This window comes from Staphylococcus sp. HMSC34C02, assembly GCF_001838705.1.
Classification (GTDB): Bacteria; Bacillota; Bacilli; order Staphylococcales; family Staphylococcaceae; genus Staphylococcus; species Staphylococcus borealis.
The window spans coordinates 1-57671 of the sequence record NZ_KV838550.1; the positions used below are offsets into that span (position 1 = coordinate 1).

Here is a 57671-nt window from a genome sequence, read left to right on the forward strand (position 1 = left end):
CTTAAGTGCTAAAGCACTTAAGTAAGAAATTCTAAAGATGAATGACGAATATTTTTGCGCGCGGGGCCCCAGCAAAGAGATTTTCAATATGAAAATCTACAAACAAAGCAAGCTGGGGTTGAGGAGGGAGCGGGACAGAATTCTTTTGAATTCGTCGTCCCACCCCCGCAAGGATGACTAGAACTGAGAAAGCTTGATTTAAGCGTCTTCTCAGTTCAGTCAGCTACTGCGAAATTGCTAAATAGTATTATTATATTATTTATGTCCCAGACTCAAGTAGTTCTAATGATTAAAATCAAAGAACTACTTTAGAGCCTTTCCCACAGGAAAGCGAAACAACTTAAACGAGTGAATATCTATCTAAGAATTTCTTTACAACTTAAGCGAAATGAGACTGACATACTTTATCAATGAATGAAAATAAGCCAGTAAATGAACTTATTAAAATTCACTTACTGGCTATTAAGAATAGCGTCCCACGCTTAGTACTGTTTATACTATTCAAAAGCTTTGAATAATTCGTCATTCGAATTATTCCACATATCCTCATTGTGCGATATTAAAAAGTCTTTCAACACTTTTTTATTTTCTTCGCCAATATGATCAATCATAATTTTATGTTTCATAGACTTATCCATCATATTGACATGTTCAGGCATACTCTTATAACCACGGCGTATAGACTTGTTAACTAATAAATAGCATGCAGTAACACCGGCATAATAAGGTCCAGTTTCACTACGCTCAGTTGTCACCCAGCAAAGCCAATATTCTTTAGCTTCTTCGCCTTCGACTTCCGCTTTGTCAGTTATCCATTTAACACCTTTTTCAACTTGAGCACGCGCATGCATACCGCCTATATCAATAAACGCCTCTTTATTAGCTACATCTATAAATACTGGGGCAATATTATCTAAACTAATTGCACCAATATTCGTTCCTTTATGTCCGTCAAGCGGGTCATTCTTGATAATATTAAATTTAAAACCTTTATTCTCAGACACACGTGACACCTCCGAAAACTTAAATTCATAATTTCTATATTATGTGTTATATATTAAAGTTTCAATGGCTTAATTCAATTCATTAAGTAAATTAATAATTGAACCCTTAATTTGTGGATTATCGATATTAAGAATCATTTCTTTAGGATAGTACAATTTATAATCTTCACGATTAATACCCGTAATACTAGAAATAACAAGTGATTGGCTACTAATTTCTCTAATATTACCATCACGTCTTAATAAATGTATTGGTTGTCTATTAGATCCTGGTCGATCATAATCATAAGGCAAATCAGAGAAAGCTTCACTAACGAAATAATAATTAGGATCAATATGTCCCTCTATAAACAACTCTTGCAGTTCAGTAATAGTAATGATTGAACCATCAAATGGAATGTATTTAAACAAGTCCCTATTGATAAAACGACGTGCTAAATCACTAAGAATGGCATCATCTTCTTGTATCCATCGCTTTAAATAATAAAGCACTACGACTTCATCTAAATCAACATATTGCTCGATTGTAACCTTCTCTTCGAAGAAAGGAACAAAATCTTCAGGATACATTTTAAAATGATAACCCTCGTTGTACAATTGCTTGACACGTTTCAAACAATTATTTAGTAAAACTTCCCCGCCTCTACTAACCGGATGAAAGTATATTTGCCAATACATTTGATAACGGCTCATTATAAAGTTCTCTACAGCATGCATCCCACTTTCTTTAATGAGTACTTCATCTTTTGAAGGTCGCATCAAACGTAGAATACGTTCCATATCAAATGTACCGTAAGAGACACCAGTAAAATAAGCATCCCTTTGCAAATAATCCATTCGATCGGCATCAATTTGAGATGAAATCATAGAAATGACAAGTTTATTTTGATGTGTTTTATTAATAACATCCGCGACCTCTTTAGGAAAAGTATCAGATACACGACTTAAGACTTCATTCACTTCAGTAGGTCCTGTAATAATGGCTTGTGTAAATGCCTCATGATCTGTATTAAATATCTTTTCAAAACTATGTGAAAATGGACCATGCCCTAAATCATGTAATAATGCTGCACATAAAGCTAATGGTCTATCTGCATTATTCCACGCATCACGCCCAACAAATGATTCATCAATCATACGACGTACGATTTCATATACACCTAAAGAGTGACCAAATCGACTATGCTCTGCAGTATGAAAAGAAAGATATAATGTACCTAATTGTTTAATACGACGTAAACGTTGAAACTCTTTCGTTTTAATGAGATCCCAAATAAGTTGATCTTTGACGTGAATATATTTATGGATAGGGTCTTTAAATACCTTCTCTTCAGCTAATTTCTGTTCAACATAAGGTGTTTGCGTCAAATAAATCCTTCCTCTCATTACAGTATAGTGATAGGGATTATATACTTTTCTTCATTAAAGCTAAATCCATTTGCTCTCCATACATTTCTGGTTGATAAGAACGTACGATTTCAAAACCATTATTTTGATAATATTGAATAGCGCCTTTATTTTTATTATCAACTTCTAAATATACTGCATCATATTTACCATCAAATTGTTCTAATCCTTGCTTAAGTAAGCTAGAACCGTAACCTTTGTGTTGATATTCTGGATGTACATAATGCGCAGATAAATACAGTTCTTTACCATAAATGAAATTAGCAAAGCCTATAATTTCATCATTATCCACGGCTACTAAAAATAATTGTTCTTCTAAGCGTTTCTTTAAATGTTGCTCATTATAAGAAGCAGCTAATAGTTCATTAATTGTTGATGCTGCATAAATATTTAAATATGTGTTATACCATGCCTTAGTAGCAACATCTCTAATTGCTACGACGTCATTTGATGTGGCTTCTCTGACTTTAAACATACTTGATTCTCCTGACTTTACTATGGAATTAATAATGAAATTATATCACAGTAGTTATACAATCGCTCAATATAGCGTATTTATCGATGTAATTTGTCGTACCTTTCATCAAAATCTATATTAGTGTTTCATTCCATTCTTTAGCTCTTTCGAATGCAAATGTATCTTTCGAAATATCTCCTGGTCGTTCAGCTGTACCGATAATATAACCGTTAAGTTCAGCCCCAATAAAATCTAACGTATATTTCATTTGTGTAATACAAGGCTTTGCTTTCACTTTTGGACAATCTCCACCAACTAAAATAAGACGGAAATCTTTCTTTGCCATTCGTTCTTTGAAGTCTCTATAATTTGGATCAACCATTGTTTCAGACCAATGATCAATAAATGCCTTTAAAGATGCAGATATACTGTACCAGTAAACTGGTGATGCGAAGATCACCGTATCACTTTCTAATACTTGATCAATGATGTGTTTATAATCGTCTGTATAATTAGTAATGTCTTTATTATCATGACGGAAATCTCTTACAGGATTAAATTGGTAATCTGTTAAATCAATCCAATTATAGGCTAATCCTTCTATTGCATACTTAGTAAGTTGTGCTGTGTTCCCCTCTGGACGACTGCCTCCAAATAAAACTGTAATCATGTCTATCCCTCTCTCTTAATTTATATTTAAAATATGCCATTATTTTTAATTTGTTCGCTACATCAATACTTCATATTAATTTAATATTTCGCATATTTGCCTAGTACCCTTATTTCATATGATATATGTACATTTTCCTAAAATAAAAAAGAATCATTACTATTTATTCAAGTTTCTAAAAAAGCTCTTACACAAATATAAACGGTGTAAGAGCTTAAATTACTTTAATTTATTTTATATCCGCGTTTGTTATTCAATCGGAAATAGTTCGTCGATTTTTTTCAATTCATCATCTGTTAGTTGAATATTAGCCGCTTCAATATTTTCTACAACTTGTTCAGCACGTTTTGCACCAGGAATTACTACATCTAGCGCTGGACGAGTTAAATAAAATGCTAGAACCACATTGGCGATAGATGTGTTGTGGGCTTCTGCAATACTTTGCAATTGTTTCACTCGACGCACATTATCATTAAATACCTCTGGTTGGAAGTCACGACGAGGCGCACGATGATCATCAAACGTTTGGTTTTCCTCATACTTACCAGCTAAGATACCTGACGCTAGTGGGAAATAAGGAATAAATGTAATATCATTTTCAGCCGCGTATGCCATTACATCTTCATTTTCACGATGTAATAAGTTGTATTCTAATTGCACTACATCTATATAGCCATCTTTATTTGCCTCTTTAAGTTGTTCTAATGAGAAGTTAGAGACCCCAATTGCTTTAATCTTACCTTCATCTTTAAGTTCTTTTAACGCTGCAACTGCTTTATCTTTCGGCGTATTTTCATCAGGAAAATGAATATAGTATAAATCAATATAATCTACTTGAAGACGTTTCAGGCTATTCTCAACCTGTTGTTTTAAATAATCTGGGTCATTGTTTTGAATGACGTCATCATTATCTTTAATAACATGAGAACCTTTCGTCGCAATTTGCACTTGTTCACGTGGGTATTCTTGAACCACTTGGCCAACTAATTCTTCCGAACGTTCAGGACCATAAATATATGCCGTATCGAGCAATGTAATACCATTATCAATTGCTTTGCGCACAACATCTTTCCCTTGTTCTTCATCTAAATTTGGATATAAATTGTGGCCACCTACTGCATTGGTACCTAATGCGATTGGAAATACACGAACATCTGATTTACCTAATTGTACTAAATCTGCCATTCATACTCGCTCCTTTATTCAAATATTACTACTTGTAGTTTACCCCATTCTGATTAAGTCATTCATATTGACATTTTATATAAGATATACTTTAATGTAACTAATCAAGTTACATTAAAGGCGGTATACGATGAATTTAGAATTTAACATTGCAGTACACGTGCTTAGCTTTCTCACTAAGCACTCAGAGGAACATTTCAATAGTCAGGAATTAGCAACACTTACTTGTCTTAATCCAGTGCAACTAAGACGCGTTGCTACAATACTAAATAACCAACAATTTATTGATACACGTCGCGGTAAAAGCGGTGGTTATCGTGCGAATGAGATTACACCCACGATTACGTTAGATACGCTGTATCAACTTTTTGTGTTAGATAAATCACCTGCGCAACGTATTTTCACTGGTAGTGAAGAGAGTCATTGTACGATTTCTAAGCATATTGCAACCACTATGACTAAATATAAAGCGCAAGAAACTGCCCTAGTGCGCAACTTTTATCGTAACTTGACAATTAACGACGTCATCAAAGATACACTTCAGGAGGACACAATATATGACACATTATAATTTATTAGTTATTGGCTTCGGTAAAGCAGGTAAAACACTTGCCAAATATGCAGCAGCACAAGGTCAACACGTTGCTTTAGTAGAACAATCGTCAGATAATTTTGGCGGTACATGCATAAATGTTGAGTGAACAAACTTCCATAATAAAATAACCCGTCGAATTCGACGGGTTTAGAATAACCGTATCGAAATCGAGGCGGTTAAAATAAAAAAACCACGCTCATAAGAACGTGGTTAGAATATAGTGTTGCCTCTTATAAATCTGATAATTATTTTAATTATCACAAACTGGGTATCTTTATTATAGCATAAAAAAAGAGGGACAAGCACTAAACTTGTCCCCAGTGAATGGAATAAAAATCGTGTTGTTATTATAACACATCTAACTAATTACTCCCCATAATTTACCTACACTATCTGTCTCTCTATCCCATGTTCTAACTGGTAAATAAACACGTTTACCATCATACGCTGTATATCCTACCCAGATATAACCGTCTTGTTTCATTACTTCGTCATATATAATTGTTTGACCAGCTTTTAAAATGCCAGCTTGAGGTAGATTAGTAAATGGTCCAACATAACGAGTGATGATGTTAGCATTTGCAGTAAATGTTGCGTGTTCTTCTTTATATAACGTTCCATGTGGATTTTCTCTATAACCGTTAGCGTCTTTACGTGTAGCTGGTGTAGAAGCACTGCCCGGTTTGCTTACAACTACTTTAGAAGTTGGTTTCTTACCATTCATATAGGCTCTAATTTGCTTAATAAAGTAGTCTTTTAATTTTAGTCGTGCATGTTCAGTAATTGAGTGATACAACGGATCTAAACCAGTATGAAGCACCATACTTCTGTGTGGACAACTTGTCTGACTGAATTCATTATGCAAACGAACAGTATTTCTGTTTGCTGGTAGTCCCCACTTTTTAAGTTTCTCTGCTGCAAATTGAAAAACAGCTTGTTCATTCTCTAAGAATTCTTTATCACTTGCACGTAATGATTGGTTTACTTCGATACCATAGAAATCGTGGTTACCACTTCCAGGACGAGTGCCATCTGCTACATGCCATGCAATACGACTTTCATCAATTGCTTCCCAAATGCCTGTTCTGTCAATATATGCATGAGCGATACCACGAGCCAAACGGTCATAGTTAGCATTAACTAAGTTGTTGTAATATTGTTTATAGTTCATCCCTCCTGCATCGTTGTGTATAACTACACCTTTAGGGTTATATCCTCGCTTATCCATACTATAACCAGTGATGTGTTTAGTGATTTTAGGTAATTCTTTTTTAGTAGATGCTTTTTTAACCTTTTGTTTAGGCGCTTGTTGTTTGCTTGATGAAACAACTTTGTTTTCTTTAGCTACTGGTGGAACAATGAAATGAGTTAAACCATAATAATTATCCCAACGTAAGCTAGGTTTTTTGTTAGCCCAGCCATTCCAATTTTGCTCTAAAATTTGAAAACGACTTGTATTACCACCATCATAAACAATACCGATATGACCGTACTCCCAATAAGTTCCATCAGTAAAAACAGCTATCCAACCTTTTCTAGGAACTGTTGAAGGTCTGTTTAAAACAATTTTCCATCCTTCTGGCAACTTATTCTTTTTAGGGTTGATTGCATCTTTTGCGTTTCCTCTAATTCTAAACTCATTATCAGTAAGCCACAAAATATAGTCGATTGTTAAATCAGCACATTGAGCGTGGAAACTTTTGTCTACATCGATACAGCCCGGTTCCATTGGATAGAAACGGTTATCGTAACTCGTCCAAACTTTAACTCTATATGGACTATCAACTGTGCCTTTTCTATAAGCGTCTAACCGTTTATTAATCTCTGCTTGTGTTTTCATCACTATCAACCTCCACTAGTGCTTTATCTGATGAGTTATCTTGTTCTTCTTCTGACACATCATCAAGCGAGCCGCCACCTGTTGAATAATCTGGAGTAACTTCATCAGTATCATCTGTAAATTCTTCTGATGTGTCGTATTCTTTAGGTGTGAGTGCGTTGGGTATAATTATTTCTTTGTCATCTGCTTTAAATTCTACTGGATGTGTATCTTGATTACGTGGTTTGTTTAATTCTAAATCAATGCCAGCATCAGATAAGCCTTTTGTGTTAGGGTTAGTAATTAAACCTAAACCAGCTAAAATTGCTAAGATTGTACCAATAATACCACTTATTTGTGTAAGTTGATGCGATAGATCAATACCAAACATTTCAGTTACTTGTTTTATGAGTAATAGTAGTAAACTAATTAGGCCTGATAAAGTAGCACCATTTTTAAATCTATTTTTCCAATTTATCTTCATCTAATTCACTCCTTATTCAAAATAAAAAGCCGACACATAAGTGTCGACTTAATTTGTTTATTTACATTGACCAAACCAATAACAAGTCCAGAAACTAGCTTTTGCGAATAGTTTAAACATATCAATCACCTCCTTATATGCCGAATACCATTCTGATGACAGCAAAGATAATAGAACCTGCCACTGAAAAAACCATACCTAACATTAAACGTTTCATTTCTTTAATGTTTTTACGATTTTCTCTTTTACTTTCTTTATCGATTTCTCGCTCTCTATTTATACTATCTAGAGTGAAGTTCATTTTTTGATTGATTAGTTCTTGATTATGTTGACCATCTTTTATTTGTTCCAAAGATGCGAAGATCCTTTCGTCATTATCTTCAAGTCTTTTTATTCTTGTTTCATAGTCGCGTCCTTGACTATACTCCATTCTTGCACCTCTATTCTGCGTTAGTTTCAGTTGTTTCTTTCACGTACTCTAATAAAGTTGTTAACTTAACTGGTTTGACTGTCACTTTTTCACTAATAATACCGAACTCATAGTTTAATTCGTTTAGACTATTTAAACGTTCAGCAAGTGCTTTAACTTTATCTAAATTATCAAATTTAGTTGCGATGTTTACATTACTAGTTGGATAGAATTGACCTCTGAAGTCGTTATCTAAAACAGCTTCTTCTCCTTTTTCATTCACTTGTACTAAGATGTAACTTTCTGTGTTTTTTACGATTTCATTTGCCATGATAAATTCCTCCTAAAATTTGGTATAAAAAGAGTGCTAAAGGTTACTCTCCTTCAGCACTTGTTTGTTCATTATTTTGTTGTTCTTCTTGCTCTCTAATTACTGCTCTTAACATTGCATTTTCTTGTGAAAGTTTAGCGTTTTGAGTAACTAACTCCTCGATAACATAACTTGGATTAGCTTGTAATTGATTGTTCATTTAATTGTTCCTCCAATGTGTTTGTTTTTTCGTTTAGTTGTTGTATTGATCTAAGTGCCCATGTAACCATTTCATAAATATTAACGCCATCACCATAAATAAATTCATCAGGCGTTTTATAATCTCTACCGATAATTACACCTCTATGGTTTAAACCTTTTTCTTTACCTTCTTCATTTTTATATTTGAATTGATAAAGATCTAAGTCATTAGCGATGACAGTTAGAGCGTCATAGTCCCACTTCTTAATATCTGTTTTATATTGTTCGAGTGATGCGTTGTTGAAGGCTGATGCTCTAACTGGTTTGTAACCAGTATCGCCACCGTTCCAGAATAAGTTGTTTGTAACACGTAATTCGTTTGTAGATACGCCGATATAGAAATCTTTAGCAGTATTAACTCTTATAGAGTTCGCTTGTACATCTAAGCATTGTAAATCTTTATATTTCACATTGCCGTTGTTGTAACCTTTTTTATCGGTTATACGTAATGCGTCATCTACTAAAATATAAGCATTACTTCCTTTAGCAGTTAAATCTCCATATAATTTATCCGCAAAGAAATGACCTGTCCCAATATCACCATCTTTATTGGTAGCATAAATTGTACTGTTAATAGAACTTTTACTAAATCTTATTCCTGAACCATATTGTGACGTATCGCTTGAAACATTACCGTATTTAAGAACACCGTCTGTGTATGCACCACTATCGTTTTGTTTTACATACATAGCAAATTCATTGTTTCCAGTTCGGTTATCACGATAAGGTCTGAAATAAATACCGTAGTTACTTTCAATATTTACAGTTAAGTTCGCATTTAAAATAATACGACTGTAATCACTTTCTAATGCTACTGCACCATAAGTAGAATGTAATCGTACACCGCGAGAGGTATCATTATATTTTGTAGAATGAAATTCTAATGTACCTGCTGTTTCATCACCAGCACCAGCAAGCATTGTTGATAAACCTTTTTCGGTTAAATATAAGTTATAACCAGTTGTTCTATTTTGTACTTTTACAGTACCGCCTTGAATACCTAGTCTTAAATTAGCGGTATCAGTTTCATTTGCCCAAGTACGTGTGAAAGAACCATAAGACAGGATAGAATTGTTTCTAATATCTAAATAATCAACACTATCCCCGCCTCGAATACCAATGTTATTAACGTTGATATCTAAGCCTTCTGGACTTAAATTTAAACGATTAATCACTTCATCTTTACCGACTTTATTATCAACTTTATTAGCAACAACATTAAATTCTTTGTTGACTGTGATGTCTACTTTATCGCCACGTAATTTAATGCCGTCCTTACCAATATTCATTGCTTGAATTGTGCCGTTTTCGTTATAAGTGAATGTCATACCAGTTGCAACATTTGTAGTAAAGTCTGCAACTGTTTTACTTAACGTTTTATTGGTTGCGTTAAATTCTTCTTTCGTTGCTCGCAACTGAATATCTTTACCGTTTTGAGAAATGTCGGTGTTCATTTTTGTGAGTTTAACGTCTGTATCTTTCTTTTGAGCATCTGTGTATGCTTTTGCGTTTGTTTCTGCTGTTAAACCTAATAATTCAATATCTTCCGGAGCAGGAGACCAATCAAGTTCTTTTGTACCTTCATATAAACTGATTTTGCCTATATATTGTTCATTAGATTGAGAAATGGCAACTATCAGAATATCTTTTCTATTACCAGTATTGAAACGTATAACCTTATCAGTTGTATAACCAACAATTGTATAAGACCCCTTCTTATAAAAAACCCCTATTTTAATATCTGAACTACTTTCGTGAATTTTTAAAATATAGTCAGTATCTTGTTTTAAAGACGGGTTGCCACCGTTACTTCTATCGTAAAAATAAAAATTAATTCTCTGAGATGCGTTTAACTCTACGTAATAAGGGGTTTTTGTTATACCTCCGATACTATTTTGTGTGGTTGAATAATATGATTGTAAATAATTTCGATTTGTAGATTTAACTAGGTCTAAACCATTTTCGTACTCTTTTAAACTCACTTTATCACTAATTGAATTAGATAACTGTTTGCGTTCGCTGTCTGCATTATTAAGACGTGTGACTAAATTGTTTTGATCTGTTGTGTAATCTTGTTTAGACACTTTTGAATTGATTTGATCTGGTAATAAATCAAGTGTTGCTTTATTTGATTTAACAGTCGTTTCTAAAGGTGTTAAGCGTCCGTCAACATCTCTTAATTTTTGTGCTACATCATCACTTTTAGCCATTAAACTAATTTGACCTTTTAAAGCGGAAATGTTACTTTCTGTCGTGTTTACACGCGTTTGTACTCCATCAACCTTATTCTCAACACTTTTTACATTCGCGCTTATTTCATTTTTTGCTATATTTACTTTACTATCAACACTATTATTCAAACGCCCTTCTAATTCTTTTATATTTCCGTCGTAATAGTCTTGTAGTGTTTGCTTTAAATTACTCAATTCTTGTTCGTTAGGAATATCAGCATATAATTGTTGATTTTCACTATCCCAACGACCATTAGGTAACGTTTGAGCTATTTTATCCATAGCATCATTAAACTTCTCATCAGTATATTGTGATTGAAGTAATTTCAACCGTTTATCAATAGAAATTTTAGCGTCAGTAACGTATTTATATAATGTTTGTAGCTTTTGACGATACACTGTAAATAACGTTTGTGTATCAACTAATTTTCCTATTGTAGCTGTATCTTCATCTATACTATCTAAATTAGTTTTAATCTCTTGATATACATTATCTACATCTGATAGTGCTTGATTTAAATTACCTTTTAAATCATCATTAACAAGATATTCATTATTTAACACATCGTACACATCATTTTGTAATTTACTATGTTGAATAGTTAAATTGATAAAACTGTTATTTAAATCTCGATACATCACTTGCTCACGTCTTAAACCACCGATTTTTTCTACATCATCAGCTGTTTGAGTTATCCATTTTCCGTTCCAATATCTTCGTAATACTGCAACATTTGGATTTGAAGTATCGTACCATAATGTATCGTTCTGTGGATTTTCTGGTGGCTCAGTACCTTTAAATATTTTACGTTCGTAATATTCTAATTCTCCAGCTACAACATCACTCACGATTGTGTTTACGTTGGAAATATTATCATTAAGTTTTTTAGTGATTTCATCAAGTTTTCTAGTGAAGAACTCTCTTAGTTTTGTTTCTTCGTATTCAATAACATTACCGAATGTAAATTCACTCTCATCTGCTAACCAGTTGTACTTAATACCTATAACTTCCGCCTCTATATATAAAGGTGGTCTGAAATCTCTATCTTTCACTCTGACGATATCTCTTAGACACACTGTTACATCGTTATAATATTTATGGATGTCTAAAGATGATACTTCATAACTTATCGCTGCTTGGTTACGTTTGTTGAGTTCTGTTTTAGCAAGGGTAGTCAAACGTTTAAGCGTCATATTCTCATCATTACTTTCAGGCTCATATACATCCCAAATATAACGGTTAGGTAGTCCGAAAATCTCTTGTGCTTCATTATCTACTACAACGGTTTCAATTCTTGAGCCATCTTCTTTTTCAGGACCGACTGCAAGTAAAGCAGTTTTCACTTCGGATAGATCAATCGTTCTTGTCATACCTGTTAAGTCTTTACCTTTAGTGATTTCCTTACCTTTGAACAAGTTTTTAGGTTTAGTGATTGATACATAACGATGTTCAACAGTATGTGCGCCTAATTCGATATAAAAACTAGGGACCATGTCGTAAGTAGTACAAAGCATGTAAATTAAATCAAACGGATTAGTATGAGAAGTCCATGACGTTGTACGATTGCCACCATATTCTGTATCATCAGATACTTCCCAACCTGTATCAGCAAGTGTTTTGAGTAACGCTTGTGTTGTTGTATGTGCTTCAAACTTACCAGGTTTAATTGGTTTTGCTGTTTTCAAATCTTCTAAGTAACTTGCATTACATTCAATTTCGGTTGTACCGTCGAAGTTATCTGTAATGTGGATGATAATAAACTCCCTGAATGTACCGTTATTGTCTTGAGCGATAATACGATTGCGTTCTCTTAATTTCTCTGCTCGAGTATTTTCAATTGTAAAATCAAAAGTTTCTGTTTTTTCTTCTACATTCATACTCATTTCAGCATTAATCAATGCACCATCACTTTGACTAATGAAATCAATAATATTGTCATTAAAATCAAGTACATGTATTCCTACATTCTTCACTATCTCACCTCCAATCTATAAATATCTGTCTTGCCAATATACTGTCGTGTCATATGTGTTTTCTGGATAAATCATACATTCATTCATCCCTTTATTTATGTTAAAGAAGTCGCTACCAAATGTTTTTAAATCGAGTGCAGGCTCTTCATTGATCGTTACTGTCTTTTCTTCCATATTAATGTTGATTAAATCACCTTTTTTGATGATTAAATCTCTTGCTTTAGGTGGTTTAGGTAATATTTCATGATTATAACTACCTAAAATTGTTGTAGGCATATGGTAATTACTGCCATTTTTAGCAATATAGATACTTACTGCTGATATAGGTCGTTGATAGAAGTTTCCACTATCAATAAATACCTTTTCTGTCACATCTACTGGCGTAATTCGTTTAGGATAGTCTACTTCGTCATATTTCCATGTTTTTATATAGAACTTATCTCCAATGCGTTTTAAACGCATATAAATTACTATATGTTTCCATGTGTAAAACTTAGGTGCGTTTGTATAACTATATATTTTCTTTTGATTACCATTTTGGTCGAATAGCGTTACGTGTATTGTGCCTATATTTTGTGTTGCTCTAGGGTTGCTATAACCAATAGAAGCAATCACACGGTTATCTGTGTCGTATATATATTGAGTTGCATGTGTAGCACCTTTTTTACCTTGATTAACGTGTATTTTAACTGTCGAACTAAAATCTTGAGTACTTTTACCGAATGAATGCTTATATTCTGCGCCATTCCATCCACTTGTACTTGTAATGCTACTTTCATCAAGCATAAAAGCGTCTTTTGAAGAACTCATTGCCATAGAACCACCAACTGTTCCACCAGTTACATTATCGTTAATAGTACCGTTAGTGACTTTAGTCCATCCAAAGAAAGAACGCATCTCATCATTAAATAAAGTCGGTGTATAATCTTCGACTTTCTTATCTAAATCGTCATCACCAATCATGAAATAATCTTCGTCATTCTTCGTGATAGAGAAATAACTCGCATTCTTTAATGCTGTTGCTTGAACAATGATAGGACTATCTGCTGTCCCTGTACTTACCACTGATACTTGGTCAGAAATAGCTGTGTTTTTAGTACCTTCTACTGCGTATTTATATGGATCAAGTAATGTAACTTTTAGAGAGAGTTCAGCTTGCATTCCTACATCTTTATCTAATTCGAAAGGACCAGTGATATAGGCGTTCCAATACCAATTTTGACTTTCAAACTGCAATTTAATTGGTTTATCACTATCCACTCTTTTTACTAAATCATTTATGATATCGTCATGTGTTTTCTGACTATCTCTACTTGTGTGAGTATCGTTTCTGACTATCAAAGGTATCTCAAATTCTAGTGCGCCTATTTTTCTATCTTTTAATACACCACCAGCTCTACCTGGCACTTCTTCGACTTCTAAAGCATAATTAAAAGAGGGTATTTTGAACCCTCTTTCGATATAAATATCATCCACTTTTTTATCATTAATAATTAAAGCGTCGCTCAAAATATCCCTCCTAAGTCACACTAGGTTTAAATCTAGCTTTCCTACTTTTATGACGTTCTCTTTTATCAACGATTGTATTTACTTCTTCGCCTAACGAATATCTATCAATCACATTAGATTTGTTTGCAATACGTTCATTACTATCTTCTAAGTTGAATAATGTAGAAATGATTGCGTCCATTTTTTCAACTAAAGATGTTAATTTAACATTTTGTTCTTTTAACGCTTGATATTCTAAATTTCTACGCATTTCTGTTTGCTGTTGTTTGTCTTTTTCTTCTCTAATACCATCTGCAAAGCGAGAGATAGCTTCATATACTGCTGATTGAGTACGATTGAAGATATCACTATTAATAACACGTTCAATAGCAGCAATTGACACATCATTAGGTATGATTTGCTCGCCACCACGTAAGTTCATGATTTCTCCGCCTTTTTCAAACACAGTGGCATAACCTTTACGAGCATTATTAGTACCTGTGGCGTAACCATGACCATGACCGATAACTTGTAACATTCCAGTTCTACCGTAACGTTTTTTAGCGTAATTGATTGCTGCCATAGCGTTGTCTAAACCATTCATAATATTGCCATGACCTGGTAATTTATTTGCAGCAAATGTCGGAGGGATAACTTGTAATAAACCTCTTGCTAGATTTCCTGTTCTATTATTTATATCCCCAATATTACCTTGAACAGCACCAGCATTACCGCCACTTTCCGTTTGTATTTGTCTTATCCAAGCGTTTACATATGCTGCTGTTGTTGGAAGGCCATTTGCTTTTAACGCTTGTTTGATTTCAGGTTTCCATTTGTTTGCAGCTTTTGAGCCTCCACCTTTACTACCATTATGTGATTTCAACCATTTAACTGGATCAATAGAATGTCCTGTCATTGAGCCAAAACCGTGTTTATTCATTTCATAGTGTAGGTGAGGACCACTACTTGAACCTGTGTTACCAGAAATACCAATAGCGTCGCCCGGTTTAACACGTTGTCCATTTTTAACAAGCCATTTACTCAAGTGGCCAAAATAAGCATCATAAGGTTTTGCTCTTACGATAACATGTTTCCCAAAGCCTGATGCTGTATGTCTTGTTTCAACTTTACCGCCCATCGGCGTTAGGACTTTTTCATAATTATATGGTAAGTCAATACCTGGATGCGCCCAGTTAAACGGATAGCCTGGTGGTGGACCGTTCGGACTGTATCTTGTAGTAATGTTATCAAGATACTTAATAAATCGACCGTCGCCATCGCCACCAGAAACGTCATCTAACCAACCTCCAAATAACGATTTAACGCCTTCTTTTAGTTGTTTCCACATAGCGTCCCAAAGCATTTTAGGAATTTCGCCGTTAACCATACTAAAGTCAACGCCGAACTCTTTTAGGACTTTATCGACAAGTTTTCCAGGATTACCAAGATATTGTAATAAGTCGCCTGCTTTCTCTTTGGCCCATGTTCCTGCAGCACCTAAAGCACCTTTAGTAGTGTTAATCATTTTCTTAGCGCCGTCACTAAGTGATTTAACCGTGTGTTTAGCACCTGAACCTATATTTTTAGTTTTATCAGTAACGTATTTCCACGCCTCTTTTGCAGCGCCTCCAGCACCACCTGCACCGAAACCACCTTGTCCCATCATTTCTCCAGCGTCAAATGTAGGGTGATTATGTTTTTTACGTTTCTTAGCGTCTCTTAACATACGTTTTCTAACATCTTCACCACTATCTGTACCTCTAGAGAATTTAGGAATAAAACCTTGATTTTGAAGTTTTTGAGTAGTTTTACCGTTGATAACTCTATCGCCTTTATTTAAAGGAACAACAACATCTCGTCCTTGTGGTGCATAGATTGATCCATTACTACGTTGAATTAATTCTTGATGTCCGTTTGCGCCTATTCCATTACCTCTACCTTTATCATTAACTGTTGCTAATGTAGGTTGATTAATAGCGCCATTTGATACGAAACTTTGTGTACTTGCACCTTCTGTACCAGTAGAGAGTTTAGGTATTTTACTATCTATACCTAATTTTCCGCCTACCCAGTTTACAGCACCAATTAATTTATTAAGACTTTTCTTGACTGCATCTACCATTCCAGTAATATGACCTTTGATTTTTTTTATAATTTTTTTAAGCCCGTTAGACATATTGTTGAACACATTACGGACACTATTCCACAAATTTTTTGCCATATTTACTGTATTATTTCTGATACTGCGCCAAGTATTTGCCATGAAATTCTTCGTTTTAGAAAAGATATTTCTTGTTCCATTATATAAATTTGAAAAATTTCGTTTTACTCCGTTATATAAACTACGTGCAAAATCAACAGTTGAGTTTCTGATTTTTCGCCAAATAGATGACATCCAATTTCTTAATTTGCTGAAAATAGAACGTGTAAAATTAAATAATTTACTAAACGTATTTCGTACGCCACTATATAAAGATTTAGCGAATGCAACAACTTTATTTTTGATAAATTGCCAACTTCTAATCATGAAATTTTTCAAGTTAGTAATTATTTTCTTGATACCGTTATACATTGAACGTATGGCGTTAACTGTACCGTTCTTTATAGATAGCCAAATTCTTAATGATGTCGTTTTAATTAAATTAAAGGTTTTAGTTATAAAAACTTTCAATGAGCCTATAATTTTTTTAGCTCCGTTAGTTAAACTACGAATTATATTTAATACTCCAGTTTTGATTAACAGCCAAATTTTCAGTGTATTATTCTTGATAGACGACCACAAAACGGATAAAAATGCCTTCAAAATATTGAAATTTCTTTTTCCAGCATTAACTAAACTTTTTACTATTGTGACAAATCCATTTTTTAAAGATACTAAAAATTTAATTGACATATCTTTAATAAATTTAAACGTTCCAGGTATAAAAACTTTTAAAAAACCGAAAACTGAACTAGCACTATTCTTGATAGAATTCCACGCTTTTATTACAAAGTTACGGAATGTTTCATTATTCTTCCATAAGTAAATAATGGCAGTCGTTAAAGCGCCAATAACAGTGATTACAATACCAATTGGACCTGTCATAAATCTTAGTGCTAAACCTAAACCTTTAGTTGCAAGTGTAGCAGCTTTAGTGACAACTGACCACGTTTTAGTTGCAGCAGTCGTTATTTTTGCCTGTATGGCTTGTCGTTTCATTCCTAATGTTGCAAATGCACCTTCTGCGCCTAATAATCTTTGAGTACCCGTGACAGCAAGTAAGGTAAATTTCATTTTATCGTAAGCGCCTTTAACTAAGAATATAGGTTTTAATAATAATAATAACGCTCCAGTCAACGCTACTGTTGAACCTAATATTTTACCAATCATAGGATGTGTATTAACCATACTTGCCATCCAACCTGTTATAGCATTGGTTGCTGATAAAGTTACCGATGAAACTGGAGCCATACCTTTCACTAGCCCCCATAACACACCAGTGATATTTTTAATTAATTGCCATACTTTAGGACCATTCGTTTCTAGGTATTCAACAAATTGTTTGAAACCATCTGAACGTTTTAATTCTTCACTCCACTTTCTAAAACCTTCCGTTACGCTTTCTATTCCTAGTAACACGTTGTGAGAGTGTCCACTAAATGCACTGAACAGATTGAATAAACCAGCGAATACATTACCGAATATTCTTCCTACGATAGGTAAGTTAGTCTTAGTATATTCAACAAAACCGTTTATCGCTTTAGAGCCCTCAACACTATTTGCCCATTTTCTAAATGACAATGCCATATTCTCAAAGCCTTGTGATGCCCACACAAATAGTGGACTTAGCTTATTAAATACAGCAGTTGTACCGTCTACAAAATGATAAGCGCCTTGTAATAAATGACCGAACGCTTGTGTTCCTTGTGTATTTAAAATGTTGAAAGCAGTTTTTGCATTAGATGAAGTTTTAACCCAATTTAACATCTTTCCACTCATGCTTTCTATTTGTCCTGCTGTACGTGTTAGGAAAGGATTTAGGTTAGATAGAGAAATTCTAGCAATATTAATGCCATTACTAAGCGTGTTGAAAATTTTAGCTTGATTTTGAGCAATAAGTCCTTCCCATTCGTTTTTCAAACTACTCAACACACTTTGATAACGTCTTGTTTCATTAGTTAATGCTAATTCGCCATCTTCTAGTTTTTTAAGAGCATATGTTGCTTGACCTGCAAATACATTAATCGCGCCCATACCAATACCGAATGCGCCACCTAAACCGATAGCGCCACCAGCTAATGATGTGAGCATACCACCAATACCAGCACCAGCACTTACAACAGAACCCATGATAGGTACTAAGTTAGCAAACTGTGTAGCCATTACTTCTCCAACTACACCTTGTGTAATTTCGCCTAAACTTCGTAAAGTTGTTGCTATTCTATCTGCGCTATTTCTAGCACCTGCAAAACCTGCTCCCATTAAAGTAGCAGCTAACGCCACCTTACGTTGTGACCTAGCAACTTCATCTAATTCATCTGAAAGCTCATCTGCTCGACCTTGTGCGATTTGCATAGCAACACTTTCTTTTAAAATATCATTACGCAATTTGTCGGCTTGTCTACTTGTTGAGCCATGCGCTAATGATACTTCTTTTAAATTTTGTTTGAGCAAATTAATATTAGCTTTAGATTTAGTAATAGTGTAGTTCATTTCTGTTAAGTGGTCTTTGTAGTTATCAACTGAACGTGTCCCTTGTTTAAAAGCAATTTCACTAAGTTTCGCTCTGTTTTTAAGTTCGCCTAAACTATTTTTTACTTGGTCACTTGAACGGTTAAATTGCTTATAAGCTAATTCTGTTTCTTTTAACTCACGACCATAGGTAGAGAGTTGATTTTCTGCTTGTTGAACTGCACGAGAAGCACTGTTTAACTTTCTTTTTTGTTCTTCTGTTACTACATTAGACTTACTGATTTCTTCTCTGACGTTTTCTAAGCTATCTTTACGTTTTTTTAGTAAACCTTCTTGTGCTTTAATTGCTCTGCCTAAGTTCTTTTCTCTATCAGCTAATTGTTCTGCACTTAATTCATTTCTCTTAAATTCTGAACGTTGTGAACGTAAAGATTTATTAATATTTTTGAGTTCACGTTCTAATGTTCTTGAGGAGGCTTTTATGGGGTCAACATCCATCGAAACCTCTGCACCTAAGTTAAAATCTGCCATTATTCCACCTCCTTATTTTTTAAATTAATGCCATCATTTGTTCAGGACTTAATGCACCAGCTTTAGCCACTTTAGACGCTTTACGCTTACGTTTTTTCGTATTGAAGTATTTATCGAAATCTTCCATGACGATTGCATCCACTTCATGTGGTTTATACTGTGCGTCCTCAATAAAATGACGGTAAACTAAGTAAATATCTTCAACTATTTCGTCTGCTGTTTTGTCTTTGTTGTAGTCGCTTTTTTCTTTGGCTTTCCCGCGTCATTACTAGCAAAGATTTTGCTATAAGTATCTGGTAATGTATTTTCAACTTCTAAACCATCAAACACTTCATCAATAGTGAATTGATTATCGAATACTTTAACTAATAAGTTTGCGAATTCGTCGTAAATTTCGAAATCTTCATCGTTACCTTCTTCTTTGATTTGTTCGTTTAATTCTTCTGATTTATTTAAGAACTCTTTATATTCATCTGTTGCTTCTAATTCATCTAATTCTTGATATAACTTTTCTGCTTCTTCATCTGTTTCTACATCTGCTAACTTGTTCTCTACTTTTTCGATTTTGTTTAAGATGTTACGGTGTTTACGATATAAATTTTGTAATTCTCCAATTGTGCTAAAACCACTTTGCAATTTTTGTTCAAATTCAGCTTGCGCTTTAACTGCACCTAAATTTAATTTGTCTTTAACAAATGTTTTGTTTTTACCGTCAATTTTTAAGATTACTTTAGCCATTTAGAATTGCTCCCTCGTTAGTTATTTTTGTATACAAAAATAGGCGACCTATTACAGTCGCCTTAAATCATTTATGCAGCTGGTGTATTGTTAGCAGTCGTCACTGCATCATCACCATGAATTGCTTTATAGAAATCTTCTTCGTTGAAATCTGGATCTGCACTGTGAATACGTGCAAATACTAATTTGTCATTATCACGTTGTACGAATGAGCCTTCCATTTCTACTTGGTCTTGTTGTTCTGGACTATCTTCCATAGTAGATGCACTTGTGTTAGGGATATTGAAGTTACCACGAGTTAGACCATAATAGATGAATGAACCATCATTACAACGATATTTCCATGAAACTGATAAATATGGAGGTACTAAATCAGAAGTGTATAATTCCATACCTTTATTAACTTTTACTCCTAAGAATTGTTCGCGTTCTTCTTTATTTAATTCCATTAAGTTTGCTGTAACTGTCGCACCAGTAATACCACTGAATAAGTTTAATTTTTTAACTCCATCTGCATATACTGGTTCGCTACCTTGTTCTAATTCTAATTCGATTTCTTGTAAGCCTGGAACGTCAGTTAAAGGACCTACTTCAAATCCGTTACCTGATTGACGACGTGCTTTAAAACCTTCACATGTAATCGCTACTTTTTTATCTGCCATTATTAATTACTCCTTTACTGGTAAAATTATTTCGTATTCATTCATTTGATTAAAAAGGCCGAGTTCCTTATCTTTTGAAAGGTCTCGGCTTATCACTCTGCCATCATACTGTTTGATAATGTCGTTCACATGTTCACTTACTGTGTAAGTAGTGTTGATATCATTACCAAACGTCTCAATGGCAAATAAAAAACGATAGTATTCACTATCGCCATCTCTATATATTGTGTTTTGTAATAATATTTCTGTAATTCTTACTAAAGGTGTGTATTCTGCTTTTTGATAGTTTTCAGGAATTTCAAAATTAAATATTTTAGGTTGCTTATTAGAATTGAGTAATCTCTCTAACTCTTTATCACTTTTTAGCCATGAATATACACGTACAATAGGATGTCTAGTCAATATCAACCATATTCCTTACTGCTTCTTTATATATTGCGAGAATTGGTGCTTTACTCATTTCTAATGAACGTCGCATAAAGTGTTGTGGTGGTTGTCCCATAGAACGATTAGAGGGACGAGTACCGACATCAGGAAAGTGGATATACCAACCAGCATCTTTACGTTTACGACCTTTATCAAAGCCAACTGTTTTAGTTGGATTAAGTTCATCACGACTGAAATTAGAGATTTTTAACACCTCTACTGCATGTGTCGAATGGGTTTGTCGCTTGTGTACTGGTGTATTAGCCTCAATGTTAGCTTTGTAGAGTTTTGCAGCTTTTGTTACTGCCTGTTTTGATTGCTTTTCACTATTGATAACTAATTTTCTAATTTTATCTGATATATCTTTATCACTGTCGTAACGTTGTTTAGCCATTACTCTACCACCTCACATTTCAACATTTGACGTTCTAAATCTTGTAAGTCTGTTTCTATATATTTAATCTTGTATTCTTTTCCTTTGAATTCAACTATCATATCTGACTGTATATCAGCCTTTTGTCTATAACGGATAATAAAGTCGATTGTTCCTTTTCTTGTCTCTAGGCCCATTTCTCTAAATTCTTTTATTGTAGTTTTTGACACTTCGCAATAAGGAGTGGCAATTAACTTCTTATCTGTTACATAAACACCTTCATCATTGACTGTTTCAGTTTGGTCATAAATCTTTATTCGATGTTTGAGCCTTCCGATTTCCATAAAGCATACGCTCCTCTCAAACTTTGAATAAGTGCTAGTGATGAAGGTGCTACATTGTGCTTAGTGAATTGACTTGTAGTTGATCTATTCTCGTAGTGGTGGCCAACTTGGTTAATCACAGCTAAGTTGTAAAGTGCATTACCTTTATAAAAGGCATTTGCTTTGCCATAACCACTTACAGCGCCCTGTATTTCTTGTTCAGACGCTTGTATCAACCCTAGAATTTCATCATCATCAAAATCATGGTCAACTCTTAAACGATTTTTAACTTCTTCAAGTTCCAAAGTAAGCATTTAATCACCTACTTTTTGTCTTTATTATCAATACGTTCTAAGAAAGGACCTTCATAGCCTTTATCTGATAAAGTTTTCTCAATTTCTTCTGAACGTTTGACAGTCATCTCAACTTTTTCATTTTTGATTAGTTTTTTTTCTAATTCTAAATCTTTATAAGGTTTTAACACTTTAAATTTAGCCATTATTTAGCCTCCTTTTATGCTTCTGGTGAGCCAGTGCCTAAATCTCCAGCTGTACCTGTGTAAGTTAAGAAACGACCTGCTTCTTCTACACCTTTTACAACGTCAAAACGCATGTAAGTTGCTAAAATTTGACCATAAATCTCATTTTCTACCCATTTAACAGTAGCTTGTTTACGGTCTGCAAAGAAAATTGCGTAGTTTAAGTCGCCAATAAATGCTTTTTTATCGCCTTTAGCACCTAAGATTTCATCTTTAACGATAAATACTGGACGACCAAATAAAGTTGTACCTGATTTGCTAGTGATATCTTGTTTTAATAAATATTGACCGTTTTTGTCTTTAAGTGTATCTAATGCTTGATAGAATGATTGAGACACAACTAATGAAAGGTTGTAAGCTGGATCAATATCTACATTGATGATCGCTTTAATATCATCTAAGTTTTCAGTGTTGACCGCCTCGAATGTTTTCATAACGTCAGCAATTTGTTTGTTAGTCGTGTTTAAAGCTTGGCGTGCATTGTTTTTGGCAATGATTTGAGCAAGATTTGCTTCACTATCGTCTAAACTTTCTTGAGATACCGGAATTTGTCCACGATATGTTTTGATTTTGTAATCAATATCAGTAAACTTAGGACGTTTTAATTCTGGGTTTTTTTCTAATTCTTCAACTGCAATCATTGTTTCTTGTGCAGGATTTAAGATTGGATGAGAACCTGCAGCAGTTGTAACTGGTTGAACGTTTACGAATTTTTTAAGATCTACTACCGTTTCAGGTAATTCTTCTGGCACATATTTAATATCTTCTGGAATTAAAGGTTGTGCATCAACTGATTTAACGTTGTCACGTTTAGCCCCTTTTGATTTGATGTAATCTACAAAGCCTTGAGCTTCGTCAGATAACTTGCTTTGTTTGTTTTCAATAATCTGTCTTGTCATTGAGCGTTTGCCTCCTAATTTCTTTTTATCTTCTAAATCATCATCAGTTGGTTCTTCAACTGTTTCTTTTTTTACTTCAACCTTTTCTGGTTGTTCTTTTTTCTCTGTTACTTCTACATCTTTACTTTCAGCATCTGGTTTGTCGTTTTTTACTTCTGTTTCTGTCTTTTCAGTTGATGCTGGTTTCTCTGAGTTACCAGAGATTTTTTCTTCTGCTTGAACTGCATCGGCGATTTCTTTTTGTTCATTGTATGTTGCTTTAGCAGTTTCAATTTCTTCTTTCAATTTTCTAGCAGTTTCAACATCTCCGTCTGCTACTGCTTTTTGTGCTTGGTCAATTAAATCATTAATTGACTTCGCTTGTTCATCTAATGTCGCCATTAAACTCACTCCTTTTAATTTATTTATTAAAACTCGGCATAAAAAATAGCCTACGTATCTACACGTAAGCTTTCTAAGTCGAATTCTAATTTATACTTTTCTAATTCCTTAAATTTGTCGAGACCTTTTGCCCGTTGTCCTACAACAACTGATGTATCTCGATACGCTGGTAGAGTAACAATACTTACTTCCAAAAGTTCATCAATCTTGTTAATTGTTTGTACATATTCACCGTTAATCTTTGACCATGTTCTTGCAGTATCGTCGTTAATAGGGAGTGTATAAAAAAAGCTGCATTGGTTTACATTGCCTGCTTTGATATTTTCATAAATATCTCTTGCATAGCTTGTATTTGGTAAAAAACATTTGAAATAAAGACCTTTGTCGTCAACGGTTAGTTCTAACGTATTTGCTAATGTACGACCAACAATTTGATTATAATCGTGATTGATTAAACACTTAACATCTGTTACATCTACCTGACTTAGTGCAGTCGGACTTATAATTTCTTTAAACCCTCCTAAGTCATCGCTTAATGTGTCGAAAATAATTGCATAACCTTCTACTACCATTTCTTCATCGGTAGTTGTTTCAATCTGACTGTATGCCACCCAGTTCATCACCTCCTTTATTGAGGCTATCTATATTCTTCTGAACTTTACTATCTTGATAAGCTGATAAATCTTTTAAGAATATAGTATTTAAATCAGCGAGTGGCTCACTGCCATTTTCTACTGGTTTAAAGCCGAATTGCGCTCTAGCTTCATCTAACGTAATAATTTTCTTAGTGAATAACTGCGTAACACGTTCAAGTTTTACTTCTGGATCACTATCAATCAAACGTGCTACGTCATAATCGAGTGTTACTTCATATGGCGATTGAGCAAATAATTTTTCTTCAATTTCCGCATTCATCATTGAGAAAATTGGATATAACGTACTTCTATAATATTCAATACCACTGTCTTTTAAAGAAGTATTAACAGTTTCAATGCCTAGTTTCGATAAAGGTAAACCAAATGCTTTAGCAACCTGCTGGGTACTAAATTTATAGCTATTTAAAAAGTTCAACACTTCGGTTGGTACTTTTAATCTGTCAAAAGTCATTGTGTCATCTAGCATAACTAAACCGTTATTATTCTTTAATTGACTGTTTTCAAAGTTTTGTCTGATTATCGCTAATTCTTCATCAGAATAACGACCATCTTCGTATTTAAGTATTGCAGTAGAAGTACCGCCATTTTTAAAGAACTCATCTAAGAATTTCTTACTTCCCATTGAAATGCCGATTTCATTAGCTAGAGCGAATAAAGGACTATAACCGTTAAATCCGTCCATTGAGAACATTCTAAAATGAAGTACATCTTCTGTATCAAAACGGACATGACCGTCACGTTCATCAATATAGTTATACTTAATTTTATCGTCTATTTGTTCAATAGATACTGCGCTATTTTGCATGTGGTAAAGTTCTATCGGTTGCCCTTTATCATCTCTTACAATTTCAACGTATGAGTTACCGTTTAAAAGCATGTTCGCTACAATAATGTATTTGAAGTGCCACGCATCTAAATATGGATTAGGTCGTTTATTAAGTAGTTTAAGTATTTTTTTATCATCATCTAAATAGCTATCTGCATCGTTAAATTGAATACTAGTACTTGCGATATCTTTAGAGATGATATCTATTGCTGTAAATACATCACTGTTCCTTAATGAGCTAATGCCATTCCATGTGATACCACCTAAGCCATTTGCTTCTGTAATCATACGTAAGGTGCTTCTATCAACTGTTACTTCATTACTACGTCTGAAACCATTAAAATTAAATACGCCCATTAACTATTTCCACCTCCTCCCTTAAAAGGCTGGTCAAGTGTTAATGCAAAGCCTGTCACAAGTAGTCCAGTAACAATAAAACCTAATGGCTTCCATGCTAAATATGCACCATATCCAATTAAGATAATTCCGACTAATGTTAATAGTAAGATGATAATATTCTTTGCAATTTCCATGTGTGACACCTCCCTAAATAAATACTGGTAATGCTCGTTTCTTATCCCACTCATGCTCACTTGCGATGACATAAGCAAAAATGGTACTCATTAATGGATCAATCTTTTCACGATTGAGTTTTTTCTCAATCATGACGCTATCATTCACATTCTTAGATACTGCATTTTTTACTGCGATATCGAGCAATGGATTTTTATGATGCTTAATTTGTTCATCTATAACTTTCAATCTAAAATCAATAACTGGATTAGATAACGTCATAGCACCCTGACGAATTTCAATTAATTCATAACGCCAGTTTCGTTTTTCAATTTCTGCAATAAAACCATGAATAGCATGTGGATCATAACAAATAGCTTGAACATCTAAGTTGTTAGTTAAGATATATTTTTCAATGTAATCTAATACTTGATTACTGTTGATAATGCCACTTTGTAAGTCGGTAATTGTACAATAACCGTGTTGTGCCATTTGCCTATAATCTATTAGGTCACGTTCAATTTTTGCTTGTAGTCCACCTTTAGTAGCAACAAATGAATGGCTTGTCACAAAATATTGTTTCTTAACTTCATCTAAATGTATAAATGAAACTGCTGTTAAGTCATCAGCACGAGATAAGTCTAGTCCGATATATGTTTTAGTTCCTTTAATATCAAAATCAGTTTCGTTTTTCTTCCAGTCGTTAAAATCTAGATAGCTTTCTTCTGACGCTTGCATCCAATAATTAAAGTTTTTAACTAATACTCGGAACATCGTACCTTTTTTAACTGCTTCATCTACTCGTTTTTGCAAGAAATCTTCAATCTGTTCTTTTAGATCATCACTTTCATTGATTAGTGGATTACTTTTTGCCCACATTGTCTTGTCTTGCCATTCTTCCTCGCCATCTTGTTCAAAAATTATTGCAAAATACTGTTCATCTCGATATGTGTCAGCGAGTATTTCTTTAGCATAAGGCCATTCGTCCATATACATCGGCGCATTTAGATTAAAACCAGCAGTTGAGATGATGAAGATTAAGCTTTGCATTAAGTTACCTTGACCTGATTGGATAAGCTCTAGCATTTCGTTTGTTTTTGCAGCATGATATTCATCTATAACAGCTAAAAATGGCTCAAAACCGTCAACTGCCCCTGTATCACGAGAGAGAGGCATAACGTATGAGCCATCTTTTGTATGTTGTAGTAGTTCTCTAACCTTTTTAACGTCTTTTTTTAGTTCAGGTACTTGAGAAATGAAGTACATCAGTTGCTTAGCTACCATGTTGAATACAATACTAGCTTGTTTCTTATCATTTGCAGCACAAAAAATTTGTCGTCCTTCAGCAGGCTCTCTATCAAACAAAAATGAGTAGAGTGTTAAACCACTTACTAAGAGTGATTTCCCACCTTTACGAGCCATTGAGATAAATGCTTTATTAAATCTTAGATAATCATCTTCTTCAGTAAACCAACCTCTTACCATTGATACGATAAATTTTTGAAACAATGCGAGTTTATTAAATTTACCTTTTGTATCTGGCAATACTTCAATAAATTGAATAACTTTCTTTGCACGTTTAGGTTTATATACATAAGGAAACTCATCATCTTCAATACTTCGCTTGACATCTCTTAAATGTCTAATACAAGCAAGTTGTGTATCTTTGCAAGTAATAAATGTGCCAGACAGTACCATGACACAGTATTTATAAGCATCATCTTTATACTCATTAGGAATGTCTAACAGTTTTTCATATTCTTTATTAATTTTTACGTTAGTCATCGTCAGCAACACCAAATTTACCGTAAATAGATTGTTTTTGTTCGTCAGGTGTAGGTACAACCAACTTCATTCGACTGTCAATCGTCATTCCTAACTGCCCACAGATTGATTTAAGTTCTTTTATTCCATCCATGTAAGTAAAGTATTGAGGTGTTCGCTTTGTACCTTCTTCATTCACTGTGCCATGTTGCATAATATGGCGATACGCTTCATCTGTAAGTGATACTAATTGGCAATAACGTTTGATACGATCATAATCAAGTTCTGCAATAGGTAATTGTTCGAGCAAAGGAATGATACGTTTCCATTCTTTCTTACCTTCTTTAGTCAAATCAGTTGGCACACACTTAACATCAATCTTATTAAATTGAGATAAACCATTTTCTTTAAGTTCTTGATATTCTAAATCTTCTTTATTGTGATTCCCTGTTTTTGCAGCGTTCAATTTACGTGGTCTAGCCATGTTCTCACCTCCAAATAGCGATTTTAGATTTTTAGTTTCTAGAATTTGGGTACAAAAAAGTTATCGAGCGATTACGCCCTACGCGTATCACAGAGGGGGTATTCTTGCCCCTCCCTTAAATTTCCAATGCATTATTCATCGTTTCCGTCTTTGCCCCCTATGGCTCTCTAAATGGCACTCGGCACATACCGTTTCTAAGTTGTTTATATCAAGTCGTTTTTCCCAATCATCTTTCAATTCAATAATGTGATGAACGTAAAAACGTTGACCTTTTTTAACTGGATTTACATATCCTTTTCTAAGGCACGACTGACACAAGTATTTATCACGTAATAACACTTGTTTACGTTTATTTCTCCATTCTTTTGAATGATAGAACTCCATATACTTACTATCCTTACCATACCTCGTATGTGCGTTATACTGTTTGGCATTACGTTGCCTATTACGTTCCCTTTGTGCCTTGTACTCGCTCTCAGTCATTGTCTTTCTTCCTTGTCTAATCTTTGGTTGAATGAATGACAAATCATTTCACTTCTTTCAAGACAAAAAGAAAAGAACAAACAACAATGAAGTTGAATGTTCTTTCTGATTGTTAGATATTATTATCACAATTCAATTATAAGATTTATTTATTCATATACAAAATTAATGTTGATGTTGCTTATCTTGTTGAAGTTGTTGAAGTTGTTGATTGTGTTTATCTTGTTGTTTTACATACACATTTACAATCTCATTAATTCGACTATCTAAGTTTGTTCTTCCAATGTTCATGATCTCTCGAACATCTTTAGGTTTCTTTCCTTTCTTGAATAAGTAGAGAATGTTTAAGTTCATATCATTATTAATGTTATGTTCATACTTATCTATAAACGATACAACTTCTATGTGTTCATCATGTATTCTTGATAGTACATAATTACGAGTAGCAATCGCTTGTACCTTATCTGTTGTCTTACCTTGTGGCTTCGGCATAGCTGCTTCTATACCATACTGTGCTGTACCATTACTATCTTGAATGTACCTTTCATCTATAAGTATGTTCTTACGCCAATGATAACTGTATATCATATCCCTGATTTGCTCATGTGTGTACAAGTGATTACCTCCATTACTTAATGTCGCCATATTTATCAAAGAAACTTTTCTGATTAGATACATTTATCATATAATCGCAAGTCTCTTCATCAAGGTATCTATAAAATATAGTGCCAATTGGATAAGTGACATTATCTTTAATCACCTTTCTCATAAGTCTTTCTTGTCCTTCTACGTTTGTAATTAGGGATACTCTTTCTCCTATAAATTCTCCTACTTCTTTAAAATTCTCTTTACCTTTAAACTCGATATATTCTACTTCTCTTGGTTTTTCATATGCTTTTTTAATCATTATTATTCCTCCATTACTTAAACTGTTTCTTCGCTCTCTCAATCTCACGTTCAATATCTTCTATATCACTCTCTCTTACAAACTTACTAAAGAGATATACATTAGTGTATTTCAATGCATCTAATTCTTTACGCAACATCGAGTTACTACCTAATGTAATCAGTAGTGCTATTGCGAGAATTATTGATATTGTTATCCACATTATTTCGTAACCTCCATATTTAAGTGTGCATGATCTGATTGGTTGAATGTATCTATATCGTCCGTAGATTGTAGTTTGATGATTAGTTCGTTAGTTAGATATTTACTTAGTTCATACAATGCGATGATGAACCATATTTTTAGTATGCGTTTAATCATTCCGCTCACTCCTTACCTAGCATTTGTTTAATTTTAGTTAGTACATCGCTATCTTCTTTCTGATCATATTCAAAATAATAACCACCCGTTTTATTTCTATTGCCATTTAAAACTTTACTTATATTTCCTTGTTGTAAACCTGTGTATGTTACAGCGTCTTTTACACAATCAAATTTCATAATCAACTCTTTAGTTTTATAATCGTACATAGATATAGGTCTACTTTTAACTAATTTAAACTCTTGCAATCCTTTTTCTGCATTTTCTTTAGAAGTAACAAATTGCATATTTTCATAAAAATAACCTAAATTAGGGTTAATTCTATCTATACTCGGCGCTAAACCTCTATCAAACCCACTATTTTTATAATTTTCGAATAGCTTCACAAACGAATAATGTTTAATAAATTTTGTAGTAAATTCTTGCACGCTGAACGGTAATTCTCCAAACCCTTTTTCTCTGTTTCTTGACGCCATTGCATAGTATAATTTATTCAAAAAACCAAACTCAGTTTTTGTATATTCACGTCTATAATTCTTGTGGTAATCATTACCCTTAGATATTCTATCTACAATATCCAAATGAACAATTCGTTTAACACAACCACAATCTTTTCTTCTTCCGGATGTTAAATATTGCATAGGAAATAGTACGGTGTTACCACATTCACATTCGCAATCGTAACAGATTACTTTTTTACCATTAGGTCTTATTTTTACAATTCTTTCAACCGGTTTTAATTTCCCAAAAACTTGTCCTAAAATATTAACTTTCATTTTTGTAGGCGTTTCAGCTAAAGGGAAGTCATCAACATTTGAATGTACTCTAACCATTCAAATCACTTTCCTTAATAAAAGTACCGTTTATAGTACGCCCTTTTCTCCCTTTAATCTCGTCATATGCATACTGTAAACACTCCTGTAACGTCATATCATGTTGTTGCGCCAAGATGATTAATGTAACGACTGTATCGCCTATCCCGTCTTTTAATGCATCCATTTGCCCACGAGATAATGCTGATGCAACTTCTCCAGCCTCTTCGTAGAATTTAAGTGCTTGTCTATCTGAATTCCCATTGTGTAAATCTTTATCAATACTCCATTGTTGTACTTGTTCTACTAATTGATCTAATGTGTTATTCATCTTCTGATCCTCCAATTGTTTTCTTAATTTAGCTATATCCTGTATTAGTTCATCACGTTGTTTACGGAAACTCTCACATTCTCTTCTAACTTTCTTCAACCTAGCGTCCATAACACTAGATACAAACTTAGCTTCTGCGTTCACCTTACACACTCCCTGTTCCTTTTTATGTCACACTCACTAACTTTCATCGTCACTCTACTTCCTGCTACCTTAACCACAAAGCCTTTGACACCTAACTCACGTAATTCACACTGTATTTGTGTAGGTGTCTTGCCTTGTGTGTTGTATTTGTAGCGTTGGTTAATTGTGTCGGATAATATCATTCCAACTCACCTACAATCGCATCTACGACATTAACAGTTACTGCATTACCCGCTTGTTTATATAATTGTGATTTACTCACTCCACTATTTTTAGCTTTATAAAACTGTTCATCTGTAAAGCCCTGAAGTCGCCAACATTCTAAAGGTGTAAGTTTGCGTATTCTTAAATTATTTGTGATTGGTAAAATGGCTGTTTTAAACCCTTCTGGTCTAGTAGTAACAGTTGGACTAATTCCAGTTGAATTTAACGTTTTATTATAGGAATTAATCGTCATACCTTCTTCGATTAAATCAATGTTCTCGTTCATCGTTTCACTAGCTTGTTTACCTAAACGTCCGTACTGTTCTTTAGGCACATATTGAATTACATCTTTTAAATTATGTGACACTCCCAAAGATAAATAATAGTCATTTTTAATTTTTAGAATTTCGTATTGCTCGTCATCACTATTGATTAAAATAATATGTTCTTTATCAATTACTTTTATAACTGGTTCGACATAAATATAATCCGGTTCAAATTGATCTGGTAAATTAACATATTGTCTTTCATCATATAGTATATTATCTTTTTCATAGAAATTATGTCCTTTATCAACAACCACACCTTGATTAACTTCTCCTGCTTGTAACGTCTGTGCTACTTGTTTACCTACACGCCCACGTCTAGTTTTACTGTTAGGAAACGAAGTATTAACACTATCACCTTCCATAGCCTCTGCATATCCTTTTTTAGTTGCTTCTCTAATCGCTATCCCGTGTCTATCTTGGCTAGTTAATGTAAACATTGGATCGTTATCCTCTTTAAAACGTCTACCGTTTTGTCGTTTGTTTACTCTATCTGGCGTTAATACTGGAATAGCCACTTGCTTAGCCCCTTTATAATCTCTCGCTGCAATAGTAGGACTTAAACCATTCACATCATGAACGTTATGTGCATTGTGGTGTGTATTAGATGTATTGCCAACCACTGCCACTTTTGGTTGTCTATCCCCACCTTGCATTGTGTTAAGTGTAGGACTTACCCTATTCACACTATGAACACTATCAACATCTCTGTAATCGTAGTGGTTTAATCTACCGCTTAAATCTTCATTCAACGTTAACTTTCTTGTCTTTTCTTCGGATAAGTAGTAACTTTCGTCTACGTCTTTCTCTAAGATGTCAACTAGTCGTGTGTCGACGCTTGTTTGTTGTTTAACTAAGTTGAATAACTTAGGTTCTTTCCATACGTCTTTACGTGTAACTAAGATGTATACGCGCTCTCTATTTTGTGGAACTCCCCAATATTTGCTGTTAAACAAGCCCCATTCGATGAAATACCCCAGTTCATCCAACGCTTGAACGATTGTTCCATAAGTTCTCCCTTTGTCGTGTGAGAGTAACCCTTTGACGTTTTCCAGTAATACATAAGATGGTTGGATCTCTTTAATCGCCCTCGCAATATGAAAGAAGATTGTCCCTCTTGTATCTTCAAACCCTCTGCGGTTCCCTGCGATACTAAAGGCTTGGCAAGGAAAGCCCCCTGTGATGATGTCGACTTGTCCTCTGTATAATCGAAAATGTTCATCTGTAACGCTTGTGATGTCATCTAACTCCTCCTCATTTTCTGTATCGTATATCGCTCTATAACTTTGTTTAGCGAATTTGTCTATCTCTGCAAACGCTACACATTCATGACCGTGTTTTTCTAATGCAGAACGGAAACCTCCAATACCACTACATATATCTATGAATTTCATGCGTTCAACTCCTCACATATCTCATCAAACGTTTGAATACCTCTCCCGTCAGTGACATCCATGATTACGCCATACACATATTGATTAATACTGAACTCTGCACGATCTTGTTCATCTGAAATATGTCCTGTGCCTTGTCTAATGTCAGTACATTGAACATAAATCTTAATGTCCTTCTCACTAGCTTTTTTAAGATGCTGTGCGTACCCCATTTCGCAAATTGTTCCTTGTGCATGTGGTAAGTAGTCGAATATCATGACATCGCTTGTTTCCATGCCTAATGTGTCGTTAAACACAATACGTTCTGCTAATTTATCTTGCTTAGCATTCGCTTTGTCATTGATATCCTTATCGTCGTGTGGTGCGTAGACTTTAAAGCCTAATCGTTGTAATTCTTGTTTCTCCCATTCACGACGCATCTGTTGCCCTATGCTTAGCATGTCGCCACCTAAATAGATCATTGTTCGGCCTCCCACTTCTCAAATGCACGATTTAAATACCAGCGTGCTTTGTCTAAATCTTCCTTGCCATTTTTATGATTGGCTCTAGCAATATACTTGATTGCATTACCGATACTAAATGCTAATTCTGATTTATAATCTTTAGTGACCTGTTCAATAAAATCTATAATCTCAATATCGCCGTAAGTATAATGTGGTGGTTCGTTTATAAAATCCACTTTACGTGTGAATGGCTCATCAACTCTCACAAAGTCATCGTTATCTGTAAGTGTGAATTTATAACCATCTGCATTCTCAACCTCTGCGTACCAAACTGTTTTTAATAGTATTTCTTTTGCATACACACGATTGACTATGGCCGTTTGCATAGCAGTAATACCTTTAAATGGTGCTTGGAACTGAACAATATTATCTACTTTCAAATCAATTATTCTTACGTTTTTCATTCCGTTACCCCCTCTGTACATTGCCGTACTGATCCGTTTTGACTTTAACCATAAGATTGTTTTGCACTAGGTTTTTAAAGTATCTAGTGTTTACTCTATGCTTAGCAACCTCACGCTCTACACGTTTAGCCCTAGCAATACGTTCTTCTCTACGTTTACGTTTCAATGCTCTTTCGTGCCTAATTTCTGCTTGCTGTATCTCATACAACTGCTTAGCTGTTAATTGCTTTTCATTTCTTTCGTACGTCTGCACCATACTCATATACTCCTTTACCATGTATTAACTCTGGTCCACGTAGACCTTCTTTATATCTCTTACGAACTGTGCTATCAGATACATCAAAATATTTGTACACATCACACAATCTGTAACGTTTACCGTTTAAATTCACTTTTATCATGGTGTCACTTCCAATCTGCATAACTGACACTAACGTCAGTAATGTTTTTGATATTATCGAGTAAATTGTCAGGGTCATTTTTATATCTATTAGCGTAATGTTCGATATAGTTTTCTCTATCTGCATGTTTGTTTATCCAAATAGGTTGTTCTACTTCGACGGTTAAATCGAATGTGAGTTTTAGTGTTTCTTCTTGCATGATTTATCCCTCCACAATCTGAATTGCATCTTCCACACTTCTAGCAACCCCATATAAAATATTTTGCGTTTCTGCGAATGCTTTAAATTTCTTTTGTTCAGGTCTTAATCTTCCACTTTCTGTTTTTACTTCAATTGCTATAAACTTGCCATCCGATTTACGATAACCGAATGTATCTGGAAACCCTTTCGGCAATAATTTAATAATGCGATTATCTTTAGTTACGACTTTTCCAGCATTTGCTCTCCAAAGTCTATGACCACGTTGATTGATTGCTAAGATAATTTCATTTTGTATTTTTTGTTCGCTTGGCATATATTTCCTCCAATTTGGAACGGTTTGGAAGGGTTAATTTTAAAAAGTGGAAGGGTTTATTCTTACTCTCCCAACGATTTCAGTAAAAATGGAAGGGTTGGACCCTTTTTTAGTAAAGTATTTATATATATTATTACTATTTTTTATTGTTTTACTTTTCTTAGAAAACTATTCCAACTATTCCATTTAAAAAATAAAAATTCTATAAAAGGCTTTATACCAATAGTTCAAGCAGTGGAAGGGTTGACCCTCCAACTATTCCAAAACCCTTCCAAAACTATTCCATTTACATTTTCAACCGGATTAAACCTGGGTTATATTCGTGTAAAATGTTAATTCCGTAATACTTAACACCGTTTGACGTTTTCTTAGTAAATTTTTTAGCCATTTCTTTTCCAAACTTTGTACTACTCATTCTGTGTTGATGATTATCTTTGGCCCATTCATCGTATGCCTCAAATAACAAACTAGCTTTAATATTCTCGCCCTGCTTAACTACACAACATTCTTCAATAAATGCTGCGATACTATCCATTTCAGTACGGTACTCATCTCTCTGCTCTTTTATAATGGCAGGTTCTGCAAGTCCGATACGTTGCCATTCAAGAAAACCGTCTAAGCACCATTTCATAATTGCAGGTAATTCACGCTTTAATTTCTGTGTAAGCTCTCTGTCGACTTCTTCAAGCGGTATTTGCTTTTCAAAAGGTATAATGACAAAACGTCTCCAAATACCTTCATCACGACCACGTACATATGGTTTGTGGTTGGTTGCCATCCACAATTTAAACTGTGGTGTGAACTCGAATTCATTTTCATACAAACGTCTTGCTGACACTCTATCGCCACCAGTTAATTGTTTGATTAATCCTTCGTCAAAACGTTCACCCTCATTAGGTTCTGTGGTAGTAACCAACCTTGCACCGTCTAATTTAGCTATTTCTGGTGAGGCATCTGATTGATTTTTACTTGCCATAATTGCTTGTGGTTGAATGTTTGTTGCGTAGTTACCAAAGATTTCATTTAAAATATCTAAGAAAACTGACTTACCGTTTCGACCGTTACCATAAAGCACCATTAACACTTGTTCTGTCGTGTATCCAGATAAAGAATAACCAACAGCTCTTTGAATAAATCGGATGAGTTCTTGGTTGTCTAAGAATATGTCGTTCAAAAATTCTTCCCACTTAGGACAATCTGATTTATCCGTGTATTCAACATTAGATATCTTGGTAAAATATTGTTGCTTATCGTGTTCTTTAAGTTCTCCAGTTTTTAAGTTAAGATAACCATTTTGGGTATTAAATAAATCGAAGTCTTTATCAAACGTTTCATTTGTAACTGGTAATAAGTGTTCACATTCTTTTAGCATGTTCACTTTTTTATTATGGTTACGTGTATCTTTCCAATGTCTGTAGCGATACTTTTCCATATCATCTTTATCGACACCGTCAGTAACAAACAATTTTTCTTTCTTAATACTTTCAGCAACTTTATCAGTGAGTATTTTCATGCGACCTGTGTCGTCAATCTTCCAACGTCTACCGTCGTAATACATCCATGATCGCGAAGTATAGTTATAACGTATGTTATCCCCAAATTTATCTTTAAGACGCTCTGCGTTGCCTGTATCGTCGTATGAGTACCCTTTGTTTTCTTTTGCTGGTTTGACTGCCTCATCCATGATAAAGAGTTGAAAATCATCATCTGTTGTTTCGGGAATAAATTCATTTTGACAAGTATCAATTGCAGTAGTGATTGTGATGTTACCGTAAGTGTCATCGCCTCTCTTCTCATCCCACTTATCACGATAAAGTTTTGATTTTCGAAAAATGTCGTCCATTTTTTTAGGATCACGTGCAGTCCAAAACGCTAAGTCATTAGCGAATGCCATGTCTGCCTCTGATTGTGAAGTATAGAATTGTGTCCAATCGCCTTCATATAGTGTGGTAAAACGTAGACCGTTCTTACTTTTTTTAGCAATATCGATAATTTGGTCGACAGATAAATCATTACCGCTACCAGCCACACTATTTTTAGGCGTTATTTCTGGTTCTTGCTTAGCAATATACTTACTGTGTAAGAAATTCAACTGACCATATTCGTCATTATTAATACCGTTGTAACCACCAATATGTTTACCTGTCATTGTAAAGAAACGACCTTTGTCATAAATTTCTACGTTTCCACGTCTGCGTCCTTTTTTAGGTAACTCGCCTTTCGTTATTAAATGAATACCTGTTCTGCTCGGTGATATTTCTGCATACGTTTCTAATACATTGATAAACTCACCAATGATATTTGAAGTGTCTGGGTTTTCTAAATATTCTTTAATTTCATTTTCTACTTTATCTAGGTCGATACCGACATATGGTTCTACAAAGAAAAAACCTATACCGTCATAACCATTTAAATTATTTACTGCGTCATCAAAACTGACCCATGTTGTTTTGTCATTAGATTTAGCCATGTTGTTATTGAGTGGGTTGTAAGGACGTTTTGTTTTACGTCCATTTTCAACCTCCTCAATTTTGAAACAACACCACTGATCTAATTCTTTAAGTTCATACGGAATACTGTCATACACAGTGGTGTCCTCCTTTTTAGAATGGATAATCATCTGAATTTGTTTCGTCTAATCCGCCTGCAAATGGATTGCCACCATCTTCGGTTTTAAATTTATGTGCCATTTCTGGGAATTTTGTTTTTTCCCAACGTTTTACATTTAAATTTTCATATTCTTTGCCGTTATATTCTGACGTTTCATTTTTAACTGTGACACGTACCGGTTTTCCTAAGAAATCTTTGAATAATTCTTCGATTGAAGAATATTGTTTTCCACGTTGTAATTGTGCTGCAGCACCGATTGTATTAAAGAAACGCATATCATATTTTCCTGTAGCTTTCGCTTTCCAAATTCTGTGAAATACAATGTTATTTTTGTATTTTTGGTCAATATCATTTCTAATCGTTAAACGGACATCTACATATTCAGTTCCTGCTTGTGTCGCATTTTCTTCGAATTTAGTAATTACTGTTTCGTATGTCCCGTCTTGAATTCCACCGTCAAAAGTATCTTCCATATTTAAAGTAAAGTTTGTCATAATTAAAATTCTCCTTTTTGATTAAAATATTTTTGTTCTGCTAATTTACGTGCCGCAATTGCATCTTGTTTGTTTTCATAAGTTCCTAAATAAATCTGTTTTTGTTTTACTACTATATAAGCTCTCCAAGCATCCTTTTTTCTTCTACCTGGTTTCGCTTTAAGAAGATTGACACCTTTGTAACCTGAAGTATTATTTGTTGGTATTTTAATGTTCTTTGCCCAAGTTACAGTGCCATTTTCATAGCCGCGTTTTTTTAAATACTTATTTCTATTTTTATTTAGCTCATTCATAGATTGTCGAGATTGTTCACGACCTTCTTGACTAGTCCTATAGCCAGTAGCATGTCCTCTTGCAATGTTGACAGATTGGTATTCTTTATAATTTCCATCTTTATCTTTTACTAAGTAAATAGCATAATTCCCGTTTTCAGTGCGCTTACCGGTATCACCAATAATGGTTAAGCCGTTAATAATTTCTCCGCCTTTATATTTAGTTCGTTCACACATTTATAATCACCCCAACATTCCTAATCTTTTTGCTTGTACATAAGCCCAACCAGGTTTATAACCTTTTTGTTTAGCAAGTTGATATAATTCTTCAACACTTTCGCATTCTTCTGGTTGCTTTAAAGTTAAAGTGATGATTTTATCGTCTACTTCTTCAAGTTCTGCATTTTCATCTATAAGCATTTCTGATTGTTCTCTCTCTTGTGGAAATTCAAAACCACATGCAGGACATATTGAATATGCACTTTCTATGACGCTGTAACATTCAGGACATTCTTTTATCGGAATTGCGTCGTTATCCTTACTTTTTTTACGTTTACCTTCAAAATGAACGTTCCAGTCATGTTCTGTATTGGGTAAACCGTGCCTACGATAATTTCCAACATGATCAATAATCGTTGCTAGTTTGTTAGGTTGGTAACGCATTGAACGCATTGTCTGTTGAATAAATAACGTTAGCGACATGGTAGGTCGCAAAAGTATTACGCACTGGCAGTCTGGTACGTCTACACCTTCGCCGTAAAGTTCAGCATTAACGAGTATTTTAACTTCGCCTTTTCGAAACAATTCCATCGCTTGTTCTCTTTCTGATTTAGGTGTCTTACCGTCAACTTGTCTAACTGCATAACCGTTAGCTTTGAATTTCTCTGCCACTTCCTTACTAGACTGAACATTGTGGGTATATACGATTGTTTTTTGACCCTCTGCAAACTTTCGATAATTCTCAATCACATCGCCGTAAATTTGAGGTTCCATTGATAATGTGATAGACGCATCACTAAAATCACCAGTTGAATTTTTCTTAAGTTTGTCATCATCCATTAAATTGACTGAATAATACTTGAATGGTGCTAGTCTTTTGTTATCGATTAACCATTGAACTGTTTTTCCTAGAATTAAATCTTGAAAGACATCTGTAAAACCTTTGCCAGACATACGCCACGGAGTAGCAGTGAATGCTAATACATAGGCTTGATTGAAACTTTCAAAGATATTTAAATACGTTTTAGCCATGCTATGATGCGCTTCGTCTACTAGAATGATTGAAGGTGTAGGTTCTTTATCACGTTTTATTCTGTTTGCTACGGTTTGCACCATGCCAACGTGACAAAGTTCCATATCAACATTGTTCGCTTGAAACGTGCCTTTAATTTGATTAACTAACTCACGTCTATGCACGATAAACAACACACGATTACCTTTTTCTGTTGCTCGTCTTGCAATCTCTGACATTGTGACACTCTTACCACTGCCTGCGGGGCTAACTACCATAATTTTCGTGTTGCCTTTACTCATTGACTGATAGATACCGTCAATCAATTCATTTTGATAATCACGTAGTTGTATCATCCACATCACCGACTTTAAACAACTCTTCTTGCAAGCAATGTTCACGATTATCTAATTGGTTTTTTGCAAACTTACTATTGCTAGGCGTTAAGATAAAACCACGTTTGCCTGATTTGTCACTTATTTCTAATCTCGCAACAACTTGGCAAAGTCCTGCGACATTATCACGAATAGTTTTACGAATGTCTGGTACTGCTTGCGTTATTCGTTGACCTGCTGGAGTATAGTTTTCAAAGTTCGTTTCCCAAGCAATAAATACAAGTCGTTTTCCTAGTGATTGCAGGAAACGTAAGCTATCAATCGTAAAGAAGTCTACACGTTGGTAGTGGCTCATCTCTGGAACTCTGTCATTCTTACCGTTACGACCTAAGTTAGCGAGCATCGAACGGAATAACTCAGAAATGTTGTCGATGACAATTGTGTCGTATTGATCAACAATATCTTTGTTATCGTTGAACCATTTCATCAACTCGCCCCACTCTTCCCACGCTTCGTGAGTATTGAATTCTAAAATGTCGATGTTCTCATTGCCTTTTAAAGGTCGTTCTGATTTATCTACGTTGATATAAAGTGTCTTGCCAGGTAAGAAATTTAATGTGTGTGTTTTACCTGTGCCAGGTTTTGCATATATGAGATACGTTGATTTGTCTGTTGTAATCTCTTTAGCGTTTGAAATATTGAATTCCATCTACTTCACCACCAAACTTGTTGAGCTTACTAATTCTGCACCTTCAACATCTGCACCAGCTTGAATATCTTCTTTTAAAGCTTTTTTATCTAATTTAGGTTCTTGTTCTACGAAATATGCTTTATCAATTAATCCTTCGTTCGTGATGTGTACGCTAGGTGCGTTACTGCGTTTGTAAATGTAGTTAGTAGATGTACGGTACTTATCCAATTGACGTTGATCTAACATATCTAGCAAGTAACCTTTCAAACGGTCTGATAGGTTTGCTTTTTGTTTTTTGATCGCTTGTAGACGTTTAATTTCCTTATCAATAGTTTCAACATCAGCATCTACCGAACGCTTTAAGCCGATTGTGTTATCGACTTTTATATTCAATTCTTCTTCAATGCTATCCAAAGTATCTTTTAAATCTTCAAACGAATAACCTTCATCTAATTTGTTCAAAACTTCTAAGTAGGCTTGAGTTAAGTTATATGTGTTTGACATTGATATACTCCTCCAATCTCTTGTCTGCTCTATCTGCTCTAGCATCTGCACTTTGATATAGGCTAATATATAAATTGATATTGTCGTTTAAATCTTTGATATGCTCGTTAGCAGTGTCTAGTTGTCTTTTTAATTTCTTGTTTTCTAAACTAACTAGAACTAAATCTCTACTGTCTTTAAGTAAGTTGTTATATTCTTTTAAAGATATAGTTACCTCTTGCATATATGTGCCTCCCGTTATATGATTAAGATGAAATTTTTGTTAAGTGTTTGACTGTTAGTCGTTGCAGCGACTTTCGGTCTTTTTTTGTGCGTAAAATAATTTGTCGAAAAACAGATAAGTTACTCCTGACGCAACCATACCTATCGCTAATGCGTTAGTGATGAAGATGTTTAGCATCATTGTTAAAAAGAATATTACGTTGAACATCATTCCACTGATTAAAATTGTTTTGTCTTTGTTTGACATTCTCTTAACCTCCTTTCTTCTAAATTTTTCATCGCCGGCTCTAAGTAGCCACGTTTGGCAAAAAAGTTAAACATCATTGTTTGGATGTGTGGTGGCATGACGGCCACTCCTTTCGTGTATAATTTGGTTATCGCTACTGCGATGGTAGGTGGTGAAAAATAATGTATATTGATCCTCTAAGAAATGTTCGAGGAATTATTAACAAAACCGTTTCCGATCTTGAATCAGCGAAACGAACAGCATTGAAACCTTCATTACTATCAAATCAAAACTTAACTAATACCTTAGAAATTAATAGGCAATTAAAAAATCAACTTTTACGAATGGGTAATGTAAATGTAGTAAATTTAAAATTATCAGAATTAATTACATTAACTAGGAAACCATCGTTTAATTGGAATTTTCCTAATATATCTAATCCTTATAATTTCCAAAGAAATTTATTTTCTGAAAAAGCTATAAAGTCTTTTAAAAATAGTTATGGGTTTGACGATGATGTAGTGTCTCAAGCGCAACAAACCATTCGAGATTTTTATATCAATCCAACTGCTATTTCTACTTTGGTTGAAACCATCAATTCGACCTATCCAATAAATAATCAGAATGCTGATAATAAATACAATAAATTTATCGATGCTTTCAAAAATGATTATCCACATCCTTTCAAAACAGTAGTGCGATGGTCGAGTAGTATTGGTGCAAGTACTGATATTGGAAACTTTGCAACTAATTATATAAACGATAACGACCTACACATTCAAAACTCATTAATCCTTGCTATAGTGTGTTTAATTAGTTTTTTATCAACTTATTATCCGAACTTTAAAAAGTAACTAAATTATTTTTAACATTCACCTCACTCTGCTCACTGCCATGAGTAGTTTGAGGTTTTTTATTTTGTTCCTGCATTTGATTTCCTCCTTTAAGTTGTTTGTTCGATATTTGGTATAATCACCTTTGGAGGTGATTGATATGACACCTGGTATATATTGGAAGCTTTTAGTTGCTTATATAAAAGGTTCAGTAAATATAGAATTTGAAGATAAAAATCTTCGTGAAATGTTAGATAAGAATTATATTGACTCTGAACCTGGTGAAACTTTCTACGTTAATGGTTTTCCTCTACGTGGAACAACAACTAAAAGATTTATAACCACCGATGGTAGAAAAGCTTTCTGGAAAACGACTTTTAAAGTCTTAATCCCTTCTATAACAGGAGTATTTGGAACACTTCTAGCACTATTAAAATTATTATTAAGTAATTAAAGAAGTTTAGTTTTCTATTAATATCAACTATTTCCCAACCAGTAATCTTGATGTGGTCGTCGCTACATCGAGATTTTTTGTTTTGCTCTTGCATGTGTTTTGCCTCCTTTAAGTTGTTTGCGGTTCTTTTGTCGTGTTTTCACGACTTACATTTAAAAAATATATGTCTGCACTTACATCTAAGTACAAACACAGCTTTCTGACTTCTGTCATTGTAAAGTCTGCACCGTGAGAACGATTTAACTTGTTACTTACTGTAACTCTGTGTACATCAAGTAAATCAGCAAGAACATCATGGTTAATACCTCGTTCTTTTAATAGACCTTTAAGTTTGCTATAACCTTTCATTCTTACACCTCTTTCTGTCGTGTTTTTACGACTTGTCTATTATATTACACGATAATGTAACCTAGGTCAATACTTTTGTCGTAAATTTATAACTTTTTTATTTCTTCCTATATAAGTGTTGTGATTATTTTACATATGTTGTATATTATAAATGTATCAAATACATTACAACAAAGGAGAAACTGATATGACTTTCGGCTCACGTATAAAGAAATTAAGAAAGCAAAAAGGAATGACATTGCAACAACTTAGCGATGATTTACACGAACAATTCCCGGCAAAAGACAAAAGAAATAGTTTTACAAAAGGGAAATTATCAAACTGGGAAAATGATAAATCAGAACCAATCGCAAAAACTGTATCGCAATTAGCAACTTATTTTGGTGTAAGCATGGATTATTTAATAGGTTTGGAAGATGACATTGTTCCAATTGAAAAGATAGATAAATATTACCAAGTACCTTACTACGGTCAAGTGTCAGCTGGTAATTTCGAAACTGTGGAAGTTGATACAAAAGAATTAGAAGTACCTGATATTGCTTTTAATGGTCGAAACCCTAAAGAGTGTATTGCTTTGCAAGTGAATGGCGATAGCATGAATAAAGTGTTATCTAATGGCTCGTATATCATTATTCACGATTATAGACGCAATCAAGATTATAGATTGAATAATAACGATATCTTAGTTTTACGTTTAGGTGGAGAATATACTGTAAAACGAGTGAGACGAACAGAAACAAAATTACATTTAGATCCTGTCAGTTATTCAGATGAATTTAAAACGAATACATATGATATTGACAGTACAGATGAAATTGAAGTAATAGGTAAAGTGATTTATAACTATCAAATTTTTGAGTGATAAAGGAGAGACGGGATATGGAAAGTGATTTCGAACAAGAACCGAAACACTGGGACGAATTAATAAAAGTTCCAGTGTACAGTATGAAGCAATTGGAATATATGGTAAAAAACGATATACCATTAACTGAAAATAAAGATGTTTATAAAGATTAATAACATCTTTAAGCGTATCACATAAAAAAACGTTATCAGCAACTGGCGACCAAACCGAAACTGATAACGCAAAGATTTTAATAAGAAAACAACAGAGCAATTAAGAAATTGCACACATTTATTATAACATCTTTGCTCTTGTTTTAATACTAGGAGTGAGAAAATGAAAGTAGCAGTCTACTGCAGAGTTTCGACTTTAGAGCAGAAAGAACACGGCCACTCAATCGAAGAACAAGAACGTAAACTTAAATCGTTTTGCGACATTAACGATTGGACTGTTTACGATACTTATATAGATGCTGGTTATTCAGGTGCTAAACGTGACAGACCAGAATTACAACGTTTGATGAATGATATAAATAAGTTTGATTTAGTCTTAGTCTACAAATTAGATAGGCTTACACGTAATGTACGTGACTTATTGGACTTGCTAGAAATATTCGAGAAAAACGACGTATCATTTAGAAGTGCTACTGAAGTCTATGACACTACGACAGCAATGGGTAGGTTATTCGTTACGTTAGTCGGTGCAATGGCAGAGTGGGAACGTGAAACGATACGAGAACGTACACAAATGGGTAAACTTGCAGCACTTAGAAAAGGCATCATGCTTACTACCCCGCCATTCTATTATGACCGTGTGGATAATAAGTTTGTTCCTAATAAGTATAAAGATGTTATTTTGTGGGCATATGATGAGGCGATGAAAGGTCAAAGTGCTAAAGCAATAGCACGTAAATTAAACAATTCTGATATTCCCCCACCGAACAATACTCAATGGCAAGGGAGAACCATTACACATGCGTTAAGGAACCCATTTACACGAGGTCATTTTGATTGGGGAGGCGTACATATAGAGAATAATCACGAGCCAATTATTACCGATGAAATGTACGAAAAGGTAAAAGATAGATTGAATGAGCGAGTGAATACTAAAAAAGTTAGGCACACATCTATATTTAGAGGTAAACTTGTATGTCCGGTTTGCAATGCTAGATTAACATTGAATTCTCACAAAAAGAAATCTAACTCAGGATACATTTTTGTTAAACAATATTATTGCAATAATTGTAAGGTTACACCTAATTTAAAACCCGTGTATATAAAAGAAAAAGAAGTGATAAAAGTATTTTATAATTATCTCAAACGTTTTGATTTAGAAAAATATGAAGTTACTCAAAAACAAAACGAACCTGAAATAACTATTGATATTAATAAAGTAATGGAACAACGCAAAAGGTATCATAAATTATATGCAAGTGGTTTGATGCAAGAAGATGAGTTATTCGATTTAATTAAAGAAACTGATCAGACTATCGCAGAATATGAAAAGCAAAATGAAAATAGAGAAGTTAAGCAATACGATATCGAAGATATAAAACAATACAAAGATTTACTACTTGAAATGTGGGACATTTCAAGCGATGAAGATAAAGAAGATTTTATCAAAATGGCAATAAAGAATATTTATTTTGAGTATATAATCGGTACTGGTAACACTAGCCGGAAAAGGAATTCGCTTAAAATTACTAGTATCGAATTTTATTAATAAACTATGGAAGTATGTACAGTCTTGCAATCACGGCTGTATCCCCTCTAAAGTGCTCGTGCATGATGGTATGGACGGTACAGATTTTGGTTCTGCCTTTTCAAGAAAAAAAGACGTAGTTCGTGCATTAAATAAGAAAAATTATGATAACTTAGCAAATGATGCAAATATTGATGTATTCACTTACAAAGCTCAATTTAAATCCAATACAGAAGTTAATCTTGTAAGCGAAGATGGTTCTGTTGCTCAGACATTAACAGCAGATAAGATTGTTATTAATACTGGTGCGAAATCAAATATTCCTGCTATCAAAGGGATAGAGACCGCACAACATTTATATGATTCACGTGGATTATTAAATATTTCATATCAACCTAAGCATTTAGTAATTATTGGCGGTGGCTATATCGCTTTAGAATTTGCTTCGATGTTTGCAAATTTCGGTACTAAAGTTACTGTTTTAGAATATGGTTCACAAATCATGCCACGAGAAGATCAAGACGTGGTTACTCATGCAATTAAAGATTTAGAAGATAAAGGCATTTCGTTTATTACAAATGTAGAAACACAAGCATTTAAAAATGAGGGCAATCAAACAACAGTTGTAACTACTCAAGGTAATTTCTCAGCTGATGCCGTACTGTTAGCGACTGGACGTGTACCTAACACTGACTTAGCACTTGAACACACTGATATTGAACTTGGCGAACGTGGTGAAATTAAAGTGAACGCGCATTTACAGACATCAGTTGCCCACATTTATGCAGCAGGAGATGTCAAAGGTGGACTACAATTTACGTATATCTCGCTAGATGATTATCGAATACTGCAGTCTGAATTATTTGGAGATCGCTCGCGAACAACGGGTAACCGTGGTACAATCCCTTACTCTGTCTTTATTGACCCACCATTATCTCGAGTTGGTTTAACGGCTAAAGAAGCACAGTCTCAAGGCTATAATTATATAGAAAATACATTACTTGTCTCTCAAATTCCAAGACATAAGATTAATAATGATGCGCGTGGAATTTTCAAAGTAGTTATAAACAAAGATAACGATATGATTTTAGGTGCTACCCTTTACGGTAAAGAATCTGAAGAAATTATCAACTTAATTAAATTAGCTATCGATCAGCATATTCCTTATCAAACATTGAGAGATACGATTTATACGCACCCAACTATCGTCGAATCATTTAACGATTTATTTAATATTTAAAATATTTTTTATGTGCCAAAACGTTGTCATATTAGTGCATGGAGAGATATAATTTCAACTTATCAATATTTTTAAAAATAAAAAGCTTTACTTATTAACGAATAACAGTTATAGTTAATCTAACGTAATAAAAGCTCGTGAATTTAAATGTAGTGTGTTTGTCTAGAATACTCTCTTTTTTATAAATGAATTTGTTACAAATATTCGTGCAAAAGCACATGGAGGTATTCTATATGAATAACGGTACAGTAAAATGGTTTAACGCAGAAAAAGGTTTTGGTTTCATCGAAAGAGAAGATGGTAACGACGTATTCGTACACTTCAGCGGTATCGCTGGTGAAGGTTACAAAACTTTAGAAGAAGGTCAAAAAGTTGACTTCGATATTACTGAAGGTCAACGTGGCGAACAAGCAACTAACGTTGTTGTAATGTCATAGGATTAAACCTAATTAAGCACTTAGAAGACGATAATCTTCTAAGTGCTTTTTTTTAACATTAAAAAAGCTACGACAATATTCAGATTAGAATACATTCATAGCTCAATTTATACTAACATTTAATTATTTATTCGCTTTACGTTTAGCTAATTTTTCTTTTAGCTTGCGGTCTTGTTCTTCTTTACGACGTTTACGTTCTTCATTACGTTTTCTTAGACGCTCTTCTTCTTCCGGATCTCTTGGTTTTTTAAGCTGGGCTGTGACTTTTTCTAATAGTTCGTCTTCAGTAAGCGCAGCAAGTGGACGATTATTGACAAAAGCAAACGTTTTTCGACGTCCAGGACCACAATAAGATTGGCAACCAATTTCAATTTCCGCTTCTGGATCTAACTTCTCTAGTTTTCTCTTCAACGTTTTAATATTAACCGCCTGACATTCATCACAAATCAAGAATTTATTTTTCACCTTGCCACCTACCTTTCTATATTGTCATTGCTATATAAATTTTTTAAAAAGTTTTACATACGCATCGATGAATTTAACTCTAATTATTTTACTCCTTTTACTAAAAAATTCAAGCAAATCATTAAAAGTCATGCGCACTTTCATTAAAAAAGAGCAAGACTTTGATTCAACATTTGAATTTAGTCCCACTCGTTTACGTGCGAATATGATTATTGTCCATGATAAATTCTAAATTTCAACGGTTTAATACCGTGAGATGCCCATTCATCATAAATACGATTTTTATCGATACGATTATCGATAATTGCGATACCACAGTCACCGCCGCCAGCTCCAGATGTCTTAGCAGCAGCACCATAACGTTCTCCAATATCACATAATAATTTTAAATTTTCAGTTTCGATATCAACCGTCGCCTCATTATCCATTTGTTGAATAATCATGCGATTTTGTCGTATCATCTTTTGAACACCTTTAATGTTATTCGTTTTAAAGGCATAAATTAAGTTTTCAACACACGCATGCGACTGATCAAGGAATCTTCCGTAGAAAGAAGGGTCTGATTTCAAGCGTTTGACTTCACTAACTAAATGTGGTGACGATGCAGGTGAACCTGTCCACCCAATTAACACTTCCATATTTTCTGGTGCCTGTAGCGGTTCAATATGAAGTCCCGGCCAATTCTTTTCTAGTACTTCACTAACTGAAGTTTCTTCCATCTGTTGTTTAACCCAATCATGATCAAACGTACTATAAGCTAGCCATCCACTATACACGCTGACAGCAATATCACCACATGAGCTTAAACTTTGTAGTCGCATGTTAGAAATGACCGCCAATTTATAAATATATAAATTAGACAATTGCATATCGTAAAACTCATTTAATGCCTTAACAACAGATACTAAGACAGCTGCACTCGAGCCGAGCCCATACTTGTTACCTGAAGCATCATCTAAGTTACTGTCAATTTCTAAATGAAAGTGCTTTAATTCAATATTGCAACTTCTTGCATATTGTTCAAAAACTTCAATCGCAGTTACAACATATTTCAATTGACTCGCAGCATTGGCATCGGAGATATCTATTTTATCTTCATTGCGATTAAACGTTACAGGCTCATAATGTAGTGTCTTTGAGTGAATCGTACCTGTTACCTCATTTGAAGCTTCAATCGTAGCAGTCACAAATCGATCAACTGCAATTAAGACAGACTTATATCCCGGCTCAGTCACTGCATATTCGCCTGCTACATAAAGCTTTCCTGGTGCTTTCACCTGAATCATTATATCTCTTCCTTACTTAATTATTTCGACTCCTGATTGTGTAATATCACTTGTGATGATTTTTGATTGATCAAACGCTTGTAAAAATTTATCTACGATGGCTTGTTGATTTTTCTTCTCGATCAATACTTTGACATTAGGTCCCGCGTCCATTGTAAAGTAACATGGTAAACCCGCTTCCCTACATTCCTGAACGATGCGCATTGCATCGTAACTTTCTTGTACTAAATATGTAAATGGCGGTTGTGCACCTAAATTTGTAGCGTGCATACGTAAACCATTGCCTTCTATCACTTCACCCATACGCTTGAAATCTTTTTGACTAATTGCCGCTTTCGTCTCTTTCAAATCTGGTTCAACATGATCTAGCCAATATTGATAAAAGCGAGACGTATCACGTGTCAATGACATGCCCGAGCGACTAGATACTTTTTTAGATTTATTATTAATGACTACAAAAATCATAGCCAATTCGTTTTCCCAACTGTCGGATTCAACACGGTGTGCATAAGACGTTTCATCATCATGCCCTTTTTCCCATTCAGCAAATCCGCCATAAATACTTCGCGATGCTGAACCAGAACCACGACGCGCTAAACGTGAAAGGTCTTTATCAGACAAACCTAATTGTAGAGCTTCATTACACGCACCAGCTAATGCAGCATACGCACTCGCTGAAGACGCTAATCCTGCAGCTGTCGGAACAAAATTTTCACTTTCAATAAGTGCATGTTCTGAAATACCTGCTTCTTTACGAACCATGTCCATATAACGTTGAATCTTAGCGCTTTCTTTAGCGTTTACAGTTTCCCCGTTAAGGATTAACTGATCTTCAGTCAATGTATCGTCAAATGTAACACGCGTTTCAGTGTAGAAACGGTCTAGTGTAACTGACAAACTATTATTCATTGGAATAATTAATGCTTCATCTGCTTTACCCCAATATTTAATCAGTGCAATATTCGTATGTGCGCGTGCTTTACCACTCTTTTTCAATGGTTTATCCTCCTAACTTCTCAATCCATGTATGTTGTGCACCAGCTTTTTCAACGGCAGCGACAATACGCTTAGCTGTTTGCAATTCTTTAGCTAAGATAAGCATACTACCACCTCGACCGCCACCTGTTAACTTGCCAGCGACCGATCCATTTTCTTCTCCTAAACGAAGAAACATTTCAATTTTATCGTGACTTACTGTTAATGTTCTTAAGTCATCTTGACATTGATTAAAGATTGTTGCTAATTGATCAAAACTATGATGCTCAATGGCTTCACTTGCTGAATACACTAAAGATCCAATATGTTCAACAATTTGCATGTAATTTTTGTCGTTATCACATAATTGATGGACATCTTCAACTGCTTGTTTAGTTGAACCTTTGACACCTGTATCGATAACAACCATATAGCCATCTAAATCTAATGTCTTTAATATTTCAACTTCACCTTTTTGATACCAAACAGGTTGATTTGTCACAATCGTCTTTGTGTCTATACCGCTTGGTTTACCATGTGCAATACGTTCTGCCCAGTCTGCATTTTCTAATAATTCTTTATCCGTTAATGGTAAGCCTAAATAATCATAGCTTGCCCTTATGAAAGCTACAGCAACTGCTGCACTTGAACCTAACCCTCTAGATGGGGGTAAATTAGCTTGAATTTTAATTAATAACGGCTCTTCTACCTTTTTGTTTTCAACGAAATGCCCTATTAACGATTTCAAATGTTCTGGCGCATCATAAAGTGGTCCATCATAGACATCACTTTGAATTGCTGAGTAATTCCCTTTTTCTAAACTTTCAATTAAGACTTTTACTTTTCCTGAAGTGAACGGAATCGCAATTGCAGGTTCACCGAATGTGACTGCATGCTCCCCGATTAATATTATTTTGCCGTTAGACTCCCCATAGCCACGTTGTACCATGATATCTCACCTTTAATATTCTTTCTGAAAAATTATTTTCGAGATCAGTGGACATACGTATCATGCATATATCCTTAATCTGCCAACTCTATGTATGCTTAAGTAACTTGGTGTTTGATTTATCGATTTTTATCGATGTATATATACGTAAATTTATCTTTAATGACATTTGTCTTCGTCTAAATTCATTTTTGCGTTTGTTGCAAACTGATTAAAAATAGACTCAAATTATTTACTTTAAAACTTAAAAATAATTATACCCTAAAATTTAAAATCTCTAACATACTGCTATGTCAATGGTTTACGATTGATCGATCCATTCCGCGGTTTGAACCCACTCTCTGCGCATGATGATGACACGCAATATACATTGTTTTTATATTAATCCACCTAAACTATATTACTATAAAAAGTAATAGGAATATAGCAATTTATAATAAATTTGATATATAATTCCACTAAACTTTACATTTATTCAAATGAAAAGGAGACTTTCTAAACTATATAAAAGTAATAGAAAGTCTCCTTTAACTGTATCAAATTTTTTATTTTAAAAGTTGTTTCACGCTTAATTTCCTTCTATTGAACGATTCATCTTCTCATTGCGATCTATCATTCTGTCGAAATAACCTTCATAACGTGACCATTCATCTTCTGTGATGGGATCCATATTCAGATTACCACCTAAATCTTTAATCGCGTGCAATAGTTGAAACATCACATCTTGCACTTTAATGTCTCGTCCAAGGAGTGTTTCAAGTGATGCCATACATTCAGGTTGAATATCTGGATATTTAAATTTAGTTACTTCACCTTTTAGCGCATGTTCATAAAAGACACGCATCATTTCTGCACGTTCTGAACCTGAACCTTCAACGCAGAGGTATATTTGAACTGCAATACCACCTCGAACACGTCGTTGTGAAATGCCGGCAAACTTTTTACCGTCTATGCTTAAGTCGAATTTACCTGGGCAGTATGAATGCTCAATTTCACGTGTATCAATCTCTACATTTTCATTTTCGAACATTTTACAAATCAATAAGTACATCACTGTAAATGCTTCATCAATGGTCGTTTCAGTTTGACCTTTGAAAATAAGAGAAATATTTAACACACCCTGATCTAACACGACACCAAGACCACCTGAGTTTCTCACAATGGCATTATAACCAATGTCATCCGTTAAATATCGAATACCATCTTTAAGAAATGGCAAGCGAGAATCATGGATACCAAGAATAACTGTATGTTGGTGGATCCACGTTCTAACCACGTTGCATGATAAATCTTTACCTACACTTTCTGAAAACGTATCGTCAAAAGCAAATGATTGCATTGGCGCTAAACCAGATGAATGATCTACATAGCGCCAATCAATATCATTAAAGTACTTGCTTGCTAAATCCATTATTGTAATGTTTGAGCAGCTGTAATGATTGATAATTTATAAACGTCTTCAGTTGAGCAACCGCGTGATAAGTCGTTAACAGGTGAGTTTAAACCTTGTAATACAGGACCAACTGCGTCAAATCCACCTAAACGTTGCGCAATTTTGTATCCAATGTTACCAGCTTCTAAGCTTGGGAATACAAACACATTTGCATTACCTTGGATTTTAGCACCTGGTGCTTTTTTCTCTGCTACTGAAGGTACAATGGCAGCATCAAATTGGAATTCACCATCAATGACAACATCTGTTAAGCCTTCAGATTCTACTTTTTCTTGAGCTAATTTAACTGCATTTGCAACTTTATCAACATCGTCAGATTTAGCTGAACCTTTAGTTGAGAAACTTAACATCGCAACGCGTGGGTCCATGCCGAAGCTTTTAGCTGATTTCGCACTTTCAACAGCGATTTCTGCTAAATCAGATGATTCTAATGTTGGATTGATTGCACAGTCACCAAATACATATTGTTGGTCATCTTTAATCATAAAGAAGATACCAGAAGTTTTAGATACGCCTGGTTTTGTTTTAATGATTTGTAATGCAGGGCGAACAGTATCTCCAGTTGAATGCGCAGCACCACTTACTAATCCGTCAGCATGACCAGCATAAACTAACATTGTACCGAAATAGTTAACGTTATTTAATAATTCTTCAGCTTGTTCTTCAGTCGCTTTACCTTTACGGCGTTCAACGAATGATTTAACTAATTCTGGTTTTAGTTCACTTGTAGATGGATTGATGATTTCGATATCTGAAACATCTAATCCTTTGTCTTTAGCTAATAAATTAATTTTGTCATAGTCACCTAAAACGACAGGTGTTACATAGTCAGTTGCTTGTAATTGTGTAGCAGCTGTTAACACACGCTCATCTTCACCCTCAGGTAATACGATTTTGACATTTTTTCCTGAAAGTTTCTCTTGTAATACATCTAATAAACTAGACATAATGCCCTCCTAAATAATTTCATAATAATATTTTGCAACCTAATTATACTGTATTTGTATTGATATTTCCATTTCACTAATTTGTAATCATTTAAGTATGTTTACTAATTCTCTTTATGATAAAATTTAGTCTGTATTAAACAATAATAATCAATTTTCGAAGGAGCGATACACATGAGTGAAGCAGCTGAAACTTTAGATGGTTGGTACAGTCTTCATTTATTCTATGCTGTTGATTGGGCAACATTCAGACTAGTGCCTGAGGACGAACGTGAAGCAATGATTAATGAATTCAAGACATTCATTAACGATAAAGCTAGCGCCAGAGAACAACAAGCCGGTGACTATGCACTATATAATATTACTGGTCAAAAAGCCGACATATTATTATGGTATTTACGTCCGGAAATGAAAGAATTAAATGAGATTGAGAATGAATTCAATAAACTTCGTATTGCTGATTTCTTAATTCAAACTTACTCATACGTATCAGTTATTGAATTAGGTAATTATCTAGCAGGTAAATCGGATGAAGATCCATATCAAAATCCACATATTAGAGCAAGATTATATCCTGAATTACCTAGAACAGAATATATTTGTTTTTACCCAATGGATAAACGTCGTAATGAAACTTACAACTGGTATATGTTACCAATGGAAGAACGTAAGAAATTAATGTATAACCATGGTATGATTGGTCGACAATATGCAGGTAAAATCAAACAATTTATCACTGGATCAGTTGGTTTCGATGACTTTGAATGGGGTGTAACGCTATTCTCAGACGATGTACTACAATTCAAGAAGATTGTATATGAAATGCGTTTTGACGAAACAACCGCTAGATATGGAGAATTTGGTGGGTTCTACATTGGTCATATCTTAACAACAGATGATTTCGAACACTTCTTCGCTATCTAACCTATTGTTAAGTCATTTTATCACTTGTTTATGTATAACTTGTTGAGGCTGAGACATAAATAATATAATGCAGCTATTTTGCAAATTCGCAGTAGCTGACTGAACTGAGAATGCGCTTTAATAAAGCTTTTCTCAGTTCTAGTCATCCTTGCGGGCGGGGCCCCAACAAAGAGAATTTCATCAAGAAATTCTACAAGCTAAGCAAGCTGGGAGTGGGACGACGAATTCAAATGAATTCTGTCCCGCTCCCAACTTCTTATTTATTAAATATAGAAATCCGTTTTAAATACTCCCATTAACACTATGATATCGAACTGCAATATTCACTATGATTCATCTAATCATAGTTTAATCGACGACCATTTAGGGAAATACTATAGTCTAGTAAAGTCGTGCACAAGTCCGCAGTAAAAACAACCTGAGACACATGCGATGTCTCAGGCTATTATAGTGTAGTATGCGTTTTGGGAGAACTTAATTACTACTCTGAACATTAACAATCATAATCATATTGTCGCTACCCAATATGACTCATAAATTGCTAACTAATTATTATTTAACCAAATTGTAATATTTTGAAACATTATAGAATGAGTTTCTATATCGTTTTCGTTTTAAATATATTGCAATTTTATACTATTTTGATTATTATACACGCTTTGATTTATCTCGACTACTTTAATGGTATACTGTCTTCATTGTGCAGAATGGCGTATGCGTTGTAGTCATTGAATGCCAACTTAATTTTTAGTAAATCCCCTAACGACATACACTCAATAATGCCTTCACGCATGTTTATAACAACTTACTATAAACGTATGACTTTAAATGAATTAGTCGATTTAATATGACAACTTAAGTATAAATAGCTTTAATATCTCAGATTGATTGACTATAATTATGAATACATCTTAACGAATGGTGATGAAATGGATAATACACAAATACATGAAAATGCAGATGAAAAATTAATCAAAGACGTCGTCATGATGGCTGGACGTATATTATTAGAATCGGGTGCAGAAGGAACACGTGTTGAAGATACGATGACTCGTATTGCGCGTAAACTTGGCTATTCTGAAAGTAATAGCTTTGTCACTAATACTGTCATTCAATTTACATTACACAACGAATCTTATCCTCGAATTTTTAGAATTAACTCACGTGATACCAATCTCATTAAAATTTCACAAACAAACGAAATTTCACGTTTAATAACCAAAGGTGCTATTACACTTGAAGAAGCTAAACTAAAGCTTGAAAATATATATGTTGCTAAACGAGATAGTAGCTTATTATTTAAAGGGATTGCTGCGGCTATTATCGCGATTAGTTTCTTGTACTTACAAGATGGTAAACTGATCGATGTTATTACAGCACTGTTAGCAGGTGGCTTAGGCTATCTTGTCGTTGAAATTTTAGATAGACGCTTACATGCGCAATTCATTCCAGAATTTCTAGGATCGCTTGTTATCGGTATTATATCGGTACTGGGACATCACTTATTACCTACCGGAGACCTCGCAACCATTATTATCGCCTCTGTTATGCCAATCGTTCCCGGGGTGCTTATAACCAATGCCATACAAGACTTATTTGGTGGCCATATGCTTATGTTTACAACGAAATCCTTAGAAGCACTTGTCACCGCTTTTGGTATTGGCGCTGGCGTTGGCTCAGTATTAATTTTAGTTTAGGAGTGGGAATGAATGTTTTGGATATTAAACTTAATTTTTAGTTATACCGCTTCACTATTTTTCTGTGTGATCTTCGACGCACCTAGAAAGCTCTATCTTTCATGTGGGTTTGTAGGTGCCTGTGGTTGGATGGTTTACATTCTCTTCTTTCAAGGGTTAAATGTACATACCATTTATTCAAGTTTCTTTGGTAGTTTAGCACTAGGTTTAATTAGTCATTATATGGCTCGTACAAAGAGAGAGCCGGCAATTATCTTCATGGTACCTGGCATCATTCCACTTGTCCCAGGTGGCCTTGCATTTGATGCAACTAAGAACTTGGTGCTATTAGACTTTAGTAAAGCCATTAATACAATGCTTGAAGTCACACTGATTGCAGGTGCCATTGCACTTGGCTTATTATTTGCAGACCAAATTTCTAAAATTATATTATCTGGATTTGCAAGAACACGAAAAAGAATTTAACGTCTTTGATTATATATATGATATTTAAAAAGCGCGTGGCTCATTGAGCCCGCGCTTTTTAAATTGAACGTTTTTTCACTCTATGATTTATAGGTATCGTCTACCATATCCTCAACTTCTTTTTCAGAACGATTTAAAATTAATCGACTCAATTCATCACTATCTATGTTCTTTAATTTAGGATAGCGAATCACAAAGAAAATCAATCCTATCACTAGCCATCCGCCTAACGCAATATAAGACGGCATTGACAGTGACGCCGGTGAACCAGGCACTAATAATAATAAAAGGAAGATAAACGATACAATCGAACCTAAAATGGCAAATGTCTTATAGACAGGCCCATACGTATTGCTTTCTTTATTAAAGCTAAATAACTTAGCAGCAGATAAACATGTAATAAAATAAGCAATCGATACGCCTGTTGACGACATATCAACAATCCATGTTAATGCCGTACGACCTAACCAAGGCGCAATTAAAGTTACAGCTACTAAAAAGATAATCGCAATATAAGGTGTTTTATACTTAGAATGTAATTTACTAAACGCAGTTGGCATAATTCCAGAACGCCCCATAGAGAAGAGTAATCGACTGGCACTCATCAAGAAGCCATTTAAACCTGTAAAAATACCCATAATAATCGCTATAGCTAATACACCTAAGCCAATATAACCAAAGGCAGTTTGTGTTGCTGCACCTGTCACCCATAAATTACCATTTAAACTTGCACTATTCGTACTTAACCAACCTGTATATAAAATCATAACGACATAAGTTAATGACGCTGCAAGCAAACTATAAACAATTAATTTAAACGTCTTATTCGGTGAAAAGTTAAATTCCTCCGCAGTTTGGGGAATGTTGTCAAATCCAACATAAGCCCATGGCGCTACCGCCACAATCATAATAATAGATGTAAACCAGCCTGTACTTGGATTGGCTAATGGTTGTAAATTATTAAAATCAAAATTATTACCAAAGAATGAGCCAAAGAACATCAGTAAGACAACGATGACCATAGCTACACAAAAGTAATATTGTAATGAACCAGATACACTTGCACCACGAATGGCTACAAACATAAACACTAGTAATAACACTGTTGCAATAATGATTTCAGTTATGTAAACATCCCATCCTGCAATCGTGTATAACCGCCCATTATTAAGCAAATCTGGAAGTAGAAATTTCACTAATAAACT

At 34.4% G+C, this 57671-nt stretch carries 69 protein-coding genes and 1 pseudogene (1 of these 70 running past the window's edge); 12 read left to right on the plus strand and 58 right to left on the minus strand.

All coding sequences use genetic code 11. The features are described 5' to 3' along the window. Positions 1-497: 497 nt before the first annotated feature. The 5 genes from HMPREF3239_RS00190 to HMPREF3239_RS00210 all read right to left on the minus strand — a co-directional run bounded on the left by HMPREF3239_RS00190 (position 498) and on the right by HMPREF3239_RS00210 (position 4723). Positions 498-1004, minus strand: coding sequence for a YwhD family protein (locus HMPREF3239_RS00190; RefSeq protein ID WP_053030775.1), 507 nt, complete (start codon positions 1002-1004; stop codon positions 498-500). Positions 1005-1073: 69 nt separating this feature from the next. Further along, positions 1074-2390: an HD domain-containing protein gene (locus HMPREF3239_RS00195; protein WP_176747931.1), complete on the minus strand. Its 1317-nt coding sequence runs from the start codon at positions 2388-2390 to the stop codon at positions 1074-1076. A gap of 19 nt (positions 2391-2409) precedes the next feature. Further along, positions 2410-2886 (minus strand): GNAT family N-acetyltransferase, encoded by a 477-nt coding sequence (locus HMPREF3239_RS00200; protein WP_070854259.1) that lies wholly within the window; start codon positions 2884-2886, stop codon positions 2410-2412. Positions 2887-3001: 115 nt separating this feature from the next. Beyond that, complete coding sequence (locus tag HMPREF3239_RS00205; protein ID WP_053030781.1) at positions 3002-3538, minus strand: flavodoxin family protein; 537 nt, start codon at positions 3536-3538, stop codon at positions 3002-3004. 249 nt (positions 3539-3787) lie between these two features. Beyond that, positions 3788-4723: an aldo/keto reductase gene (locus tag HMPREF3239_RS00210; RefSeq protein ID WP_070854260.1), complete on the minus strand. Its 936-nt coding sequence runs from the start codon at positions 4721-4723 to the stop codon at positions 3788-3790. A gap of 130 nt (positions 4724-4853) precedes the next feature. Here HMPREF3239_RS00210 and hypR point away from each other — a divergent pair, with 130 nt between their 5' ends. Then, entirely contained in the window at positions 4854-5294 is a 441-nt protein-coding gene (hypR, locus tag HMPREF3239_RS00215) for a redox-sensitive transcriptional regulator HypR (RefSeq protein ID WP_070854262.1), read from the plus strand. Continuing rightward, positions 5281-5418: pseudogene (locus HMPREF3239_RS11920) on the plus strand (dihydrolipoamide dehydrogenase); the annotation flags it as partial. The gene hypR and the pseudogene HMPREF3239_RS11920, both read left to right, overlap by 14 nt. A 258-nt stretch (positions 5419-5676) precedes the next feature. Here the strand turns inward: HMPREF3239_RS11920 and HMPREF3239_RS00220 are convergent. From HMPREF3239_RS00220 to HMPREF3239_RS12565, 45 genes are all read right to left on the minus strand, one after another. After that, positions 5677-7158, minus strand: coding sequence for an SH3 domain-containing protein (locus HMPREF3239_RS00220; RefSeq protein WP_053028083.1), 1482 nt, complete (start codon positions 7156-7158; stop codon positions 5677-5679). Then, a complete protein-coding gene (locus HMPREF3239_RS00225) occupies positions 7136-7621 on the minus strand; it encodes a phage holin (protein ID WP_053028084.1) in 486 nt (161 codons plus the stop codon). Before HMPREF3239_RS00225 ends, HMPREF3239_RS00220 begins: the two co-directional genes overlap by 23 nt. Before the next feature lie 133 nt (positions 7622-7754). Further along, positions 7755-8051, minus strand: a complete 297-nt coding sequence (locus HMPREF3239_RS00230; protein ID WP_070854264.1) for a DUF2951 family protein — start codon at positions 8049-8051, stop codon at positions 7755-7757. A gap of 10 nt (positions 8052-8061) precedes the next feature. After that, on the minus strand, positions 8062-8361 hold the full coding sequence (locus HMPREF3239_RS00235) for a hypothetical protein (protein WP_053028085.1): 300 nt from the start codon (positions 8359-8361) through the stop codon (positions 8062-8064). 43 nt (positions 8362-8404) lie between these two features. Next, positions 8405-8560 carry a hypothetical protein gene (locus HMPREF3239_RS12370; protein WP_037540968.1) on the minus strand — a complete coding sequence of 52 codons (156 nt, stop codon included), beginning with the start codon at positions 8558-8560 and terminating at the stop codon, positions 8405-8407. Continuing rightward, a complete protein-coding gene (locus HMPREF3239_RS00240) occupies positions 8538-12806 on the minus strand; it encodes a phage tail spike protein (RefSeq protein WP_070854266.1) in 4269 nt (1422 codons plus the stop codon). The genes HMPREF3239_RS12370 and HMPREF3239_RS00240 overlap by 23 nt, the downstream gene beginning before the upstream one ends. A 15-nt stretch (positions 12807-12821) precedes the next feature. Beyond that, positions 12822-14315 (minus strand): phage distal tail protein, encoded by a 1494-nt coding sequence (locus HMPREF3239_RS00245; RefSeq protein WP_070854268.1) that lies wholly within the window; start codon positions 14313-14315, stop codon positions 12822-12824. A 10-nt stretch (positions 14316-14325) separates the two neighbouring features. After that, a complete protein-coding gene (locus tag HMPREF3239_RS12740) occupies positions 14326-19497 on the minus strand; it encodes a peptidoglycan DD-metalloendopeptidase family protein (RefSeq protein ID WP_070854270.1) in 5172 nt (1723 codons plus the stop codon). A gap of 204 nt (positions 19498-19701) precedes the next feature. Then, complete coding sequence (gene gpG, locus HMPREF3239_RS00255; protein ID WP_070854272.1) at positions 19702-20235, minus strand: phage tail assembly chaperone G; 534 nt, start codon at positions 20233-20235, stop codon at positions 19702-19704. A gap of 71 nt (positions 20236-20306) precedes the next feature. After that, entirely contained in the window at positions 20307-20897 is a 591-nt protein-coding gene (locus tag HMPREF3239_RS00260; protein ID WP_070854274.1) for a major tail protein, read from the minus strand. A 6-nt stretch (positions 20898-20903) separates the two neighbouring features. After that, positions 20904-21299, minus strand: coding sequence for a hypothetical protein (locus tag HMPREF3239_RS00265; protein WP_070854275.1), 396 nt, complete (start codon positions 21297-21299; stop codon positions 20904-20906). Further along, entirely contained in the window at positions 21292-21717 is a 426-nt protein-coding gene (locus HMPREF3239_RS00270) for an HK97-gp10 family putative phage morphogenesis protein (RefSeq protein WP_053031897.1), read from the minus strand. The genes HMPREF3239_RS00265 and HMPREF3239_RS00270 overlap by 8 nt, the downstream gene beginning before the upstream one ends. Beyond that, on the minus strand, positions 21717-22040 hold the full coding sequence (locus tag HMPREF3239_RS00275) for a phage head closure protein (RefSeq protein ID WP_070854277.1): 324 nt from the start codon (positions 22038-22040) through the stop codon (positions 21717-21719). Before HMPREF3239_RS00275 ends, HMPREF3239_RS00270 begins: the two co-directional genes overlap by 1 nt. Continuing rightward, a complete protein-coding gene (locus HMPREF3239_RS00280) occupies positions 22010-22333 on the minus strand; it encodes a head-tail connector protein (protein WP_070854278.1) in 324 nt (107 codons plus the stop codon). The genes HMPREF3239_RS00275 and HMPREF3239_RS00280 overlap by 31 nt, the downstream gene beginning before the upstream one ends. Before the next feature lie 8 nt (positions 22334-22341). Beyond that, the gene (locus tag HMPREF3239_RS12375) at positions 22342-22518 is read right to left on the minus strand and encodes a hypothetical protein (protein WP_162837136.1); all 177 of its coding nucleotides are present in this window, start codon (positions 22516-22518) and stop codon (positions 22342-22344) included. Between the two features lie 14 nt (positions 22519-22532). After that, positions 22533-23837 carry a phage major capsid protein gene (locus HMPREF3239_RS00285; RefSeq protein ID WP_070854280.1) on the minus strand — a complete coding sequence of 435 codons (1305 nt, stop codon included), beginning with the start codon at positions 23835-23837 and terminating at the stop codon, positions 22533-22535. Positions 23838-23887: 50 nt separating this feature from the next. Beyond that, positions 23888-24448 (minus strand): HK97 family phage prohead protease, encoded by a 561-nt coding sequence (locus tag HMPREF3239_RS00290; RefSeq protein ID WP_256323722.1) that lies wholly within the window; start codon positions 24446-24448, stop codon positions 23888-23890. Beyond that, positions 24429-25676: a phage portal protein gene (locus tag HMPREF3239_RS00295; RefSeq protein WP_070854282.1), complete on the minus strand. Its 1248-nt coding sequence runs from the start codon at positions 25674-25676 to the stop codon at positions 24429-24431. Before HMPREF3239_RS00295 ends, HMPREF3239_RS00290 begins: the two co-directional genes overlap by 20 nt. Further along, positions 25676-25852 (minus strand): hypothetical protein, encoded by a 177-nt coding sequence (locus tag HMPREF3239_RS12380; RefSeq protein ID WP_176747932.1) that lies wholly within the window; start codon positions 25850-25852, stop codon positions 25676-25678. The genes HMPREF3239_RS00295 and HMPREF3239_RS12380 overlap by 1 nt, the downstream gene beginning before the upstream one ends. A gap of 13 nt (positions 25853-25865) precedes the next feature. Then, complete coding sequence (locus HMPREF3239_RS00300; protein ID WP_048668113.1) at positions 25866-27617, minus strand: terminase large subunit; 1752 nt, start codon at positions 27615-27617, stop codon at positions 25866-25868. Beyond that, positions 27610-28080 (minus strand): phage terminase small subunit P27 family, encoded by a 471-nt coding sequence (locus tag HMPREF3239_RS00305; RefSeq protein WP_048668112.1) that lies wholly within the window; start codon positions 28078-28080, stop codon positions 27610-27612. Before HMPREF3239_RS00305 ends, HMPREF3239_RS00300 begins: the two co-directional genes overlap by 8 nt. A gap of 135 nt (positions 28081-28215) precedes the next feature. Further along, complete coding sequence (locus HMPREF3239_RS00310) at positions 28216-28563, minus strand: HNH endonuclease (RefSeq protein WP_048668111.1); 348 nt, start codon at positions 28561-28563, stop codon at positions 28216-28218. 165 nt (positions 28564-28728) lie between these two features. Further along, complete coding sequence (locus HMPREF3239_RS00315; protein WP_070854284.1) at positions 28729-29178, minus strand: hypothetical protein; 450 nt, start codon at positions 29176-29178, stop codon at positions 28729-28731. Between the two features lie 13 nt (positions 29179-29191). Then, the gene (locus tag HMPREF3239_RS00320) at positions 29192-29470 is read right to left on the minus strand and encodes a hypothetical protein (protein ID WP_070854285.1); all 279 of its coding nucleotides are present in this window, start codon (positions 29468-29470) and stop codon (positions 29192-29194) included. 13 nt (positions 29471-29483) lie between these two features. Next, on the minus strand, positions 29484-29672 hold the full coding sequence (locus HMPREF3239_RS00325) for a DUF1514 family protein (protein ID WP_070854287.1): 189 nt from the start codon (positions 29670-29672) through the stop codon (positions 29484-29486). Continuing rightward, the gene (rinB, locus tag HMPREF3239_RS00330) at positions 29672-29830 is read right to left on the minus strand and encodes a transcriptional activator RinB (protein ID WP_070854288.1); all 159 of its coding nucleotides are present in this window, start codon (positions 29828-29830) and stop codon (positions 29672-29674) included. The genes HMPREF3239_RS00325 and rinB overlap by 1 nt, the downstream gene beginning before the upstream one ends. 5 nt (positions 29831-29835) lie before the next feature. Further along, positions 29836-30663 carry a hypothetical protein gene (locus HMPREF3239_RS00335; protein WP_070550194.1) on the minus strand — a complete coding sequence of 276 codons (828 nt, stop codon included), beginning with the start codon at positions 30661-30663 and terminating at the stop codon, positions 29836-29838. Continuing rightward, a complete protein-coding gene (locus HMPREF3239_RS00340) occupies positions 30656-30973 on the minus strand; it encodes a MazG-like family protein (protein ID WP_070854336.1) in 318 nt (105 codons plus the stop codon). Before HMPREF3239_RS00340 ends, HMPREF3239_RS00335 begins: the two co-directional genes overlap by 8 nt. A 140-nt stretch (positions 30974-31113) precedes the next feature. Continuing rightward, complete coding sequence (locus tag HMPREF3239_RS12560) at positions 31114-31299, minus strand: hypothetical protein (RefSeq protein WP_070854290.1); 186 nt, start codon at positions 31297-31299, stop codon at positions 31114-31116. Then, on the minus strand, positions 31296-33041 hold the full coding sequence (gene dcm, locus HMPREF3239_RS00350) for a DNA cytosine methyltransferase (protein WP_256323723.1): 1746 nt from the start codon (positions 33039-33041) through the stop codon (positions 31296-31298). The genes HMPREF3239_RS12560 and dcm overlap by 4 nt, the downstream gene beginning before the upstream one ends. Further along, positions 33038-33502, minus strand: coding sequence for a nucleoside 2-deoxyribosyltransferase (locus HMPREF3239_RS00355; protein WP_070854292.1), 465 nt, complete (start codon positions 33500-33502; stop codon positions 33038-33040). Before HMPREF3239_RS00355 ends, dcm begins: the two co-directional genes overlap by 4 nt. Then, positions 33499-33870: a DUF3310 domain-containing protein gene (locus HMPREF3239_RS00360; protein ID WP_083324734.1), complete on the minus strand. Its 372-nt coding sequence runs from the start codon at positions 33868-33870 to the stop codon at positions 33499-33501. Before HMPREF3239_RS00360 ends, HMPREF3239_RS00355 begins: the two co-directional genes overlap by 4 nt. A gap of 82 nt (positions 33871-33952) precedes the next feature. Beyond that, a complete protein-coding gene (locus HMPREF3239_RS00365; protein ID WP_070854295.1) occupies positions 33953-34204 on the minus strand; it encodes a hypothetical protein in 252 nt (83 codons plus the stop codon). After that, complete coding sequence (locus HMPREF3239_RS00370) at positions 34179-34349, minus strand: hypothetical protein (protein ID WP_224743120.1); 171 nt, start codon at positions 34347-34349, stop codon at positions 34179-34181. Before HMPREF3239_RS00370 ends, HMPREF3239_RS00365 begins: the two co-directional genes overlap by 26 nt. Positions 34350-34353: 4 nt before the next feature. After that, a complete protein-coding gene (locus HMPREF3239_RS00375) occupies positions 34354-34548 on the minus strand; it encodes a hypothetical protein (protein ID WP_011276630.1) in 195 nt (64 codons plus the stop codon). Positions 34549-34551: 3 nt separating this feature from the next. Continuing rightward, on the minus strand, positions 34552-34863 hold the full coding sequence (locus HMPREF3239_RS00380) for a VRR-NUC domain-containing protein (RefSeq protein WP_070854297.1): 312 nt from the start codon (positions 34861-34863) through the stop codon (positions 34552-34554). Positions 34864-35149: 286 nt separating this feature from the next. Next, complete coding sequence (locus HMPREF3239_RS00385) at positions 35150-37450, minus strand: phage/plasmid primase, P4 family (RefSeq protein ID WP_070854299.1); 2301 nt, start codon at positions 37448-37450, stop codon at positions 35150-35152. Between the two features lie 16 nt (positions 37451-37466). Further along, positions 37467-37967 (minus strand): DUF669 domain-containing protein, encoded by a 501-nt coding sequence (locus HMPREF3239_RS00390; protein WP_070854301.1) that lies wholly within the window; start codon positions 37965-37967, stop codon positions 37467-37469. 2 nt (positions 37968-37969) lie between these two features. Continuing rightward, on the minus strand, positions 37970-38476 hold the full coding sequence (locus HMPREF3239_RS00395; protein ID WP_070854303.1) for a hypothetical protein: 507 nt from the start codon (positions 38474-38476) through the stop codon (positions 37970-37972). 6 nt (positions 38477-38482) lie between these two features. After that, positions 38483-39826: a DEAD/DEAH box helicase gene (locus tag HMPREF3239_RS00400; protein WP_070854305.1), complete on the minus strand. Its 1344-nt coding sequence runs from the start codon at positions 39824-39826 to the stop codon at positions 38483-38485. Continuing rightward, the gene (locus tag HMPREF3239_RS00405; RefSeq protein WP_070854307.1) at positions 39810-40514 is read right to left on the minus strand and encodes an AAA family ATPase; all 705 of its coding nucleotides are present in this window, start codon (positions 40512-40514) and stop codon (positions 39810-39812) included. Before HMPREF3239_RS00405 ends, HMPREF3239_RS00400 begins: the two co-directional genes overlap by 17 nt. Then, complete coding sequence (locus HMPREF3239_RS00410) at positions 40515-41000, minus strand: siphovirus Gp157 family protein (protein ID WP_070854308.1); 486 nt, start codon at positions 40998-41000, stop codon at positions 40515-40517. Continuing rightward, positions 40984-41223 (minus strand): hypothetical protein, encoded by a 240-nt coding sequence (locus HMPREF3239_RS00415; RefSeq protein ID WP_070854310.1) that lies wholly within the window; start codon positions 41221-41223, stop codon positions 40984-40986. The genes HMPREF3239_RS00410 and HMPREF3239_RS00415 overlap by 17 nt, the downstream gene beginning before the upstream one ends. A 54-nt stretch (positions 41224-41277) precedes the next feature. Next, positions 41278-41469 carry a DUF1270 family protein gene (locus tag HMPREF3239_RS00420; RefSeq protein WP_070854311.1) on the minus strand — a complete coding sequence of 64 codons (192 nt, stop codon included), beginning with the start codon at positions 41467-41469 and terminating at the stop codon, positions 41278-41280. After that, positions 41442-41567, minus strand: coding sequence for a hypothetical protein (locus HMPREF3239_RS12565; RefSeq protein WP_011276643.1), 126 nt, complete (start codon positions 41565-41567; stop codon positions 41442-41444). The genes HMPREF3239_RS00420 and HMPREF3239_RS12565 overlap by 28 nt, the downstream gene beginning before the upstream one ends. A gap of 63 nt (positions 41568-41630) precedes the next feature. Here HMPREF3239_RS12565 and HMPREF3239_RS00425 point away from each other — a divergent pair, with 63 nt between their 5' ends. Then, entirely contained in the window at positions 41631-42302 is a 672-nt protein-coding gene (locus HMPREF3239_RS00425; RefSeq protein WP_053035418.1) for a hypothetical protein, read from the plus strand. A gap of 139 nt (positions 42303-42441) precedes the next feature. Then, positions 42442-42735 carry a hypothetical protein gene (locus HMPREF3239_RS00430; protein ID WP_053035419.1) on the plus strand — a complete coding sequence of 98 codons (294 nt, stop codon included), beginning with the start codon at positions 42442-42444 and terminating at the stop codon, positions 42733-42735. Positions 42736-42843: 108 nt separating this feature from the next. Here HMPREF3239_RS00430 and HMPREF3239_RS00435 read toward each other — a convergent pair whose 3' ends face one another. Then, positions 42844-43083, minus strand: coding sequence for a helix-turn-helix domain-containing protein (locus HMPREF3239_RS00435; protein ID WP_053033159.1), 240 nt, complete (start codon positions 43081-43083; stop codon positions 42844-42846). 187 nt (positions 43084-43270) lie between these two features. Between HMPREF3239_RS00435 and HMPREF3239_RS00440 the strand changes: the two genes are divergently transcribed. The 5 genes from HMPREF3239_RS00440 to HMPREF3239_RS00455 all read left to right on the plus strand — a co-directional run bounded on the left by HMPREF3239_RS00440 (position 43271) and on the right by HMPREF3239_RS00455 (position 47305). After that, entirely contained in the window at positions 43271-43945 is a 675-nt protein-coding gene (locus HMPREF3239_RS00440) for an XRE family transcriptional regulator (protein WP_011276649.1), read from the plus strand. Between the two features lie 17 nt (positions 43946-43962). After that, on the plus strand, positions 43963-44100 hold the full coding sequence (locus tag HMPREF3239_RS12390) for a hypothetical protein (RefSeq protein WP_011276650.1): 138 nt from the start codon (positions 43963-43965) through the stop codon (positions 44098-44100). 163 nt (positions 44101-44263) lie between these two features. After that, the gene (locus tag HMPREF3239_RS00445) at positions 44264-45649 is read left to right on the plus strand and encodes a recombinase family protein (RefSeq protein WP_011276651.1); all 1386 of its coding nucleotides are present in this window, start codon (positions 44264-44266) and stop codon (positions 45647-45649) included. Further along, positions 45591-46868, plus strand: coding sequence for a hypothiocyanous acid reductase MerA (gene merA / locus HMPREF3239_RS00450; protein WP_083324733.1), 1278 nt, complete (start codon positions 45591-45593; stop codon positions 46866-46868). The genes HMPREF3239_RS00445 and merA overlap by 59 nt, the downstream gene beginning before the upstream one ends. A 233-nt stretch (positions 46869-47101) precedes the next feature. Further along, a complete protein-coding gene (locus HMPREF3239_RS00455; protein WP_053031400.1) occupies positions 47102-47305 on the plus strand; it encodes a cold-shock protein in 204 nt (67 codons plus the stop codon). Positions 47306-47428: 123 nt separating this feature from the next. Here HMPREF3239_RS00455 and HMPREF3239_RS00460 read toward each other — a convergent pair whose 3' ends face one another. The 6 genes from HMPREF3239_RS00460 to pta all read right to left on the minus strand — a co-directional run bounded on the left by HMPREF3239_RS00460 (position 47429) and on the right by pta (position 53380). Further along, positions 47429-47770, minus strand: coding sequence for a YuzB family protein (locus HMPREF3239_RS00460; protein ID WP_070854315.1), 342 nt, complete (start codon positions 47768-47770; stop codon positions 47429-47431). 209 nt (positions 47771-47979) lie between these two features. Beyond that, entirely contained in the window at positions 47980-49056 is a 1077-nt protein-coding gene (locus tag HMPREF3239_RS00465; protein WP_053031396.1) for a phosphomevalonate kinase, read from the minus strand. A gap of 12 nt (positions 49057-49068) precedes the next feature. Further along, on the minus strand, positions 49069-50052 hold the full coding sequence (gene mvaD, locus HMPREF3239_RS00470; RefSeq protein ID WP_070854317.1) for a diphosphomevalonate decarboxylase: 984 nt from the start codon (positions 50050-50052) through the stop codon (positions 49069-49071). 4 nt (positions 50053-50056) lie between these two features. Continuing rightward, on the minus strand, positions 50057-50980 hold the full coding sequence (gene mvk / locus HMPREF3239_RS00475) for a mevalonate kinase (protein ID WP_053031392.1): 924 nt from the start codon (positions 50978-50980) through the stop codon (positions 50057-50059). A 568-nt stretch (positions 50981-51548) separates the two neighbouring features. Further along, on the minus strand, positions 51549-52391 hold the full coding sequence (locus HMPREF3239_RS00480; protein WP_053031390.1) for a lipoate--protein ligase family protein: 843 nt from the start codon (positions 52389-52391) through the stop codon (positions 51549-51551). Beyond that, positions 52391-53380, minus strand: coding sequence for a phosphate acetyltransferase (pta, locus tag HMPREF3239_RS00485; protein WP_053031388.1), 990 nt, complete (start codon positions 53378-53380; stop codon positions 52391-52393). The genes HMPREF3239_RS00480 and pta overlap by 1 nt, the downstream gene beginning before the upstream one ends. 174 nt (positions 53381-53554) lie before the next feature. On the opposite strand from pta, the gene hemQ reads away from it, so the two are divergent. From hemQ to HMPREF3239_RS00500, 3 genes are all read left to right on the plus strand, one after another. Further along, on the plus strand, positions 53555-54304 hold the full coding sequence (gene hemQ, locus HMPREF3239_RS00490; RefSeq protein ID WP_053031386.1) for a hydrogen peroxide-dependent heme synthase: 750 nt from the start codon (positions 53555-53557) through the stop codon (positions 54302-54304). Positions 54305-55233: 929 nt separating this feature from the next. Next, a complete protein-coding gene (locus HMPREF3239_RS00495; RefSeq protein WP_053031384.1) occupies positions 55234-56001 on the plus strand; it encodes a threonine/serine exporter family protein in 768 nt (255 codons plus the stop codon). A gap of 12 nt (positions 56002-56013) precedes the next feature. After that, positions 56014-56466 carry a threonine/serine exporter family protein gene (locus tag HMPREF3239_RS00500; RefSeq protein ID WP_053031382.1) on the plus strand — a complete coding sequence of 151 codons (453 nt, stop codon included), beginning with the start codon at positions 56014-56016 and terminating at the stop codon, positions 56464-56466. A gap of 80 nt (positions 56467-56546) precedes the next feature. On the opposite strand, the gene HMPREF3239_RS00505 is transcribed toward HMPREF3239_RS00500, so the two are convergent. Further along, on the minus strand, positions 56547-57671 hold the 3' portion of the coding sequence (locus HMPREF3239_RS00505; RefSeq protein WP_053031380.1) for an APC family permease. Its footprint extends 357 nt past the window's final position; 1125 of the gene's 1482 nt are visible here — the last part of the coding sequence; its start codon lies beyond the right edge, outside the window — the gene reads right to left on this strand; it ends in the stop codon at positions 56547-56549.

Coding starts and splice junctions, on each gene's coding strand:
- HMPREF3239_RS00195 (WP_176747931.1), bottom strand. CDS start 2,390: ATGAGAGGAAGGATTTATTTGACGCAAACACCTTATGTTGAACAGAAA.
- HMPREF3239_RS00200 (WP_070854259.1), bottom strand. CDS start 2,886: ATGTTTAAAGTCAGAGAAGCCACATCAAATGACGTCGTAGCAATTAGA.
- HMPREF3239_RS00205 (WP_053030781.1), bottom strand. CDS start 3,538: ATGATTACAGTTTTATTTGGAGGCAGTCGTCCAGAGGGGAACACAGCA.
- HMPREF3239_RS00210 (WP_070854260.1), bottom strand. CDS start 4,723: ATGGCAGATTTAGTACAATTAGGTAAATCAGATGTTCGTGTATTTCCA.
- hypR (WP_070854262.1), top strand. CDS start 4,854: ATGAATTTAGAATTTAACATTGCAGTACACGTGCTTAGCTTTCTCACT.
- HMPREF3239_RS00220 (WP_053028083.1), bottom strand. CDS start 7,158: ATGAAAACACAAGCAGAGATTAATAAACGGTTAGACGCTTATAGAAAA.
- HMPREF3239_RS00225 (WP_053028084.1), bottom strand. CDS start 7,621: ATGAAGATAAATTGGAAAAATAGATTTAAAAATGGTGCTACTTTATCA.
- HMPREF3239_RS00230 (WP_070854264.1), bottom strand. CDS start 8,051: ATGGAGTATAGTCAAGGACGCGACTATGAAACAAGAATAAAAAGACTT.
- HMPREF3239_RS00235 (WP_053028085.1), bottom strand. CDS start 8,361: ATGGCAAATGAAATCGTAAAAAACACAGAAAGTTACATCTTAGTACAA.
- HMPREF3239_RS12370 (WP_037540968.1), bottom strand. CDS start 8,560: ATGAACAATCAATTACAAGCTAATCCAAGTTATGTTATCGAGGAGTTA.
- HMPREF3239_RS12740 (WP_070854270.1), bottom strand. CDS start 19,497: ATGGCAGATTTTAACTTAGGTGCAGAGGTTTCGATGGATGTTGACCCC.
- gpG (WP_070854272.1), bottom strand. CDS start 20,235: ATGGCTAAAGTAATCTTAAAAATTGACGGTAAAAACAAAACATTTGTT.
- HMPREF3239_RS00260 (WP_070854274.1), bottom strand. CDS start 20,897: ATGGCAGATAAAAAAGTAGCGATTACATGTGAAGGTTTTAAAGCACGT.
- HMPREF3239_RS00270 (WP_053031897.1), bottom strand. CDS start 21,717: ATGGCTAAACAACGTTACGACAGTGATAAAGATATATCAGATAAAATT.
- HMPREF3239_RS00275 (WP_070854277.1), bottom strand. CDS start 22,040: ATGGAAATCGGAAGGCTCAAACATCGAATAAAGATTTATGACCAAACT.
- HMPREF3239_RS00280 (WP_070854278.1), bottom strand. CDS start 22,333: ATGCTTACTTTGGAACTTGAAGAAGTTAAAAATCGTTTAAGAGTTGAC.
- HMPREF3239_RS12375 (WP_162837136.1), bottom strand. CDS start 22,518: ATGGCTAAATTTAAAGTGTTAAAACCTTATAAAGATTTAGAATTAGAA.
- HMPREF3239_RS00285 (WP_070854280.1), bottom strand. CDS start 23,837: ATGGCGACATTAGATGAACAAGCGAAGTCAATTAATGATTTAATTGAC.
- HMPREF3239_RS00295 (WP_070854282.1), bottom strand. CDS start 25,676: ATGGGCGTATTTAATTTTAATGGTTTCAGACGTAGTAATGAAGTAACA.
- HMPREF3239_RS12380 (WP_176747932.1), bottom strand. CDS start 25,852: ATGGAAATTGCAAAGAATATTATCATCTTACTATTAACATTAGTCGGA.
- HMPREF3239_RS00300 (WP_048668113.1), bottom strand. CDS start 27,617: ATGACTAACGTAAAAATTAATAAAGAATATGAAAAACTGTTAGACATT.
- HMPREF3239_RS00305 (WP_048668112.1), bottom strand. CDS start 28,080: ATGGCTAGACCACGTAAATTGAACGCTGCAAAAACAGGGAATCACAAT.
- HMPREF3239_RS00310 (WP_048668111.1), bottom strand. CDS start 28,563: ATGACTGAGAGCGAGTACAAGGCACAAAGGGAACGTAATAGGCAACGT.
- HMPREF3239_RS00320 (WP_070854285.1), bottom strand. CDS start 29,470: ATGATTAAAAAAGCATATGAAAAACCAAGAGAAGTAGAATATATCGAG.
- HMPREF3239_RS00325 (WP_070854287.1), bottom strand. CDS start 29,672: ATGTGGATAACAATATCAATAATTCTCGCAATAGCACTACTGATTACA.
- rinB (WP_070854288.1), bottom strand. CDS start 29,830: ATGATTAAACGCATACTAAAAATATGGTTCATCATCGCATTGTATGAA.
- HMPREF3239_RS00335 (WP_070550194.1), bottom strand. CDS start 30,663: ATGGTTAGAGTACATTCAAATGTTGATGACTTCCCTTTAGCTGAAACG.
- HMPREF3239_RS00340 (WP_070854336.1), bottom strand. CDS start 30,973: ATGAATAACACATTAGATCAATTAGTAGAACAAGTACAACAATGGAGT.
- HMPREF3239_RS12560 (WP_070854290.1), bottom strand. CDS start 31,299: ATGATATTATCCGACACAATTAACCAACGCTACAAATACAACACACAA.
- dcm (WP_256323723.1), bottom strand. CDS start 33,041: ATGAAATTCATAGATATATGTAGTGGTATTGGAGGTTTCCGTTCTGCA.
- HMPREF3239_RS00355 (WP_070854292.1), bottom strand. CDS start 33,502: ATGATCTATTTAGGTGGCGACATGCTAAGCATAGGGCAACAGATGCGT.
- HMPREF3239_RS00360 (WP_083324734.1), bottom strand. CDS start 33,870: ATGCAAACGGCCATAGTCAATCGTGTGTATGCAAAAGAAATACTATTA.
- HMPREF3239_RS00365 (WP_070854295.1), bottom strand. CDS start 34,204: ATGGTGCAGACGTACGAAAGAAATGAAAAGCAATTAACAGCTAAGCAG.
- HMPREF3239_RS00370 (WP_224743120.1), bottom strand. CDS start 34,349: ATGATAAAAGTGAATTTAAACGGTAAACGTTACAGATTGTGTGATGTG.
- HMPREF3239_RS00375 (WP_011276630.1), bottom strand. CDS start 34,548: ATGCAAGAAGAAACACTAAAACTCACATTCGATTTAACCGTCGAAGTA.
- HMPREF3239_RS00380 (WP_070854297.1), bottom strand. CDS start 34,863: ATGCCAAGCGAACAAAAAATACAAAATGAAATTATCTTAGCAATCAAT.
- HMPREF3239_RS00390 (WP_070854301.1), bottom strand. CDS start 37,967: ATGACAAACTTTACTTTAAATATGGAAGATACTTTTGACGGTGGAATT.
- HMPREF3239_RS00395 (WP_070854303.1), bottom strand. CDS start 38,476: ATGTGTGAACGAACTAAATATAAAGGCGGAGAAATTATTAACGGCTTA.
- HMPREF3239_RS00400 (WP_070854305.1), bottom strand. CDS start 39,826: ATGATACAACTACGTGATTATCAAAATGAATTGATTGACGGTATCTAT.
- HMPREF3239_RS00405 (WP_070854307.1), bottom strand. CDS start 40,514: ATGGAATTCAATATTTCAAACGCTAAAGAGATTACAACAGACAAATCA.
- HMPREF3239_RS00410 (WP_070854308.1), bottom strand. CDS start 41,000: ATGTCAAACACATATAACTTAACTCAAGCCTACTTAGAAGTTTTGAAC.
- HMPREF3239_RS00415 (WP_070854310.1), bottom strand. CDS start 41,223: ATGCAAGAGGTAACTATATCTTTAAAAGAATATAACAACTTACTTAAA.
- HMPREF3239_RS00420 (WP_070854311.1), bottom strand. CDS start 41,469: ATGTCAAACAAAGACAAAACAATTTTAATCAGTGGAATGATGTTCAAC.
- HMPREF3239_RS12565 (WP_011276643.1), bottom strand. CDS start 41,567: ATGCCACCACACATCCAAACAATGATGTTTAACTTTTTTGCCAAACGT.
- HMPREF3239_RS00425 (WP_053035418.1), top strand. CDS start 41,631: ATGTATATTGATCCTCTAAGAAATGTTCGAGGAATTATTAACAAAACC.
- HMPREF3239_RS00430 (WP_053035419.1), top strand. CDS start 42,442: ATGACACCTGGTATATATTGGAAGCTTTTAGTTGCTTATATAAAAGGT.
- HMPREF3239_RS00435 (WP_053033159.1), bottom strand. CDS start 43,083: ATGAAAGGTTATAGCAAACTTAAAGGTCTATTAAAAGAACGAGGTATT.
- HMPREF3239_RS00440 (WP_011276649.1), top strand. CDS start 43,271: ATGACTTTCGGCTCACGTATAAAGAAATTAAGAAAGCAAAAAGGAATG.
- HMPREF3239_RS12390 (WP_011276650.1), top strand. CDS start 43,963: ATGGAAAGTGATTTCGAACAAGAACCGAAACACTGGGACGAATTAATA.
- HMPREF3239_RS00445 (WP_011276651.1), top strand. CDS start 44,264: ATGAAAGTAGCAGTCTACTGCAGAGTTTCGACTTTAGAGCAGAAAGAA.
- HMPREF3239_RS00455 (WP_053031400.1), top strand. CDS start 47,102: ATGAATAACGGTACAGTAAAATGGTTTAACGCAGAAAAAGGTTTTGGT.
- HMPREF3239_RS00465 (WP_053031396.1), bottom strand. CDS start 49,056: ATGATTCAGGTGAAAGCACCAGGAAAGCTTTATGTAGCAGGCGAATAT.
- mvk (WP_053031392.1), bottom strand. CDS start 50,980: ATGGTACAACGTGGCTATGGGGAGTCTAACGGCAAAATAATATTAATC.
- HMPREF3239_RS00480 (WP_053031390.1), bottom strand. CDS start 52,391: ATGGATTTAGCAAGCAAGTACTTTAATGATATTGATTGGCGCTATGTA.
- pta (WP_053031388.1), bottom strand. CDS start 53,380: ATGTCTAGTTTATTAGATGTATTACAAGAGAAACTTTCAGGAAAAAAT.
- hemQ (WP_053031386.1), top strand. CDS start 53,555: ATGAGTGAAGCAGCTGAAACTTTAGATGGTTGGTACAGTCTTCATTTA.
- HMPREF3239_RS00495 (WP_053031384.1), top strand. CDS start 55,234: ATGGATAATACACAAATACATGAAAATGCAGATGAAAAATTAATCAAA.
- HMPREF3239_RS00500 (WP_053031382.1), top strand. CDS start 56,014: ATGTTTTGGATATTAAACTTAATTTTTAGTTATACCGCTTCACTATTT.